Genomic DNA, 56,517 nt, shown 5'->3' with positions numbered 1-56,517 from the left:
GCAGGCCGACCAAGTGGAACCCCTCCCATAGGTTGTAGCTTTTGCGCATTAAAAAAGCCCCTGATTGATATCAGGGGCTTTTTTATGGGCGTAAATCCGTAAAATGGCCTCTTTTTCGTCCGAGGCCGTCATGCCCAAACACCTGCTCATCCCCCAAGGCGAGTTCCCTCCCGCCACCCTGGGCCGTCGCCTGGCCGCGATGTTCTATGACTTTTTGCTGTGCACAGCCCTGCTGATCGTCACTGGCGGCGTCTACAAGATGATTCAGATGGCGATCATCGGCGAAGAAAAAATGCGCGCCCTCACCGACGCCGGCGCACTGGACGGCGACCCGCTACTGTCCACCGTGCTGCTTTTCGTGCTGTTCGGCTTCTTCGCCAAGTTCTGGACCCACAACGGCCAGACCTTGGGCATGCAGGTGTGGTGCATTCGCGTGCAGAACGCCGATGGCACGGCGATCAGCCTGTGGCAGGCCCTGTTGCGATTTGTCGTGTCGATCGCCTCATTGCTGCTGGCGGGACTGGGCTTCATCTGGTCGCTGTTAGACAAGCGCAAGCGCACCTGGCATGACATCTACTCGGATACGCAGCTGGTGCGAATTCCCAAGAAAAAGAAATAGGTCGCAAGCTGCAAGCTTTGGACTTGCAGCTTGCAACTTGGAGCTACCTTCAGGCATTGCCCGCCAGCTTCATCCGCGCCGCCTGGGTGAAGTCCAGCATGCGCTTGAGCGGGCGAATGGCCTGGGGGATCAGCGCCGGGTCGACGAATATCTCGTTGGTGCCTTCCTGCAGGCTCTTGAGCGTGCGCTCCAGGGTATTCATCGCCATCCACGGGCAGTGCGCGCAACTGCGGCATGCCGCGCCGTTGCCGGCGGTGGGGGCTTCGATGAAGACCTTGTCGGGGCACAACTGCTGCATCTTGTAGAAGATGCCACGGTCAGTGGCGACAATCAGCGTTTTGTTCGGCAGGCTTTGGGCCGCGGCGATCAACTGGCTGGTGGAGCCCACCGCATCGGCCAGTTCAATCACCGAAGTTGGCGACTCGGGGTGCACCAGGATTGCGGCGTCCGGGTACAGCGCCTTCATGTCCTCCAACTGCTTGGACTTGAACTCTTCGTGAACGATGCAGGCGCCGTCCCAGAGCAGCATGTCGGCGCCGGTCTTGCGCTGGATATAAGTGCCCAGGTGCTTGTCGGGGCCCCAGATGATCGTCTCGCCGTTGTCCATCAGGCTCTCGACGATTTCCAGTGCGCAACTGGACGTCACCACCCAGTCGGCCCGGGCTTTGACCGCTGCCGACGTGTTGGCGTACACCACCACGGTGCGTTCCGGATGCTGGTCGCAGAACGCCGAGAACTCCTCCACCGGGCAACCCAGGTCCAGGGAGCACGTGGCTTCCAGGGTCGGCATCAATACGCGTTTTTCGGGGTTGAGGATCTTGGCGGTCTCGCCCATGAACTTGACCCCGGCCACCACCACGGTCTTGGCCGGATGGGCGTTGCCGAAGCGGGCCATTTCCAGGGAGTCGGACACACAGCCCCCGGTCTCTTCGGCCAGGGCCTGGATGATCGGGTCGCAGTAGAAGTGCGCGACCAGCACCGCATCCTGAGCCTTGAGCTCGGCGGCGATGGCGGCGCGGTACCAGGCCTCTTGCTCGGCGGTCAGCGGCTTGGGCTGTTTGGCGTCGAGATGGGCCTGAACCAGAAGGCGTTCGGAAATTTGCGTCATGTTCGCAAGACCTGCAGGCGCGTTTTGCGCGAAAGTCGAGTATACACCCGGCTCCGGACCACTCGGGTACCGCCGGGAAAGTGGGTATCAATCAGGCACGGTATAGCGTGAAGCCGGCAAGGCTACAGAATAACCCGCCGTTGCAAAAGATCATTCTGACCTGTGCCCTGTGGCCAGCGCTCTATCTGTGGGAGCAAGGCTTGCCCGCGAAGCTGGCGCCTCGATTTCTGAAAAACCGCATGGCCTTCATCGCGAGCAAGCCTTGCTCCCATAGCCGCGTCAACCTGACTGAAATGTAATCACTTCGCGTTCCCGCCTGTGTCATCTTTCTTTCAACCCTGCACACGGACGCCCCTGTGCTCGCTGCAAATCGACTGACGGACTTCAAACGGCATGCAATCAAATACTTCCCGGCGAACCTTCGTAAAAGGCCTGACTGCCGGCGGCATCCTGGCTGGCCTGGGCTTGTGGCGCGCGCCCGTCTGGGCGGTCACCAGCCCCGGCCAACCCAATGTACTGACGGGCACCGAATTCGACCTGTTCATCGGCGAAAGCCCGGTCAACTTCACCGGCAATCCGCGCACCGCCCAGACCATCAACGGCGGCATCCCCGGCCCGCTGCTGCGCTGGCGTGAGGGTGACACCGTGACCCTGCGGGTGCGCAACCGTTTGAAAGATCCAACCTCCATCCACTGGCACGGCATTCTGCTGCCGGCCAACATGGACGGCGTGCCGGGGTTGAGCTTCAAGGGCATCGAGCCCGATGGCATGTACGTCTATCAATTCAAGGTCCGGCAAAACGGTACTTACTGGTACCACAGTCATTCCGGCTTCCAGGAACAGTCCGGGGTCTACGGCCCACTGGTGATCGACGCCAAGGAGCCCGAGCCCTTCCAGTACGAGCGCGACTACGTGGTGATGCTCACCGACTGGACCGACGAAGACCCCGCCGATGTCATCCGCAAGCTCAAGAAGCAATCGGACTACTACAACTACAACAAACGCACCGTCGGTGATTTCATTGACGATGTCGGCAAGAACGGCTGGGCCGCCACCGTGGCCGATCGCAAGATGTGGGCCGAAATGAAGATGAACCCCACCGACCTGGCCGACATCAGTGGCGCCACCTACACCTACCTCATGAACGGCCAGACGCCGGACATGAACTGGACCGGTCTGTTCAAACCCGGCGAACGCCTTCGCCTGCGCTTGATCAATGGCTCCTCCATGACCTATTTCGACGTGCGCATCCCCGGCCTGAAAATGACCGTGGTGGCGTCCGATGGACAGTACGTCAAACCGGTGAGCGTCGATGAGCTGCGCATCGCCGTGGCCGAAACCTATGACGTTATCGTCGAGCCAAGCGAAGAAGCCTATACGCTGTTTGCCCAATCGATGGATCGCACCGGCTACGCCTGCGGCACCCTGGCGACCCGTTCCGGTCTTTCGGCAACGGTGCCGCCGCTGGATCCACGGCCACTGGTCACCATGGACGACATGGGCATGGGTGGTATGGATCACGGCTCGATGCAGGGCATGGCGGGCATGGATCACAGTCAAATGGCGGGGATGGACCACGGCTCCATGCAAGGCATGGACGACGGGCTGTCCCATCCAGACTCCGAAAAAGACAATCCGCTGGTGGACATGCAGGCCATGAGCGTCAGCCCCAAGCTCGACGACCCGGGCATGGGCCTGCGCAACAACGGTCGCAAGGTCCTCACCTACTCGGACCTGCGCAGCACGTTCCCCGACCCCGACGGGCGTGAACCGGGCCGCACCCTTGAACTGCACCTGACCGGCCACATGGAGAAATTCAGCTGGTCGTTCAACGGCGTGAAGTTCTCCGATGCCGCACCGCTGCTGCTCAAGTACGGCGAGCGCCTGCGCATCGTGCTGATCAACGACACCATGATGACTCACCCCATCCACCTGCACGGTATGTGGAGCGATCTGGAGGACGAGAATGGCCAGTTCATGGTGCGTAAACACACCATCGATGTGCCGCCGGGCTCCAAACGCAGTTACCGGGTCACCGCCGACGCCCTCGGACGCTGGGCATATCACTGCCACTTGCTGTTCCACATGGAGATGGGGATGTTCCGTGAAGTTCGGGTGCAGGAATGAGGAGCCGACCATGACCACTATTTTTCACTACCCCCTGGCACTTTTTGCCAGCCTCACCCTGGGCGCCACTGGCTCGGCCTGGGCCGCGAGCGATGCCATGCAAGGCATGGATCACAGCCAGATGCAGGGGATGGACCATAGCCAGATGCAAGGCATGGACTCGATGCAGGGTATGGAACCGATGCAATCGGCCCCCACCAGCAGCCGCACGCCGATTCCCGAGCTGACCGACGCCGACCGCGCCGCCGTCTACGAAGACCATGGCGGCCATGCCGTGCATGACAGCGCCATCCATTCATTCTTGCTCATCGACCAATTGGAATGGCAAGACGCCGATGATGGCAGTGCCCTGAGCTGGGACGCCTCGGGCTGGATCGGCGGCGACATCGATCGCTTGTGGCTGCGCTCCGAAGGCGAACGCACCAACGGCAAGACCGAGGAAGCCGAACTCCAGGCCCTGTGGGGGCATGCCGTCAGCCCCTGGTGGGACGTGGTCGCCGGCGTGCGCCAGGATTTCAAGCCGGGCGACCCGCAAACCTGGGCCGCCTTCGGTGTACAGGGCATGGCGCTGTATAACTTTGAAGCCGAGGCCACCGCGTTCATCGGCGAAGGCGGTCAGAGTGCGGTGCGCCTGGAAGGCGACTACGACATCCTGCTGACCAATCGTCTGATCCTGCAACCCACCGCCGAAGCCAACTTTTACGGCAAGAACGATCCCGATCGCGGTGTCGGCTCCGGGCTGTCGGACACTGAAGTGGGTGTGCGGCTGCGCTACGAAATCCGCCGTGAGTTCGCCCCTTATATCGGCGTCACTTGGAACCGCGTCTACGGCAACACTGCCGACTACGCCCGGGAAGAGAACGAAGACCGCAGCGAGGCACGCCTGGTGCTGGGCGTGCGCATGTGGTTCTAAGGGTGCATGTCATCTCAATCAACCAAAAAAACTAGAAACCTGAGCTGTAGGAGTCCTTGCATGTCATTTATCAGAACCGCTGTAGTCACCGTCGCGCTGTCCACAGGTCTGTTAATCAGTGGCCTGGCCCAAGCGCACCCAAAGCTGCTTTCCTCCACGCCCGCCGAAGGTGCTGAAGGTGCGGCGCCGGCAAAGATCGAACTGCATTTTTCCGAGAACCTGATGACCAAGTTCTCCGGCGCCAAGCTGGTCATGACCGGGATGCCCGGCATGTCGGCGCACTCGCCCATGCCCATGAAGGCCAAGGTCTCCGGCAGCGATGACCCCAAAACCATGGTCATTACCCCGAACGCTCCGCTCACCACCGGCACCTACCAGGTCCAGTGGCGCGCGGTGTCGTCCGATACTCACCCGATCACTGGCAATGTCACGTTCAAGGTGAAGTGACTTGAGCGCCTCGATCAACATTGACCTGCTCAACATTGTTCTGCGCTTTGCCCTGTACCTGGATCTGATGGTGTTGTTCGGCCTGGCCGCGTTCGGTCTGTATAGCTTGCGCGGTCCAGAGCGGATCTCGGGCGTGGTGGTGCACTTCAAAGCACTTGTGCTGACCACAGCGCTGTTTGGCGTGCTGTTGTCGGTGGCCGCCATGCTGTGCATGGCCTGGGCCATGAGCGGCGTCACCGACTGGAACGAGCTGCTGCCGCACATTGAAATGATGGTGTTCGAAACCGACGTGGGTTTGAGCTGGCGTGTTCGGATCGCGGCGCTGTTGCTGGCGACAATTGCTGTGGCCCTGAACCACCCGGCACCGACCGCCAGCTTGTGGCTGGTCACCCTCAGCGGTGCCGTGGCCCTGGCGACACTGGCCTGGGCCGGGCATGGCGCCATGGACGAAGGCCTGCGCCGTAACTGGCACTTCATCACCGATTTTCTGCACCTGTGGGCGGCGGGCGGCTGGGTGGGCGCCCTGACTGCGTTTGCCCTGCTGCTTCGCCAGGCTGAACACCGGCTGCCGGTCCTGGCGCGAACCCTGACCGGGTTTGAAACAGCCGGAGCGGTGATTGTGGTGGTGATCAGTGTGACAGGGGTGGTGAACTATCTGTTCATCGTCGGTCCTCGCGTCGACGGGCTGCTGGATAGCACCTATGGTCAATTGCTGGCGCTTAAAGTCGTGTTGTTCGCGGCGATGCTGGTGTTTGCCGCGCTGAATCGTTTTCATCTGAGCCCGTTGCTGGAACAGGCTCGGCAGACCGGGGAGCACAGCGTGGCGGTCAATGCCCTGCGGCGCAGCATGGCTCTGGAGTTGTCCGTGGCGGTGGTAATACTGGCGTTGGTGGCATGGCTCGGGACGTTGAGTCCGGCGATGGAATAGCACGACTGACTCCGCTGAACAGGGGTTTGGAGTGCACCTGATTTTTAAATACCCCCCACCAGATTTCAGTTTGCCCCACCCCTCACATCCCAGCCTAAATGGAGCTTTATCCAGCAAGGCTCTGTTATGGAAAACGTTCGAACTTCAAGCACCCACGCCGTCTGGCTGATGGTCAGCGTGGTGTTGGTGGCACTGAACCTGCGCCCCTCTATGGCGGCTGTCGGGCCATTGTTATCAGCCATTCGCGGCGAGGTGCCGCTGAGTTTCAGCACCGCTTCGTTACTGACCATGTTGCCGGTCATGGCCATGGGTCTGGCGATGTTCTTGGGCATGCGCATTGCCCTGCGCATCGGTGAGCACCGCACCATCGTGCTGTCGCTGCTGATCATCGGCATCGCCACGGCATCGCGCCTGTACCTGGACAGCGCCGTCGAGCTGATTATCAGCGCGGTGCTGGCGGGGATCGGTATCGCCCTGATCCAAGCCGTGATGCCGGCACTGATCAAATCGCGCTTCGCCGACAATGTCTCGTTGTTCATGGGCCTGTACGTCACGTCCATCATGGGCGGCGCGGCGATTGCGGCGTCGTTTTCTCCGTTCGTCCTGGCGCAGACCGGCAGCTGGCGTATCGGCCTGGCGATCTGGGCACTGCTGGCGTTGATCGCCCTGGGCTGCTGGTACGCCCAGCGCGCGGCCGTCACGCCCTTGCCCGCAGCCCCGGCACAGCGCCAGGAATCGTTTTTCAGCAACTCGCGGGCCTGGCTGCTGGCGATCTTCTTCGGCCTCGGCACCGCCTCCTACACTTGCGTGCTGGCGTGGCTAGCGCCGTATTACGTGGAGAAAGGCTGGAGCGAACAGCACGCCGGCCTGCTGCTGGGGTTCCTCACCGCGATGGAAGTATTGTCCGGCCTCGTCACCCCGGCGATTGCCAACCGCAGCCAGGATAAGCGCCTGGTCCTGGCGGTTTTGCTGGCCCTGATCATCGCGGGGTTCTGCGGCCTGATCCTCAGCCCGGACCGCTTCAGCCTGCTGTGGCCTTGCCTGCTGGGGCTGGGCATTGGCGGTCTGTTCCCAATGAGCCTGATCGTGTCCCTCGATCACTTGGACAACCCACGTCGGGCCGGTGGTCTGACGGCGTTCGTGCAAGGTATCGGCTACCTGATCGCTGGCCTCTCGCCGTTGATTGCCGGGATGATCCGCGATCAGTTGGGCAGCTTCGAATGGGCCTGGTGGTCGCTCACGGCGGTCATGGCGCTGATGATCGTGATGGTCCTGCGCTTCAATCCCAAACACTACGCGCGACACATCAGCTAGTGGCGTCAAAGGGCTGCAGTTGACTGCGGCCCTGTTTTTCACACTCACCATGATAGCCGGCCGATTTGTCCCTCATGACGTTACGGTATTTGAAAGCAGGAATAGAACCTTGATGAAAAACGTCGGTTTCGCAGCCGCTCACTGGGGCATGCTCATCTGGGCAATCCTGATCGCAGCGTCGTTCTTTGCCGCGGCGCAGGTCAGTCAGTCAATCGATCCGATCCTGCTCACCGGCTTGCGACTGCTGTTTTCCGCCCTGATGTTCCTGCCGCTGTTACTGCTGAAAAACACCTCGCCGGTCTCCGGCAAAGGCCTGCTGGCCCATGCCGTACTTGGCCTGTTGCTGGCAACGTACTTCGGTTCGTTGTTCGAAGCGTTGCGCTACACCTCGGCGGTCAATACCGCGACGCTGTACACGCTGGTGCCGTTGATGACCTTGTTGTTCGAGGTATTTCTGCTGCCCAACCCAAGCCTCAAGACCCGCCTGCTGCCGATGTCGACCGCAGCGATCGGCGCAGTGTTGCTGACCCTCAAAGGGTCGGCTCCGGGACAATTGCCGGCGCTCTATCCCGTGCTGGTTTTCGGCGCCGGTTGCCTGGCGATGGCGCTGTATTCCCCCCTCAGCCAACGGTTCAAGGTCCGCGCGCTGAAAGGCCGCGACCCGGTGACGATGACGTTCTGGAACATGCTGTTCGGGGCGCTGTTTCTGCTGGTGTTTTGCCTGTTCAGCGGCGGCTGGCGCAGCGCTCTGCAGTTGTCGACGCTGGACATCGGCTGGCTGATGTACCTGGCCGTGTTCGGCACCCTCGCCACCTTCTGGCTGTTGCACCGGGCAATTGGGGTGATCGCGCCGTCCACGGTGGTTTCCTATGTCTACCTCAGCACCCTGTTCGTGACCGTACTGCACTGGTTCTGGCTCAGGCAGCAACCGCTGATGATCGAGATCCTCGGTGCTGCCCTGGTGGGTATCGGCATGCTGGCACTGGTGCTCAGCAGCCGAAACACCAGAACCGTCACGGCTTGAGGGCGGTCAGTACGTCGATGCCGGACGGGGCGTAACCGGACTCCAGCGCTCCAGCTCACGCTCCAGGAAAGCAGCCACTGCCAACAACCGTTCTTCCTGCCAATGAGGCCCGACAATCTGGATGCCGATGGGCATCCCGGTAGCCGGGTCCGTTCCGGCGCGGATCACTACTGCCGGGGAACCGCTGAGGCTGAACGGGAACACGAAGGCATACCGGTCGCGATCCTCCAGGGACTCCCCGTGACGGAACGCCACATCCGGAAATACCGGGCAGATGAACAGGTCATGCTGCTTGAAGAATTTCGCCAACTCATAGCGAAACGTATCGATCATGATCCAGTCGCGTTTGACCTCATCCACGGTCAGCTCCACCGCTTCGCTCATATCCAGCAATTGAGCGATGGCCGGGGTAAAACGTCGCTTGTTCATGGACTCGAACAATTGCCGCCAACCTCGACCGGCGTCAGCGCCGGTGATGAACACCCGCCACAGCACATCACAGGCCTCATCGAGCATCGGCGGCGCGACCGTGCTCACCTCGGCCACCACCGGGCCCAGGCACCGTTCGACGTGCTGCAATACCTGGTTCACCGCCGCGCTGACCGGCGTGCGGCTCGACGCCGAGAACAGCGCCACCCGCAGGCTGGCCAGCGGCTCGCTGGCGGTGAACGGTACATCGACGGTGTCCGGATCCTGTCCGTCGGCACCGCTGATCAATTGGCCGAGCAGCGCCAGGTCATCGACATAGCGGCCCATCACGCCAAAGGCCGAGGTCATGTGGAACAGCCCGGAACGGTCATTGGGAAACTGGCCGGTCAGCGGCACTCGTCCCTGGGTCAGTTTCAAGCCGCAGATGCCATTGAAGTGCGCCGGTATCCGCACACTGCCACATGCATCGGACGCCAGCCCGGCCGGCGAGCATCCGGCAGCGATCGCCGCGGCCTCACCGCCGCTGCTGCCGCCGGCGGAGCGCTGCAGGTCGTGGGGGTTCAGGGTCCGGCCGTAGACCAGGTTTTCGGTTTCGAAGGCCATGCACAGCTCAGGCACATTGCTGATGCCCAGAATGATCGCCCCGGCCTGTCGAAGCCGGGCAACGGCCGTTGCGTCCTGCTCGCTGGGTTCGCCCAACAGCTCCCCCAGCCCTCGGGACATCTTGAAACCACGCACATGCAGGACATCCTTGATGGTGATGGGAATGCCATGCAGCGGGCCACTGATCTGGCCAACGCGCGCCATCTCGTCAGCCTCGCGAGCCTGGCGCCGCAGTTCCTCGACTGGCGCCAGCTGGATCAGTGCGTTGATGTGCCGGTTACGCTCAGCGATGCGTTGCAGGTAAAACTCCAGCAACGTGACACTGGTCAGCACGCCACGGCGCAGCAGACCGGCCATTTCCCGCAGGGTCAGCGTATCGGGGTTGAACAGGCTCATGACGCCTCCTTGCTGCGCAGCCACTTGTTGGGCAACAGATACATGTTGCGCACCACCAGGGAAAACGCTTTCACCGCCAGCGCCGGGCGCCGATCGATGGCTTGCAGGGACTCTTCGATCATCGCCAGGACATGCTGCAAGGCTTCGGGCGTGATATTCAGCGGCGGATAAAAACGCAACACCGGGCGTTCGGCCTTTTCATTCATGGAATGCCCGGCGTGGACGCCACGCTTGCCCAGCTCCATGCTCATCAGCGCCTCATAGACCGAACCACGCAGGCGCAGGCCCGTCATCAGGCCGACGCCCGGCACATCCTCGATGATGTGCGGATAACGCAAGGCCAGTCGTTGCAGACCGTGGCGCAGCAACCCACCGTTGACCCGCGACAGCTCCACCAGGTTGTGTTGCTCGATGTAGTCGATGGCCGCGAGCGCCGAGGCACACGCTAGCGGATGCCCGCCATTGGTTCGCGTGTCGGGCTCGATTTCGCTGAGTGGATACTGGGTGGCCAGGCGCCGGCTGTACATGGCGCAAGCGAACGAGGTGTAGCCGCCGGTCAGGCCCTTGGAGAGGATCATGATGTCAGGCACCACATCGTCATATTGCACGGCGAACCATTTGCCGCAACGGCCGAAACCGGTCTGGATTTCATCCGCCACCAGCAGCGTGCCCGTGGCGTCGCACAAGGCGCGAAGGTTGGCCATGTAGCCCACCGGGGGCACCTGCAGATGAGCGCCGCCCAGAATCGGCTCGACGTACACCGCACAGACGCCCTCGCCCACGGCCTTTTGCAGGGCGGCGAAATCGCCGTAGGGGACACAGGTCACTTCGGGGCAAGCGATGCCATAACTGCTGTGGTGCTGTTGCTGGCCCAGAATGCTCATCGCCGCCAAAGTCTTGCCATGATAAGAGCCGCTCATCACGACTATCCTGCGCCGCTGGGGCTGGATCCGCAGCACATAACGCAGGCTCTGCTCGACGGCCTCGGCACCCGAAACCATGAATTGCACGTCGCCCCATTCTCCCGGCACCAGTTGGCAAAGCCGCTCGGACAGCTTGTCTTGAAGCGGATGGCGCCGGCCTTCCGGGACCCAGGCCAACTGATTCAATTGCGCCTGCACCTGCTCACGCACCGTCGGGTTGCGATGCCCGACGATAAACACCCCGTAGCTGCACGCGCAGTCAATGAAGCGCTTGCCGGTGTGATCGGTGACATGGATGCCATCGGTCTGCTGTTCTACGCTGGTCTTGCCCAGGCGATACAGCTTGGCCGCCGATGCGCTCCAGTGCCGCTGGCAATCATCCAGCAGTTGTTCATGCGGCCTGAGTAAGGACATGGCTTAGCGTCTCCTTGATGAGGTGGGCGGCACGTTGAATCTGTTCGGGGCGTGCAGTGATCGGGCAGCGCAAGATCAATTCGCGGCCCCGGGGTGGGCTGATATAAACGCCTTGCTGGTAAAGCGCTTCGCACAGCAGGGACGGCTGCAGATCATCGGCCAGCGGCAGGCTGACCCAGCCACCCACGGCCACTGCTCCGAATGGCGCCAGGGTTTGCACCAGCCGCTGACCGTTCTCCAGACAATGCAGAGGCGAGTCGTGGGCCTGCACATAATCCAGGGCGGCCAGGGCCGCTACACACGCCATCGGATTACCAGCGGTGGTGCTGCCGTGTTTGGCCGGACTGCTGCGCCCATAGACCTGCCAGGCCATGCGCTCGCTGCAGGTATAGGTGCCGATGGGAATCGCGCTGCCCCCCAAGGGGCCCCCAAGCACGACAATGTCCGGGACAGGACGATAACGCTGGAAACCGAACAGCGTCCCCAAGCTACCGAGGCAACTGTGGGTGTCGACCGCGATGACCGGCGCGCCAGCCTGTGCTGCGCGGGCATGCAATTGCTCGAGCAGTGCAGGATCGAGCAGTTGCAATTGGCCGCTGGCATCCACGCGGGTGTTGCTGTGGCACACCGCGAAACAATCGCTCCAGTCCACCGTGTCCAGGTCAGCGAGATGCCGAATCGCCACTCGCTTGAACCCTAGAAAACTCTGCACGGCCAGATCATCTTGCGCGGCGCTGAGGCAACGTCCGTAGGTCAGCGCGCCATAATCCCCCCCCTGGATGAACACGATGGTGTTGCCCTTGGGCTTGAGGCCCTTGCACAACTTCAATGCGCCCTCGAACGCCTCATCCCCGGAGCTGCACACATAAGAGTTGACGAGCGGCGCAGGCAGCAGCTCGGCCAGGCGTCGGCACAAGGCAATAAGCGGTTGGGACATCAGCACCCGGTTGGATAACCCCATGATGTCCGCTTGGCGACTGACCGCCTCGATCACCGGCGGCACCTGGAAACCGAACCCGCCGCTCAGGTCGATAATCTGCCGGCCATCGCCATCGAGATAACTCTCGTACTGTCCACTGACAATGTATTTGTTGTTGTTCGTCATGATGAGTCTCAGCGATAGCTCAAGGCGTTGAAGATGCGTCGACGTTCGTCGACGATGGTTTCACGACCGTGCATGACCCGACGGTTGTCGATCATCACCACGTCGTGATCGCGCCAGCCAACCGGGCAGGTGTACTGGGCGGACACTTCGGCAATTTCCCGCAGAAACCCGGCAGGAATCGGCTGCCCCCCCACGGTGTCGATCACCGGAGCTTCGTAGTTGAAGGAAGGTCCCAGGATGCTGTTGGCGAAGGCCGGACGCTGGCTGAACGCGGACGTGAGGATCGCCGGGGTGCTGAAGGCGTAGTGAATGGAGTCATCGGCCGGGTTGAAGGAAATAACCGTCTGCGGGTCCTCCCCGATGATTTGCCACAGGTCCTCGATTTCGACGGCCGCCGGGTCCGACAACGCTGGCGAATAGTGGCAAACCAAACGACGCCACTTTTCCCCCGCAACGGTACGGCTGTAGCGGATAGGGTTTTCTTCAAAAAAACTGCGGCAGGCTGGAGACAGTTTCGCCAACACCTTCTCACCGTCACACAACGTCGTTTGCGACCCCTTGCGTGGTGCTTCCTGACAATAGAACCAAGTCATGTCCGGCCAGAACGGCGAGTTACCGTTTTCGCAGTGCAGGCCAACCGCCTGATGTCCCGCGTCCACCAACTGTGCCGCGCCGCCCACCATGACGCGGGCCGGATCCAGGCTCAGCCGCGAACTGTTTTGTTTGACGTAGGCGCTGAAATCTTCGGCGCTGTGGATACAGTTACGAAACAGCACGACCCCGTAATGGCCCAGCAGCTCATACAGCTCGCTCTTGCCCAGGCTGGCGAAGTGGTGCGACTCGACGATGGAGATGTCCGCGGTTTCAAAGTGAAAAGCAGGCGTGGTCATTGGATGCAATCTCTTGCAGAGTGGAAAAAACAGTGGCGATGTCGGCGCGTTTTGGCCGGCCGGTAACGGTGTAAAGCTGCTCGATCAACGGGTCGTCCTGGGTCAACAACCAGAGTCGGCTGGGTCTTTCGATGTCGGAAAAACGCCGGGCGGACCAGGCCACCAGCTCATCGCGCGCGGGGGCCGACTCGACACACAGCAACGCCACCAGGCCATGGCGCTCATCGAAAAACACTGCTGCATCGTTGACGCCGGGGTATTTGCGATACTCCAGCTCAACCTGTTCGGGGCTGACGTTGCGCCCGTTGGGCAGGCAGATCACGTTCTTCTTACGCCCGTGCACATAGAGGTAGCCATCGTCGTCCAGCATTCCCAGGTCTCCAGTGTCCATCCAGCCATCGGCGGACATGGAGCAGGCACTGGGGTCCGTGCCGGAATAGCCACTGAACAGTGAGCTGCTCTTGACCTCAATGGTCTGGTCGGCGCCGATACGCACCTGGACATGGGGCAAGGGTTTGCCCACGCTGCCCAGGCGCTGCTGTTCGAAGGTGTTCATGCTGACCACCGAGGCGTTCTCGGACAGGCCGTAGCCTTGGTACACAGCAATGCCCCGTTCTTCCAGTCCGCGCAGTACATCGATGCTGACCGCCGCACCGCCACAGGTAATATGCGCACCCGATTGCAGATAGCGCGCCAGTCTCTCGCCCTGCTCGCCGCCCTCGTCCATTTGTTCCAGGAAGCGGTTGACCATCACCGGCGGCACTGTCAGGGCCGTTGGCTGGACCTGCAGGATCCACTCGACCAGACGCTGTGGCGAAGCCCCAGGCTCGCCGAGCAATGCTTCGTTCGGTGGCAAGAAATGCACGGTTCCGCCCGCCAGCAACGGTAGATAGGCGGCAGTCACCTGTTCGAGCAGCAAACTCAAGGGCACCAGCGACAGGTAACGGCGATGAGCATCGGCGGGCATACGTTGACGCAGCGATGCCAGCACGGCGCCGACCGCCTGGGTACTCAACTGCACGCCCTTCGGGCGACTGGTCGTGCCCGAGGTGTGAATGATTTTGCAGATCCAGTCTTCATCACCGTCGGGCGTATGCAACAAAGGCTGTTCGATGACCGGCTCGCTGATGTGGCGCAAACGGCTTTCAGGGAAATTCAACTTCCATCGCTGCGCCAGTGTCCGCTGCCCGGCGGCATCCACTACAAACCCGTCGCAACGCTCGGCCAGATGCTCCGCCTGAGCCTGGCTGAAAGCCAATGGCAACGGTAACGCGGTAATCCCGGCAAACAGGCAAGCAAGATCGGCCACCAGCCAGTCGCTGCTGTTACGCGTGGCAATTCCCAAAACCACATGATCGCCATGGGCCGGGCTGGGAAAACGCCGTTGCAGTTCGGCGGCCAGATTGAGGGCACGATGTTCCAGCTCGCCATAGGTCAATGCCACCGGCTCGCCGCCCGACGCCGACCAATCCACCGCGCAGACAGCCTGGCGATTGTCTTGCAACGCGCTTTGCAAGTGATGGATAAATCCGCCGCTCATGGCTGCGCCCTCGCCAGTGAATCGCCAGGCAGTTGGGTGAACGAGGTATTGAGCGTCATGGCCGCGAAACGCGAGCGCTGCGGGTCTACCCGGATGAACCCGGTGACAGGCAATTTGGAGTAATAAGTCCCCCAGTTCTTGCCACCCTCCTCGCCCAGGCGCGCAGGGTCTGCTGTCAGCAGCGGCTCGAAATCGATTTGGCAACTTTCCATCATTTGCCGAACGCGGGGTGTCACCGTACACAACAAGTAATGCCCACCCATGCACCAGGACAACAGGGGAATCATGTTGACCAGAATCATGCCGGCCGTCAGGTGATGGGAGATAAGGTTGCCGATCTCGACAATGTTTGAGCGGTCGATGGTTTTCTCCAGGCGCTGGGACAAAATCACTTCTATCGGTTGCGCCAGGTATTGCTCGGAAAACAGTGTGCGGTGGTCCGCGAATGTAATACCGGCACAGGCAAGAATACGGTCTGACGGATCCTGGGTGACCGCAAAGTATTGTGGATTCGGTTCAACGGACGCCGAATAAGAACGGCGAAATTTCTCTTTCACTACTTCAGTGGCTTGCACCCATAACGGTGTCTTAGTTTCTGCGACGCGAATTTGCATATCGTCCTCCTCCGTCCTTGTGCAGGATTTCTATAAAAAGCGAGGCGAGCATATTTAAGAAAATTCCCACAAGCCATTTAAAAAATAAATGCCTTCCGCTAATATATAAATAAACCCCTTTGTCATAAAAACAAGGGACGCTAGCTGATGGATTGCGCCGAGAAGGATCTTATGCTCAATAGTAATTTGCTTAGAAAGCTGGACATGCAGGACCTGATGGTGTTTGTCGCGGTGTACGAGCAAAGCAGCGTCACCGAGGTGTCCGAGACCCTTTGTGTGAGCCAGTCAACCGTGAGCTACTGCCTGAAGAAGCTGCGCACAAGTTTCGAAGATGAGTTATTCATCAATACCCGTAGTGGCATGCGGCCCACGAACAAAGCCACAGCCATGTACAGCCATGTACTCAACATCCTCAAGACCATAAATATATGCCACTCCGGCATTCAAACATTCGACCCCACGCAGAAAGAAATAACATTCAATATTTGCGCCCCGGAGTACTTCGAACTTCTTATACTTCCCCAGCTAGTGAAACGATTCATTGGCAGCCGTTTCCCCGTTATCATTAACATCACGAAATTTCACAAAGACATTCCGGTTGACGAATTGATGGAGGGTCGATTCGACCTGGTTGTTTGTTTTGGCCCCAACTTTCATCGCGGCGCGAAGGGGTTGCGCTCGCAAGTATTACTGGAAGATGAACTGGTCTGCGTGGTCGATAAAGACTTTTCACTGCCCAGGGAGGAATTTGATCTGGAGGCGTTCGTCGCCTGCCAGCATGTTTTTCCGACGCCCTGGACCTCCGACACCAACATGGTGGACGGCTGGCTCGCCCGGCAAGGCTACAACCGACAGATTGTCGCTCGGGCCAACAGCTACGTGGCAGCACTGAATATGATTCCGGGAACCGACTTCATCCTGACGTTGCCTCGGCGTATCCAGGCGTTGACCTGCGATGAAGGCAAATACAGCCATCGCAGGCCACCAGTGGGCTTACCGAACTTTACGCTGGATATGATGTGGAGCGAGAAACCCGGCCAGGACAACGCCAACATCTGGTTTCGCGAACAGATCGTGAAGGTATGCGCCGAGGACGGCTTGCTTTAACAACCCAGGGAACCACTCGAATCGTCGGGTGGTTCCGGTTTTCAAGCGGCGAGTTTTCTACAGGCAAAAAAAAATCCGGAAATCCTCACTTTCGTGGGCCTTCCAGACTTTTAAAACTGCTAAAAATGGTGGGTCGTGTGGGATTCGAACCTACGACCAATTGGTTAAAAGCCAACTGCTCTACCAACTGAGCTAACGACCCGCTGTGTGGTGGCGCGTATAATACTGATTTCTAAGGACTATTCAACACCTAATTTGAAATAAATCAAAAATAAGGGGTTGGATCGCTCACACCCGCCGCCGCGAAGCCTTCGGCACGCAGGCGACAGCTGTCGCATTTGCCGCAGGCACGCCCCTGATCGTCAGCCTGATAGCAGGAAACGGTGAGCCCGTAGTCCACGCCAAGCTTCACCCCCGCCCGAACGATGTCGGCCTTGCTGAGATTCTGCAGTGGTGCCTGAATACGGAAGCCCTGCCCTTCTACACCGGCCTTGGTCGCCAGGTTGGCCATACGCTCGAACGCTTCGACGAACTCCGGACGGCAGTCCGGGTAGCCGGAATAATCCACGGCGTTGACGCCGATGAAGATATCACGGGCACCCAGCACCTCCGCCCAGCCCAGGGCCAGGGACAGGAACACCGTGTTGCGTGCCGGCACGTAGGTCACCGGGATGCCTTCGCTGGGAGTTTCAGGCACGTCGATGGAGCTGTCGGTCAAGGCCGAGCCGCCGATGCCATTGAGGTTCAGGCCGATCACCTTGTGTTCGACGACACCCAGGTCCCGGGCCACCCGCTCGGCGGCGTGCAGTTCGGCGCGGTGGCGCTGGCCGTAATCGAAACTCATGGTGTAGCAGCGGTAGCCCTCGGCACGCGCCATGGCCACGACCGTCGCGGAATCGAGGCCGCCGGACAACAGGATGACGGCACGTTTTTCTGCAATGTTCGAGTGTTCAGTCATATCAGCGCCCCGGCTCGTCGTTCCAAAGATATTTATGCAGCTGCAATTGCAGGCGCACCGGCAAATTGTCCGCCACCACCCAGTCCGCCAGCTCCCGGGCGTTCAAGTCATGATGACTTGGCGAAAACAACACTTCGCCAGCCCGCTGGTCGAGCCCGTATTGAATCAGCTTGGACACGGCCCAGTCATAATCTTCCCGCGAGCAGATAACGAACTTGACCTGATCGTTGGGCGTCAACAGTTCGATGTTCTCATAGCGATTGCGATGGGCTTCCTTGGACCCTGGGGTCTTCAGATCGACGACGCGGCTGACTCGCGGATCAACGGGTGCGATGTCCAAGGCGCCGCTGGTTTCCAGCGATACCTCGTAACCGGCATCGCACAATCGCTTGAGCAAGGGGATGGCGTTGGGTTGCGCCAGTGGTTCGCCGCCCGTAACGCAGACGTAGCGCGGGCGAAAACCGGCCACCTGCTCAAGGATGTCGTCGAGGCTGCGCAGGGTGCCGCCACTGAAGGCGTAGGCACTGTCGCAGTATTGGCAACGCAACGGGCAACCGGTGAGGCGCACAAATACTGTGGGCAGCCCGGCCGTTCGCGTTTCACCCTGCAACGAGTAAAAAACTTCGGTAATTCTCAATGTGTCTTGCATAGTCGCCACGGGCGTAACAGCTAAACAGGCTGTCCGCCTCCGTCAGGCACTTCCAGCAACCCCGCCAACGCGCAGATCCCAAGAAGCGTGTTTCATAAAAAGGGCGTGAATTCTAACGAAAAAACCCGCGACAAGCGCGGGTTTCTTCGAAACGGATCAAACAGCCTCACATACGCTGCAAGTCACGCTGAGCCAATTGGGCGGCGGAGGTACCCGGGTATTGGGCCACCACCTGCTCCAGAATGCCCTTGACCTTGTCGGTGTGGCCCAGGCGACGCTCCACGTCAGCGAGCTTGTAGAGCGAGTCCGGCACCTTGGCGTGCTTGGGATAGAGCTGCGAGACCTTGGCGAAGGCCTGACCGGCACCTTGCAGGTCGCCCTTGGCCAGGTTCACTTCACCCAGCCAATATTGGGCGTTGCCCGCATACTGGCTGTTAGGGTATTTGCGAAGGAAAGCGGCAAAGGCCAGGCTGGCCTTGTCAAAATCCTTGGCTTTGATCAGATCGAAGGCCGCATCGTAATAGAGCTTTTCCTTCGCCGGATCAGCCGGCTCACCGCCGGCTGCAGGTGCCGGAGCAGTTGCTCCCGCGCCTGCGGCTGCGCCAGGGGCGTTCAAGTCGCCACCGGCTGGAGAATTCTCAGGAGTCGCGGCAGGTGCAACGCCGGTTCCTATGCGCCGATCAAGATCCTGGTATCGCTCCAGGCTTTCCTGCTTCATGCGCGAAACTTCATTTTGCAGAACTTCAATCGCGCCTTGCTGGCGTGAAATCTGGTCTTGCATTTGCTGCAGTTGGTTGAACAGCTGGCCCTGTGCCGAGACAGGGGCCGAAACCCCTCCCCCGGCATAGGCGCCGCTCGTACCGTAACCTGCAGGCGGATAATTGCTTGCGCTATTGTTATAGCCGGAATCATTATCGACCACGGGAACCGCAGCCCACACCGCAAGCGGCGCGAGGCTGAGAGCCAGAACAGTTACAGCACGGCGGCACGTTCGCATGACGAATTACTTACGCAGTTCGACGCGACGGTTTTGAGCCCAGGACTGCTCGTCGTTGCCGGTAGCAACTGGACGCTCTTCGCCGTAGGAAACCAGTTCCAGCTGAGCTGGGGAAACACCTTGCAGTACCAGGTAGCGTTGAACGGCTTTCGCACGACGCTCGCCCAGTGCCATGTTGTACTCACGAGTACCACGTTCGTCGGTGTTGCCTTCCAGAACGATGCGAGCACCGTTCGACTTCAGGTCTTTGGCGTGAACGTCCAGAGCGCGCATGGCTTCTGGCTTCAGGTCCGAGCTGTCGTATTCGAAGTAGAAGGTGGTGATTGCGCGCAGAGCAGCTTCTTCGCTCAGGGAGCCGTCAACTGCACCAGTGTTAGCGCCGTAACCAGCGTTTGGATCAACAGCGCCTTCACCGGCGTTGTCGCCGCCTTTGGACGAGCAACCTACAGCTACAGCCATGGCCAGAGCCAGCGCAGCAAATTTACCAAACTTCAGCATTTCCATCGTGAAACTCCTAATGAACCCCAGTGTGTTAAGTAAAACGTATTGCGCCGCGTCAGTTCAGGTAAGGGGACCAGGACGGTTCTCTGACTTCGCCTTGTGCGGTAGGAAGCGGGAGCCTCACGCGTCCATTAATGGACACGAGCATCAAGACTCCCCGGCCCTGCTGGCGGGTGGCGTAGATTACCATGGTGCCGTTGGGCGCAACAGTAGGCGACTCGTCCAGAGTGCTATCAGTGAGGATCTTTACACTACCGCGCTGCAGATCCTGAGCCGCCACCTTGAAATTGGTAAAGCCATCCTGGCGATGGATCATCACCAGGGTCTTTTCGTCCGCCGACAGTTTAGGGTTGGCGTTGTAGTTACCGACGAACGTCACGCGTTCGGCACCACCACCACTGGCGCTGGTCTTGTAGATCTGCGGCTTGCCGCCACGGTCGGAGGTGAAGTAGATGGTCGAGCCATCCTTGCCCCAGAACGGTTCGGTGTTGATGCCGGGACCGTTGGTCACGCGAGAAATCGCCCGCGAAGCCAGGTTCATCACATAGATGTCCGGGTTACCGTCCTTGGACAGCACGAATGCCAGGCGCGTACCGTCCGGCGACCAGGCTGGCGCACCGTTCAGGCCTTCGAAGTTGGTGATTTGCTCACGGCGACCGGTGTCAATGTGTTGCATGAAAATACGCGGGCGCTTCTGTTCGAACGAAACATAGGCGATGCGCTTGCCATCGGGGGCGAAACGCGGCGACAGGATCGGCTCGCGCGATTGCAGCAGGGTCACTGCACGAGCACCGTCATAGTCTGAACGCTGCAAGGTATAGCGGGTGTTTTTCTCAGAGAAGCGTTCGGCCGTCACATAAAGCATGCGGGTAGAGAACGCACCCTTGATGCCGGTGAGTTTCTCGAACGATTGGTCGGAGATGTAGTGCGCCATGTCACGCAGTTGATCGACGCTGCCCGACACACTACCGGTCAGCACTTGCTGCTCGGTGGCGACGTTGAACAGGGTGTACTGCACCTGCAGGCGACCACCGGCCGGCACAATGTTGCCGACCATGAGGTACTGGGCGCCCAGAGCTTTCCAGTCGCGATAGATGACTTCGCTGGCCTGGGTCGGCAGGCTGATCATGTTCTGCTTCGGAATCGGCGCGTAATAACCCGAGTTGCGCAGGTCATTACCGATGATTTCCGACATGTCGTCCGGCAGGACGCTACCGCCCTGCCAGCCGAACGGTACGACGGCGATCGGGGTCGCCCGATCGCTGCCGCTGGTGACCAGAATGTTCTTTTCCTCTGCTACCGCTATCCCTGCCAGGCAGCAGATAACGACCAGCATTGATCGAAGAAGGTTTCTCACAAGGCTAGATCCTCAGGTGTGAATGTCATCTTGAATGAACGATAGGGAGCAAAATCGCTCGGTTTCATTCCTTGCATTTCCGTCAATCGCCCAATGTTCTTGACCGCTGCGACCGCCGAAGCGTCGAACGGGCCATCACCGCTGGACTTGGCCACGCTGACCGAGGTAACCGTACCGTCGGGCAACATGCCGATTTGCAATACTACAGTCATGCCTTTGCGTGCCGAAGGTGGACGAGCCCAGCCTTCTGCCGCTCGGGCGCGAATCAAATCATCGAAACTGCCGGCGACTTCATCGCCCTGCTCATCAGCCAATGCCTGCTGGCGCTGCGGCGTGTCGGAAAGCAAATCTGCCAAGGCCTGGGCCTTTTTCTCTTCGGCGGATTTACGCGCTGCGTCCTGAGCCTTTTTCTTGGCGGCGTCGGCGGCGGCTTTCTTCTTCGCGTCTTCGGCGATTTTCTTTTTCGCCTCGTCAGCTTCAGCTTTCTTCTTGGCGTCTTCGGCCGCTTTTTTCTTCGCGTCCTCGACAATCTTTTTCTTCGCTTCTTCAGCGGCCGCTTTCTTGGCCTCTTCTTCAGCGGCTTTCTTGGCTTCTTCTTCGGATTTTTTCTTGGCTATATCAGCCAGTTTCTTTTCTTCGGCCTTTTTGGCCTCGGCGGTTTTCTTCGCCTCGTCGGCCTTCTTGGCTTCGTCAGCCTTCCTGGCTTCTTCGGCCTTTTGAGCCGCTTGCTCTTTCTTTTGTTCCGCAGCTTTTATCTCTTCCTGCTCCACCTTCTTTTGCTCCATCTGCTCGACTTCGGTCTGGCGCGCGGCGGATTTCTTCGCCTCACCGGCAAGCTTCTGGTTGGTCTGCGTGGTGGCCTGGCTCTTGGACTTGAGCTGATACAGGGTCGCCTGCACGATCGGCTTGGCCGGCGGCAGCTCCGGCGTCATGGCAAAACTGACGAACAGCATGCCAAACACCAGCACATGCAGGCCAATTGCCCAGACACTAGGCCAGAAGTAGCTTTCCGAGGCGGACGGCTCTCGCTGTTGCTGCATCAGGGCGCCTCAGTGATTAAGCCAACATTACCGACCCCGGCTTTCTGCAGGCCGCCCATGGCGCCCATCACCGCACCGTAGTCGACGGTCTTGTCGCCGCGAATGAAGACCTGGGTGCGTTTGCCGTTGCTGTTGCCGGCGTTGATGATCTTGGTCACCGCATCGGTCATCTGCGGCAAGGTCATGGCCCGGTCCTGCTGCTTCTCGGTGTCGACTTCGCTGCCAAGGTTCCAGTAGTAGGTCTTGTCAGCCTTGATCGAAATGGTCAGGACCTGGGTGTCGTTGTCCTGCGGCAAGGCTTCACTGGAAACCTTGGGCAGATCAACCTTCACGCCCTGATTGAGCATCGGCGCGGTCACCATGAAGATGACCAGCAGCACCAACATCACGTCGATGTAGGGCACCACGTTCATCTCGGCAACCGGCTTGCGCTTTTTTCGGGCTCGAGCGATTAAAGCCATTGGGAAATACCTGCTTATTCTTCGCTGGTGTGCACTTTGCGGTGCAGGATCGCCTGGAATTCATCGGCGAAGGTGTAGTAACGGCTGGTCAGCGTTTCGCTGCGGGCAGCAAAGCGGTTGTAGGCGATAACAGCCGGGATGGCCGCGAACAGACCGATGGCGGTGGCAATCAGTGCCTCGGCAATACCCGGGGCCACGGTGGCCAGGGTCGCTTGCTGGGCAGTGGCCAGGCCACGGAAGGAGTTCATGATCCCCCACACGGTACCGAACAGGCCGATGTACGGGCTGACCGAACCAACGGTGGCCAGGAACGGCAGGCCTTGCTCGAGTTTTTCTTCCTCGCGGGAGATGGCGACGCGCATGGCACGGGCCACCCCTTCCATCACCGCCTCAGGATCCACGCCTGGTTGCTGGCGCAGACGGGAGAACTCCTTGAAGCCGGCACGGAAGATCTGCTCGACCCCCGAGTCCGGGTCCGGGTTGCTGCCGGCCTGGCGGTAGAGTTTGGACAGGTCGATACCGGACCAGAAGCGCTCCTCGAAGCTCTCCAGGGCTCGACGACCGGCGCGCAGCATGTTGCTGCGCTGAAAGATCATGATCCATGAGGTCACCGATGCGGCTACCAGGATCAGCATTACCAACTGCACCACAACGCTGGCATTGCTGACCAGGCTCCACATGGAGGAATGGTCGACGACGTTAGCTTCCACGCTTTATCTCCTGCTCTGAGTATGTACCGGCGCCGCTCACGCCGGCAAAGGCCGCGCGTAGAGCTTCGGGAATGGCCCGGGGTTTCAAACTATGGGTGCGCACACAGGCCACCAGAAACTGCCCTTCACAGAGCAGCGCATTATCCGTAGCCCGCCTGACCTGCTGCTTGAAGCGCAGGCTGACACGGTTCAATTCGATGACATCGGCACTTACCAGAAGCTCGTCGTCCAGTCGCGCCGGCGCGTGGTAGCGCGCTTCGCTGGAATGCACGACGAATAACAGGTCCTCCCCCACCAGCGCGGATTGGGCAAAACCCAGTTCCCGCAGCCGTTCGGTTCGAGCCCGTTCCATAAACTTGAGGTAATTGACGTAGTAAACGATGCCGCCGGCATCGGTGTCCTCGTAATAAACGCGACAGCGATGTGCGAACGACTCCAGCCCGTTTTGCGCGCGCATACTCTAGTGCTTACTCCTCAGGTTGCCAATCGGCCAGGCAACTGTTTTTTCATTCTCGAAATGCAATGACGCTCCGGGTGTCGTCTGGGACAGCACGAACCTGAAAAAAGTCGCTGCACAGAGGTCGTTCAATCGTCCACGGCATCGAGGAATTCGTCTACCACCGGCATCTCACCCATTCGTGTCGGGATGTTTAAGCCGAAATGCAGATAGGCGTGACGCGTCACCACACGCCCGCGAGGGGTGCGCATGATGTAGCCCTGCTGGATCAGGTACGGTTCCAGCACATCTTCGATGGTATGGCGCTCTTCGCTGATGGCCGCCGCCAGGCTGTCCACGCCCACCGGACCGCCGTCGAACTTCTCGATCATGGTCAGCAGCAGGCGCCGGTCCTGGTGGTCGAAACCACGCTCGTCGATGTCCAGCAGGTTCAACGCCAGGTCGGCAATCGGTTTGGTGATGTGGCCCTTGGCGCGGACTTCGGCAAAATCCCGGACCCGACGCAACAGCCGGTTGGCGATCCGCGGCGTACCCCGCGCCCGTCGGGCGATCTCATAAGCGCCATCCGGATCCAGCGGCAACCCGAGAATGCCGGCCGAGCGGCCGACGATCGTCGCCAGATCGGCGTTGTTGTAGAACTCCAGGCGCTGGACGATACCGAAACGGTCCCGCAGCGGGTTGGTCAACATGCCCGCACGGGTCGTGGCGCCCACCAGGGTGAACGGCGGCAGATCGAGCTTGATGGAACGGGCCGCCGGCCCCTCGCCAATCATGATGTCGAGCTGGAAATCCTCCATCGCCGGGTACAGCACTTCCTCGACGATCGGCGACAGCCGGTGGATTTCGTCGATGAACAGCACATCATGGGGCTCAAGATTGGTCAGCAGCGCCGCCAGGTCACCCGGGCGCTCGAGGACCGGCCCGGACGTACTCTTGATCGACACGCCCATCTCTTGGGCAATGATGTTGGCCAGGGTGGTCTTGCCCAAACCGGGTGGGCCGAAGATCAAGGTATGGTCCAGAGACTCGCTGCGCCCGCGGGCCGCCTGGATAAACAGTTCCATTTGCTCGCGAACCGCCGGCTGACCGATGTAATCGGCCAGACTGACGGGACGAATCGCACGGTCTTGTACTTCTTCACGGTCACGGGGGGCACCCGTGGCGGCGATCAGACGATCGGCTTCAATCACTTAAATCATTCCCTTCAGGGCACGACGAATCATGTCTTCGGTGCTCAAGCCTTTTTCCTTGATAGCGGAAATCGCCTTGCTGGCCTCCTGCGGCTTGTAGCCCAAGGAGATCAGTGCGGTGACCGCATCGTTTTCCGCGCTGGCCGCGGGCGCTGGCGCGTCCGGCTGGTTAGGCACCAGCGCGAACATGGCCGGCACCGCTTCCCAGGCCTTGAAACGGTCCTTGAGCTCAACCAACAGGCGCTCGGCGGTTTTCTTGCCGACACCTGGCACCTTGGTCAGGGCCGAAGTGTCCTGGGACTGCACGCAGCGCACCAGTTCGTCGACTTCCAGGCTCGACATCAAGGCCAGGGCCAGTTTCGGGCCGACGCCGTTGAGACGAATCAGCTCGCGGAAGAAATCCCGCTCGCGCTTGCCGACGAAGCCATAGAGTAACTGGGCATCCTCGCGCACGACCAAATGGGTGTGCAGCGTCAGCGGTTCACCGACCGACGGCAAGCGATACAAGGTGGTCATGGGCACTTCCAGCTCATAACCCAGGCCATTTACATCCAGAATCAGGTGCGGCGGCTGTTTTTCAGCCAGGGTGCCGCGCAAGCGTCCAATCACGTTTCAGATCCTTGGGCGTAGGCCAGCCGTGGGCTGGCGAGTAACGGCCGGAGCATGGAGGCCGACGACACAGGCGCAAAATGCTCGGGCTCACGAAAGACTGCGCTGATGCTATCAGAGACGCAGGCGCCCGCCACGACTGCGTGCGGCTCCCAGGCCATGCGGCAACAGGCTGGAACGGGTATGGGCATGGCAAATGGCGATGGCCAGGGCGTCGGAGGCATCGATCTGCGGCTTGCTGACCAGTTTCAGCAGATGCATCACCATCATTTGCACCTGTTCCTTGTTCGCCGCGCCCGTTCCAACGACCGCCTGCTTGACCTGGGTCGCGGTATATTCGGCGATTTCCAGGTTTTCCTCGGCACCGGCCACAATGGCCGCCCCACGAGCCTGCCCCAGCTTCAGGGCAGAATCGGCGTTACGCGCCATGAAGACCTTTTCAATGCCCATGGTGACCGGGCCGTAGGTCTGGATGACTTCACGCACGCCGCGATAAACGATCTGCAAGCGCTCGTGCAACTCACCGGCACCGGTGCGGATACAGCCTGACGCGACGTACACACAGCCGCGCCCGGTATCACGAACCACGCCGTAGCCGGTGATGCGCGAACCGGGGTCGATACCAAGGATTAAAGTCATAACGCCTGCGGTTTGAGGGGAGTTATTCAGACCTGTGGGAGCGAGCTTGCTCGCGATGGCGTCGGATCAGCAAGCACAGCGTTGACTGAAATACCGCTATCGCGAGCAAGCTCGCTCCCACATTTTGGTCATTCGCAATCGTCAATATTTGAACAAGCCTTCTCAGCCAAGCTGTTCAGCCACCGACTCCGGAATATCGGCATTGGAATAAACGTTCTGCACATCGTCCAGGTCTTCGAGCATGTCGATCATCTTGAGCACCTTTTCCGCACCTTCCAGGTCCAGTTCGGCGCTGGTGGTCGGTTGCATGACGATTTCCGCGTCGGCCGGCTTGAAACCGGCAGCCTCCAGGGCATTGCGCACGGCGTAGAAGCTGGCGAACGAGGTGAACACGTCGAACGAACCGTCCTCATGACTGACCACGTCATCGGCGTCGGCTTCCAGGGCCGCCTCCGTCAGGGCATCTTCATCGAGGCCCGGCGCGAAACTGATCTGCCCCTTGCGCTCGAACAGGTACGCCACCGAACCGTCGGTGCCCAGGTTACCCCCGCATTTGCTGAAGGCGTGACGCACGGCGGCGGCGGTGCGGTTGCGGTTGTCGGTCATGCACTCGACCATCACCGCTACGCCACCGGGGCCGTAACCCTCGTAGGTCAGCTCTTCCACATTATCGGCTTCGGTCGCACCCGCGCCGCGGGCGATAGCGCGGTCGATGATGTCGCGACTCATGTTCGCCCCCAGCGCCTTGTCCAGGGCCAGGCGCAAGCGCGGGTTGGAACCCGGATCACCGCCACCCTGGCGGGCAGCGACCGTCAGCTCACGGATCCACTTGGTGAATATCTTGCCCCTCTTGGCATCCTGACGTTCTTTGCGGTGCTTGATGTTCGCCCACTTGGAATGACCTGCCATAACTCGCTCCGGTTTCTCTTTGCAACATTGCCCGCCCTGCACTCGCACAGTAGCCGGCAACCAGAAATATCGACCCCAATGAAAAGGCGCATCCGAAGATGCGCCTTCAGGTGTCGGCCTTACTCAGCCTTTGGCTGTTCACGCAAACGGATGTGCAACTCGCGCAGTGCCTTGGCATCCACTACACCCGGAGCCTGGGTCATGACATCGGCCGCGCTCTGGGTTTTCGGGAACGCGATCACTTCACGGATCGACTGGGCGCCGGTCATCAGCATCACCAGGCGGTCCAGACCAAAGGCCAGGCCACCGTGGGGTGGTGCACCGTACTTCAGGGCATCGAGCAGGAAGCCGAATTTCTCTTCCTGTTCCGCTTCGCTGATGCCCAGCAGACGGAAGACCGCCTGTTGCATCTCCTTGCGATGGATACGGATCGAACCGCCACCCAGCTCGGTGCCGTTCAAGACCATGTCGTAAGCGCGTGACAGAGCGGTGGCCGGGTTGGCCTCCAACTCCTCAGGTGAGCACTTAGGCGCGGTGAACGGGTGGTGCAGCGCGGAGAAACTGCCGTCGTCGTTCTCTTCGAACATCGGGAAGTCGACGACCCACATCGGCGCCCATTCGCAGGTCAGCAGCTTGAGATCGTGACCCAGCTTGATGCGCAGCGCCCCCAAGGCTTCGCTGACGATCTTGGCCTTGTCAGCGCCGAAGAACACGATGTCGCCATCAACCGCGCCCACGCGATCGAGGATCACGTTCAGGTTGGCTTCAGGGATGTTTTTCACGATCGGCGATTGCAGGCCGTCAACACCCGCCGCGCGCTCGTTGACCTTGATGTACGCCAACCCCTTGGCACCGTAGATGCCGACGAACTTGGTGTAGTCGTCGATCTGCTTGCGCGGCATGCTTGCCCCGCCTGGCACACGCAGGGCCGCGATCCGGCATTTCGGGTCGTTGGCCGGGCCACTGAACACCTTGAAATCAACTTCCTTGAGCTGATCGGCCACGTCCACCAGTTCCAGCGGGTTGCGCAGGTCCGGCTTGTCGGAACCGTAGCGGCGCATGGCCTCTTCGAAGGTCATGTGCGGGAACTCGCCGAATTCCAGACCCAGCACTTCCTTGAACAGGTTGCGGATCATGCCTTCGGTCAGGCCCATGATGTCTTTTTCGTCGAGGAAGCTGGTCTCGATGTCGATCTGAGTGAACTCAGGCTGACGGTCGGCACGCAGGTCTTCGTCGCGGAAACACTTGGCGATCTGGTAGTAGCGGTCGAAGCCGGCCACCATCAGCAGTTGCTTGAACAGCTGCGGCGATTGCGGCAAGGCAAAGAAGCTACCGGGGTGGGTGCGGCTCGGCACCAGGTAGTCGCGAGCACCTTCCGGCGTGGCGCGGGTCAGGATCGGCGTCTCGACGTCGAGGAAGCCGTTTTCGTCCAGGTAACGACGGATACTGGTGGTCATGCGCGAACGCAGACGCAGCTTCTCGGCCATTTCCGGGCGACGCAGGTCAATGAAGCGATAGCGCAGGCGGGTTTCTTCGCCCACGTCGGAGTATTCGTTGAGCGGGAACGGCGGGGTTTCCGCTTCGTTGAGCACTTCCAGCTCATAGCCCAGCACTTCGATCATGCCCGAGGCCATGTTGGCGTTGCCGGCACCGGCCGGACGCAGGCGTACCTTGCCGGTGATCTTGACCACGTATTCGCTGCGCACGCGGTCGGCGGCGGCGAAGGTTTCAGCGCGGTCCGGGTCGAACACTACCTGAGCCAGGCCTTCACGATCACGGATATCGAGGAAAATCACCCCGCCATGGTCACGGCGACGATGGACCCATCCGCAAAGAGTAACTTCCTGACCTTCCAGGCTTTCGTTCAGTTGGCCGCAATAATGGCTGCGCATCATGGTAGTGGTTTCACTTCTCGTAATTCGAAATTCGGTTGGAGGCCCTGCCCGTGCAAGAGCTCGCGCGTGTTCAACTCAGTCAGCTTTGTCGCCACCGGCCAGGTTCTTCTTGGCGCCGGTCTTGAAGTCGGTTTCATACCAGCCGGTGCCACCGAGGCGGAAACCTGGCATGGACAGCATCTTTTTCAGTTCCGGCGCCTGACAGGCAGGGCAGTCGACCAGCGGTGCCGCGCTGATCTTTTGAATGGCTTCCATCTGATGACCACAGGAAGCACATTGATAGTCGTACATCGGCATGGGGGTTGTCTCGGCGATCAGGTTACTCGCGCAAAGGCTGGGCTTTGCGGCAAAGAGCGGGATTATATCCATTAAATGCGGCCTGTGCAGCCGTAAGACGGCACAGGCCGTTGCCGGTCGGTTTCAGCCACTGACAGGCGCCACGCATTCATCACGCCAATGCCGCCCCACGACCGCTGTCCCAGCCTCTTTCAAACTGTGCACCACGCAAACCACGCGCACTAAACCGCTGAAGTTGCGTACCCCGCCATGGCGCAGGTGCACTTCCCGGTCCACATGGGACAGCAGAGTACTGATGGAACAGCTGTTGAGCTGGGCCATGTCACCGAGAATATCCCAATAGACCTGCTCGAGCCGAAGACAGGTGGCGAACCCATTCAGGCGGATCGATCGGGACAGGGGCCGGGCCAGCTGCATGTCGAACCCCCGGACGAACGGGTCGATGGTAATGGGCTGAAAGCGCCCATGCACACCCTCCCCAGGTTCCTTTCCTTGAATCATACCGTTGACACTCCTTTGCCATACGAACCTCTCAATTGGAACAACCAATCTGTGGCTCTATGGAAGCTCAACGGCATCGCCAGATCCAGATGACTTTATGACCATCGGCGTAGGACAAGCCAGCAGCAGGCAGGCGACGAATTACGACGTCCTACACAAAGAGCCAGCGATAATGCCAGCCCCTCCGTCATCGCCCGGCCCGGCGCTTACCGATCTTCCAGCAGCGAGCGCAACATCCATGCGGTTTTTTCATGGACCTGCATGCGCTGGGTCAGCAGATCGGTGGTCGGTTCGTCACTGACCTTGTCCGATAAAGGAAGGATGCTACGGGCCGTACGCGTCACGGCTTCCTGACCCTCGACCAACTGGCGGATCATGTCTTCGGCGCCAGGCACGCCTTCTTCTTCCTTGATAGAAGACAAGCGTGCATACACGGCGTAAGCGCCCGGCGCAGGAAATCCGAGGGCACGAATGCGTTCGGCAATCAGGTCCACCGCCAGCGCCAGTTCGTTGTATTGCTCCTCGAACATCAGGTGCAGGGTGCGAAACATCGGCCCCGTGACGTTCCAGTGAAAATTATGGGTCTTGAGGTACAGAACGTAAGTGTCCGACAGCAGCCGTGAAAGCCCCTCGACGATGGATTTGCGATCTTCTTCACTGATCCCGATATCAATGGCCATGTTGGTTGATCTCCTGCGGTGATGAATTCGACAGCGGCCCTTGCACTCTAGCCGGTGTTACCGCCGCCAGCCTGCGACAAATCGCCAGCCCTCCTGAACCGACAAGCCGCAACACCGGAGGGTTCCGACGAGGCGGGAGATTTCACGCCCTTGCCTGACACCTTGCGCCGACGAACAGCGCGGTCCGCCCCCCGTAACGGGTTTGAGAAGGTCGAGGCTTTGCTGTTAAATAGGCAGTGTGTCGCTACGCCTATTTTTCCGGGCATGGCGCATAGGCTGATTCGGGAATGTGTCCAACGCCTCTCTATTGTTCCGAAGCGAACCGCCCCGATCAGCTCTTCCTTGTGATCCGTCTTAACCGTGAGTCAATCAAAATGTTGAAAATCGTCCACTTGCTAATGGGCGCAGCTGCCCTGCTGCTGTCCTTCATCCCTAGCCTGGGTTCCGAAGCCACGCCTTACCTGCAACATCCCGATGCGCTTTACCTGGCCTTTTTCGGCCTGCTCAACCTGACCCTTGCACCTGTTATCCCCTACTGGAACAAAGGCCCACGCCATCAACTGCAAAACCTGGTCAGCGCCTTGCTGGTGTTGGCCGTTGCCCTGCAAACCCTGACCCTGCTGGCACCCATGCCGCAAATCGCCGGTCAACCGGCCGTGCTGTTCAGCCTGGCCGCGTCACTGCTCGCCGTGGCATTGCACCTGGCTGTCAGCTTCTACAAGAAGTCGTCACCGGCCGCCGCACCGCAAAACTACGACATGTCCAACCGCGATACCGGCACCGTGAAGTGGTTCAACACTTCCAAGGGGTTCGGTTTCATCTCCCGCGACTCCGGCGATGACATCTTTGTGCATTTCCGAGCCATTCGTGGTGAAGGCCACCGCGTTCTGGTCGAAGGCCAGCGCGTGGAGTTCTCCGTGATGAACCGCGACAAGGGCCTGCAGGCCGAAGATGTGATCGCCGCGCTACCGCGCCGCTGATCCCAAGCGTAAAAAAACCGCGATGCAGCCAGGCTGCTCGCGGTTTTTTATTGCCTGTCGTTCCGGTCGGTCAGTAGTGAGGCGGAGGCGCTTCTTCTTCGAAGGTTTCAAATTGCCCGGCCATCTCTTCCTGGCGCTTGAGCAACGCGGCCATTTGCAGCTGCAGACGCTCGACCACTCGTTGCTGCTCCACCAGCACGTCATTTAATGCCTGGATGGTGTCATCCTGAAACGCCAGGCGGCTTTCCAGATCCGTTACACGCTCTTCAAGGTTCATGGTTTCAGCCCTCCAGAAACTTGAAATCATCGGTCAGGGCCGCTCGCAATCGGTCGCGAATGACCTTCACCTGTTCAGCAGTATACGACCTGGCCGGGTGTTTGCCCCAGACCGGCGCTGGCCAGGCCGCGTCATCACGCTTGCGCACGATGACGTGCATGTGCAACTGACTGACGACGTTACCCAAGGTTGCAACGTTCAGCTTGTCAGCATTGAAGGAGTCCTTGAGGGTTTCGGCCAGGGCCGTGGTTTCCTTCCACAGCTGCCGCTGGTCGGCGTCATCCAATTGAAACAATTCGCTGATATTTTCCCGTCGCGGCACGAGGATGAACCACGGGTAATTGGAGTCGTTGGACAAGAGCAACCGGCACAGCGGGAAGTCACCCATGACTAACGTGTCTTGTTGCAGTTGTGGATCTAAAGCAAACACCGCGCGCACTCCTCGCTGGTTATCGTTTTTGCCCGACTCAGCGGGCCTGAGGGGGACATAGAGCCGCAGCATACCCTTGAACGTCGAAGGGTTCACTGCGTACTGTCATGACCCTGTCCGATGCTTTTTTTCCAGTACGCGCACCAACTCAGCGCGGCCGGTAACACATAGGCCTGAGACGGGCGCTGCGAGCACTGCCTCTTGCGCTGAGCCTGTAAAATTTTCGTACAAGGTAGAGATTTTTTGCACCAAAACAGCACAACGCGTCTACGCTCAGTGCACGAAGCATCCGTGATCTACTCACTGAGAGGGTGAACCGGTAACGTTTTTGGTTGTCTCGCAGCGTTTAGCGGTTCTAAACACGAGAGCGCCACAGCAGTCAACCTCATTTAAAACAAGGCCTTTGGAGCCCGGTTTCATGAGGTTTCACCATGCAAAAATGGAGAATGTGAAAAAAACGTGAACAAAATCCGGGTTTGAGCATGCTTGTTGCATTCATCCCCATATCGCCTGCAGGGCATCGCCGGAAGCGAAAACCTGCTGGCTTATAAATAAAGTGGCAAGGTTGCCCACAGGGAGCTTCAAGCGCAGTAACAAAGGACTCTTTACACCGACGCCGGAAAAAAAGAAGCAACTTCGAGTTGTGAGTCCGATTGCGCCGGAACAGCCAAAATACGACATGGATCGAGCCATTGGCGACAGGGTCGTAAAGAAGCTGAAAGATTGGATGGGCAAGTATCGCCAATGAATGTCGTCGTGATATAAGTTCGCGCCGACACAAAAAGAAAGAGCCGCCCAGATAAAAAACAGGTGGGACGGCAAGACTCTTCTAAAAACCAAAGGAGCAAATCACGATGCGCGTGATGAAGTGGAGCATGATCGCACTGGCTGTTTCGGCCAGTACCTCGCAGTTCGCAATGGCCTCTTCCCAGGAAGAATCCAAGGGCTTTTTTGAAGATCAGAGCCTGAACGTTCTGAGCCGTATGCTGTACATGAATCGTGATTTCAAAAACAACCCAGGTGGCCAGAGCTATCGTGAAGAAGCCGGCCTTGGCGTACGTGCCATTTACGAGTCGGGCTTTACCCAAGGTACTGTCGGCGTAGGTGTTGACGCTTTTGCACTGGGCTCTGCCCGATTCGACGGCGGCACCGGTCGTCGCGGTAACGGTTTGTTCGCCGCAGACAGCGATGACAATCTGGAAAAAACTCAATCGAAGACTGGCGGCGCGGTTAAATTCCGTCTGTCCGACACCGTGCTGAAATACGGTAACCAGTTCACCAGCAGCCCAGTATTCTCCACTGACGACAGCCGTCTGCTGCCGGAAGTTGCCACCGGTACCTTGATCACCAGCAACGAAATCAAGGGCCTGGAGCTGAGCGCAGGTCGCTTCACTTCCCTGAGCGCACAAACTGGCATGGGCCGTGACAGTATCGATGTCCGCAGCGATGCTCAAATCGATGCCGGCGTGCCCGAGGGCCTTACGTCCGCTAACATTGCCGGCGCAACCTACCAGTTCACCGACAACTTCGTAGCTGGCGTGGCTGCTTCTGATGTGGATGACCACTTCAAGAAGAAATACCTCAACCTGAACTACACCCTGCCAATCAACGAAGATCAGTCCCTGAACTTCGACTTCAATGGCTACGACAGCAAGAGCCAGGGTCAAGACCTCAGCGGCGACATCGACAACCGCATCTGGTCCCTCGCAGCAGCCTATAGCATCGGCGCCCATAAATTCACCCTGGCTCACCAGCGCTCCACCGGTGACACTGGCTACGTTTACGGCGTTGACGGCGGCGGCACTATTTTCCTCTCCAACTCCGTCCAGTACTCCGACTTCAACAATAAAGACGAGCGTTCCTGGCAGGCTCGCTACGACCTGAACATGAAAACCTACGGCGTTCCTGGCCTGAGCTTCATGACTCGTTACATCACCGGTGACAACATTGACACCGCCACTAACGACGATGCTAAAGAACACGAACTCGACTTCGAAACCAAGTACGTTATGCAGAGCGGTCCAGCCAAAGACCTGTCTTTCCGCATTCGTAGCGCGTTCTATCGTGGAAGCACCGGTGTTGGCAGTGACAACAACGACTTCCGCTTCATCGTCGAATACCCTCTGAGCATCTTGTAATTCAGCGGTCATTCGATAGTTACACCGGCAACAAATAAAAAACCGCTCACCTGATCCAGGTGAGCGGTTTTTTTGTGCCCATTACAAGTCAACTTGAAAGCAACTTCGTAATTAGCAAGCTAACTAACAATCAGCTCATGCATTCAAAGCGTTACTGCGCAGCCCCTTCGTGGACCATACGAATAACCCGCTGTGGAAACGGAATATCAATCCCCGCGTCTTTCAAACGATCCCGGGCCTGTTCATTGAACATGAACATCACGCTCCAGTAATCGGCCGTTTTGACCCATACCCGCAACGACACCGTGATCGAACTGTCGCCGAGGGTGGAAATCACCGCCTCAGGCGCCGGATCGGCAAGTACACGCTCGTCCTTGGCCAGCTCCAACAACACTTCGCGAGCCTTTTGCAGGTCGGCCTGGTAATCCACGCCTACATCGAACACGACTTTGCGGGTCGGCTGGCGATTGGTGTTGGTGATGATGCCGTTCGACAGGTTGCCGTTGGGCACGATGACAGTTTTGTTGTCACCGGTGCGAATCACGGTGTGAAAGATCTGGATGCTGTCGACCGTACCGGCCACGCCTTGAGCTTCGATCCAGTCACCGATGCGGAACGGGCGGAACAACAGAATCAACACACCACCGGCGAAGTTCGCCAGGCTGCCCTGCAATGCCAAGCCGATCGCCAGGCCTGCCGCACCGATAGCCGCGATGAACGAGGTGGTCTCAATGCCGATCATCGACGCCACGCTGACGATCAGCAGGATCTTGAGGATGATGTTCGCCAGGTTGCTGATGAACCCTTGCAGCGCCAGGTCGGCATTGCGCAGTGCCAGCAGCCCGCCGAGTTTGCGGGTTACCTTGTTGATCAGCCACCAGCCAATGGCCAGCGTAACCACCGCCAGCAGCACCCGGCTGCCGTACTCCATGATCATGGGGATCCAGGCCTCGGACGCCTTGATCAAGTTGTCCACTTCAGCGTTCAAGTCCATCTACCTCTCCTTCTATTGCCGTAACCACGAAAGACCGGGCGAAGCATTGTGAAAAGAGCGTTTGCCCACTCCCCACAATGCCTCTGTGCACCGGGTGTCAGTCGCGGAAGTTATTGAACTGCAAAGGCATGCCGAATTCCTTGCCCCGCAGCGCCGCGATGGCTTCCTGCAAGTCATCACGCTTTTTGCCGGTGACGCGCACTTGCTCGCCCTGGATGGCGGCTTGCACCTTGAGCTTGGCGTCCTTGATATGAGCAACGATTTTCTTCGCCAGTTCCTTGTCGATGCCTTCCTTGAGCACGGCTTCCTGCTTCATCAGCTTGCCCGAGGCATAGGCGTCCTTGACCTCAAGGCACTGAACGTCGATCTTGCGCTTGACCAGGGCCAGCTTGAGGATCTCGATCATTGCCTCAAGCTGGAAGTCGGCCTCGGCGGTCAGGTTGACGGTCAGGTCCTTCTCCTTGAACTCGAAACTGCCCTTGCCCTTGAGGTCATAACGACGGTCGAGTTCCTTGACGGCGTTTTCAACGGCGTTGGTGACTTCGTGTTTGTCCAGTTCGGATACCACGTCGAATGACGGCATGTAGTGTTCTCCAATAAAAAAGACGCGCCCGTAACAAAGGCGCGTGCTTGGCTTGTGGTTAAAATCGGGCTCATTATAACGGGTCTTTTCCTGTCGACACTGCGAGCCCCCAGATGCCTGCGCCAAACCGAGTAAAAAACTGATGCCTACTACCTGGCATGTCCTGGGGGCCGGCAGCCTCGGTACGTTGTGGGCGACGCGCCTGGCCCGGGCCGGTTTGCCGGTTCGGCTGGTACTGCGCAATGAACAACGCTTGCAGGCCTATCGGGCCGCCGGTGGTCTGACGCTGGTGGAACAGGGTCAGGCCCGGCAATACCCGGTACCCGGGCAAACAGCCGACGCCCCCGAGCCGATCAAACGCCTGCTCCTGGCCTGCAAAGCCTATGACGCCGAAGCGGCCGTGGCTTCTGTGGCTCATCGCCTGAGCGCCGACGCGGAACTGATCCTGCTACAGAACGGCCTCGGCAGTCAGGACGCAGTCGCCAATCGTGTTCCCCAGGCCCGTTGCATCAGTGCCTCCAGTACCGAAGGGGCATTCCGCGACGGTGACTGGCGCGTGGTGTTTGCCGGCCACGGCTACACCTGGCTGGGTGACCCCGCGCACCCGGTGGCACCGATCTGGCTGGACGACCTCACCGCCGCCGCCATACCCCACGAATGGACGGCTGACATCCTCACCCGGCTCTGGCGCAAACTGGCGCTCAACTGTGCCATCAACCCTCTGACCGTCCTGCACCACTGCAAGAACGGCGGCCTGCAGGCGCATCACTGCGAAGTGGCGACCCTCTGCGCGGAACTCACGGACCTGCTGGAACGCTGCGGCCAGCCCATGGCGGCCGAAGACTTGCAGCCGGAAGTCGAACGGGTCATACAGGCCACCGCCGCCAACTACTCCTCGATGTACCAGGACGTCGCCCATGGCCGCCGCACCGAAATCAGCTACCTGCTCGGCCACGCTTGCAAGGTTGCCGAGCGCCACCGGTTACCGGTGCCACACCTGGAACAATTGCGGCAGCGACTGATTGCCCACTTGAACAACCTCGGATTGCCCGGCGACTGAGCAGCGGCTACGCTGGCCCTCGTGTTCCTTTTTAACGAAGAGTCCGATGCCATTGCGCCAGCGCCTTGAAAACCTCCCGGTCGGCCAGAAACTGCTGGCCGCCCTGCTGGTGTTGTTGACCACCGTCCTGCTGGTGGCCAACCTGACCTTTATCAGCGCCGCCTATTACATTTCCCAGGAAAGCATGGCGCCCCAGGCCCTGCAGACCATCGGTCGGCTGGTGGCCAACCCGAGCCTGATCGCCGATGCCCTGCAGTCGCCTCAGACCGCCCAGCGCCTGCTGGATGAACTCAACAGCTACGCGCCGTTGCGGGCCGCTGCGTTGTATGACGGCGAGGGCGCACGCCTGGCGCAACTGCAACAGGGCGAAAAGCTCAAGCTGCCGGACCATTACCGCCACATGCAGGCGTGGCAAGCCAGTGAGTTTCGCAGCAATCAGGTCATCACCCTGCCCCGCCCGGGGACGGCGCCGGGTCATCTGTTGCTGGTGGCCAGCAGCGAACTGCCGACGGCGTTCTACACCGGCACCCTGACCGCCAGCCTCGGCATCCTGATTTTCAGCGTGTTGCTCTGGCTGGTCATTGCCCAGCAGATCAAACGCCTGATCACCCAGCCGATTCATCAGCTCGAGGAACTGTCGCGCCAGGTCACCCGCGAGGAGAACTATTCCCTGCGCGCCGCCCGCGGCAACCACGACGAAATCGGCAGTCTGGCCGAGGCGTTCAACACCATGCTCTCGCGGATCGAAGCCCGGGAGCAGCAACTCAAGCGCGCGCGTGACGACTCCCAGGCCGCCTACGACCAGGCCCAGGGCCTGGCGGAAGAAACCCGCCACACCAATCGCAAACTGGAGCTGGAAGTCCAGGTGCGCAGCAAGATCGAGAAAAAGCTCACCGGTTTCCAGAACTACCTCAACAGCATTATCGACTCCATGCCCTCGGCCCTGATCGCCCTCGACGAACAGCTCTACGTCACCCAATGGAACCAGGAAGCCAGCGCCCTCTCCGGCACACGCCTGGACGAGGCGCTGAACCAGCCGATCTTCCTCGCCTTCGAACCGCTCAAGCCTTACCTGCCGCAGCTCAAGCAAACGGTCGAACAGCACACGGTGGCGAAGATCGAACGCGTCACCTGGACCAAGGATGACGAGGCCCGGCACTACGCCCTCACCTTCTATCCACTGATGGGCGGCGCCGGGCGCGGCGTGGTGATCCGCATCGATGACATCACCCAGCGCCTGTCGCTGGAAGAAATGATGGTGCAATCGGAGAAGATGCTCTCGGTCGGCGGCCTTGCGGCGGGCATGGCCCATGAAATCAACAACCCGCTGGGAGCCATCCTGCACAACGTGCAAAACATCCGCCGACGCCTGTCGCCGGAGCTGCCGAAGAACATCGAACAGGCCGAACAACTGAATATCGAACTGCAAAGGGTGAATCTTTACCTGCAAAGCCGGGAAATCCCGCAGTTGCTTGACGGCATCCAGCAGGCCGGCGCCCGGGCGGCGAAAATTGTCACCCACATGCTCAGCTTCAGCCGGCGCAGCACCCGGCAGATGGCCCCCTGCGACCTGCCGGCACTGATCGACCAGGCGGTGGAGATCGCCGGCAACGACTTCGACCTGGCAATCGGTTTCGATTTCAAGGGCCAGGCGATCATCCGGCAGTTCGACCCCAACCTGGGCCCGGTGCCCGGCACCGCCAACGAGCTGGAGCAGGTGCTGCTCAACCTGCTGAAAAACGCCGCCCAGGCGATCCATCAACGCCAGGACGACAGCGAACCCGGGCGCATTATTCTGCGCACGCGGCTGAACCCACCGTGGGCAGAGATCCAGGTGGAGGACAACGGCATCGGCATGAGCGAGAACGTACGCAAACGCACCTTCGAGCCGTTCTTCACCACCAAGGAAATCGGCCAAGGGACCGGGCTGGGGCTGTCGGTGTCGTATTTCATCATCACCAATAATCACAAGGGCCAGATGGAAGTGCAGTCGGCGCCGGGCCAGGGCACCTGCTTCACCTTGCGCCTGCCATTGACCGGCACCTCAATGGTGCCGCAGGAACACAAACAACTGGAGCGCTGAACATGGGTTTTCGCCTGTCGAAGATTTACACCCGCACCGGCGACAAAGGTGAGACCGGGTTGGGGGATGGTCGCCGTGTAGCCAAGGACCATCCACGGGTCGAGGCCATTGGCGAGGTGGACACGCTCAATAGTCAGTTGGGATTGTTGCTCGCCAGCCTCGCGGTAGAGGCAGCTGAATATCCGGCGCTACAGGAGCTGATCGAGGTCTTGGCGCCTTGTCAGCATCGACTGTTCGACCTGGGCGGTGAACTGGCGATGCCGGCTTATCAGGCCTTGAACATGCTGGAAGTCGAGCGCCTGGAAGCAGCCATCGATGCATGGAACGAAGAAGTCGGGCCGCTGGAGAATTTCATCCTGCCCGGTGGCTCGACACTGATCGCCCAGGCCCACGTCTGCCGCAGCCTGGCCCGTAGCGCCGAACGCCGTTGTCAGCAGTTGAACGCCGTGGAGCCACTGGCCGGGCCGGGGCTGGCGTATATCAATCGGTTGTCGGATCTGTTATTCGTCGCGGCGCGGGTCATTGCCCGGCGGCAAGGGGTGGCTGAGGTGCTGTGGGTGGCGGCGGCCAAGCCCGAGAGTTGAGCTGGGTCGCCTGTCAGGACCTCATCGCGAGCAGGCTCGCTCCCACAGAGAATCTGTTGCGTGACATGGATACTGGTTACACCATAAATCCCATGTGGGAGCGAGCCTGCTCGCGATGAGGCCCGCGAACACCCCACCCAATCAAGGCCCAGGCCAAAACGCCCGAATCCCCGCCACACCCTGCGCCCCAGCGGCCCAGGCTTGCTGCCGTTCGTCAGGCCCCACCCCGCCCAACAGATACACCGGCCTGTTGAAGCCCTCGATCAACCGCGAAGCCTCTTCCCACCCCAGCGGTTGGGCCTCGGGATGGGTCTGGGTCGGTTGCACCGGCGAGAGCGTCACGAAGTCCACGTCCATCTGCTGCGCCAGGGACAGCTCCTCGGCGTTGTGGCAGGACGCCGCCAACCAACGGTCTTTGCCAAAAGGACGACCGGCCGCAGCATGCTTGCGCAATTGCGCGGCGGTAATGTGCCAGCCGGCGGACGGGAAATCCCCCAGCCATTCGAAAGGCCCCTTGAGCATCAACTGGGCCTTGCCGGCGCACAAACCTGCCGCATCCACCGCCAGATCGCGGTACTTCGGGTCGTAGCCGTTGGGCGCGCGCAGCTGGACCAGTTTGATCCCGCCGGCGATAGCCTTTTGCATGCCGCGCAGCAACTGCGGCGTTTCGAGGCCTTCAGGGGTGATCAAATATTCGCCGGGCAAACGAGCCGCCGCGATGATCGGCTGGTTGGCCGCCGGGAACTCATGGTTCAAAAGCTCCCGGGCCGTGACCCAGGCCAATGGCTGCCCTTCGGCACCGTGAGGCTCGCCGGTGAACGCCGAGACTTCCCAGACATCCAGCATCACCTGTTTATCCGGGTAATCGTGACGCACCTTGATCAACGGCCGGGCGGCGACGACGACAATGCCCAGCTCCTCATGAAGTTCGCGGGCCAGGGCGGTTTCGACGGACTCATCCGCCTCGACCTTGCCACCGGGAAACTCCCAAAGGCCACCCTGGTGCTGGGTGTCGGCCCGTCGGGCGATCAGGATTTTGCCGGCAGCGTCACGAATGACCGCCGCCGCTACATGGACTCGTTTCACCGCGCTGTTTCCTCCAGGCCGGCCTGTTGCCACGCCTTGAACGCCGGCCATTGATAGATAGTTTCGACATAGGCCGCATCGACCTCGGGCAACGCCACCTGATAGGTGCGCAAGCGCACGGCCACCGGCGCGAAGAACACATCGGCCAGGCTCAAGCGGCCAAACAGGTAGGGCCCGGCTTCAGTAGCCGCCGCACGGCATTCGGCCCACAGTGCCAGCATCCGCTGGATTTCCGCTTGAACCTCCGCCGGCATGGGCACTAGCGGCGCATCGCGCAGCAGGTCAAACGGCATGTGGCTGCGGATAGCAAAAAAACCGCTGTGCATTTGTGCACAGGCCGAACGTGCCTGAGCCCGGGCCGCGACGTCCCTGGGCCAGAGGCCCGCATCTGGAAACTGTTCAGCCAGGTATTCGGCAATCGCCAGGGAGTCGGCGATCACACCGAATTCGGTCTTGAGCAACGGGACTTTGGCGGTGGCTGAATACTTGAGCAGTTTCTCACGGGTGTCCGGTTGGTCGAGCCTGACCAGCTCTTCGGTGTACTTTGCGCCGGTCAACGCCAGGGCCAGCGCACCGCGCAAGGACCAGGAGGAAAGGTGTTTGTCGCCGATGATCAGGTGCAGGCTCAAGTCTGGAATCCTTTCTTGGGGTGTTGTGGAAGCTGTACTGGCGCCATCGCGAGCAAGCTCGCTTCCACAATGGATCGGTGGTGTGAACACGTCCAGGTCACCCAACCAATCCCTGTGGGAGCGAGCCTGCTCGCGATGGCAGCAACTCGGTCCCGAACTGTTAAGTCCGATATTCCGCGTTAATCTTCACATACTCGTGGGACAGGTCAGTCGTCCAGATCGTTTCGCTGCAATCACCACGTCCCAGCTCGATACGAATGGTGATTTCTTCCTGCTGCATCACCGCCGCGCCCTGGGCTTCGGTGTAGGTGGCGGCGCGTGCGCCCTGGCTGGCGATGCAGACTTCACCGAGGAACACGTCGATCTTGCTCACGTCCAGGTCCGGCACACCGGCACGGCCGACGGCGGCGAGGATCCGGCCCCAGTTCGGGTCGGAGGCGAACAGCGCGGTCTTGATCAGCGGCGAGTGCGCCACGGTGTAGCCGACATCCAGGCATTCCTGATGGTTGCCGCCACCGTTGACCTGCACGGTCACGAACTTGGTCGCGCCTTCGCCGTCACGGACGATGGCCTGGGCCACTTCCATGCAGACTTCGAATACCGCCTGCTTCAGGGCGGCAAACAGCGCACCGCTGGCTTCGGTAATTTCCGGCAGGTCGGCCTTGCCGGTGGCGATCAGCATGCAGCAGTCGTTGGTGGAGGTGTCGCCGTCGATGGTGATGCGGTTGAACGACTTGTTGGCGCCGTCGAGCATCAGGTCTTGCAGCACCTGCCGGGAGACTTTGGCGTCAGTGGCGATGTAGCCAAGCATGGTCGCCATGTTCGGGCGGATCATGCCGGCGCCTTTGCTGATGCCGGTGACGGTGACAGTCACGCCATCGTGCTGGAACTGGCGGCTCGCGCCTTTGGGCAGTGTGTCGGTGGTCATGATGCCGGTGGCGGCAGCGGCCCAGTTGTTTTCCGACAGGTCATCCAGAGCGGCCTGCAACGCGCCTTCGATCTTCTCGACCGGCAGCGGTTCGCCGATCACCCCGGTGGAGTACGGCAGCACCTGGCTGGCGTCGACGCCGGTCAGCTCGGCCAGCTTGGCGCAGGTGCGTTCGGCGGCGGCCAGGCCTGGCGCGCCGGTGCCGGCGTTGGCGTTACCGGTGTTGGTCAGCAGGTAACGCACCGGCCCCTGCACGCGTTGCTTGGCCAGGATGACCGGCGCGGCGCAAAAGGCGTTGAGGGTGAACACGCCGGCAACCGTCGAGCCTTCGGCGCAACGCATGACCACGACATCCTTGCGCCCTGGGCGCTTGATGCCCGCCGAGGCGATACCGAGTTCAAAACCGGCAACCGGGTGCAACGTTGGCAACGGACCAAGACCAACAGCCATGAATGCGCTCCTAAATAGATAAATCGACACCGCCTTAATCGAGACGGCGAATCAAAATGGCAAAACGCCGCGACGGCTGAAAGCCGGTCGCGGCGCGGGTCGTTCAGCGCTTGAAACGGGTGTTACTGAATCTGCCCGTGACAATGCTTGTATTTCTTGCCCGAACCGCAATAGCACAGCTCGTTGCGGCCCAGCTTCTGCTCGTTACGTACCGGCGCGGTCGCCAAGGCAACATCCACCTCGGCGCCCTCCTCCTGGGCAACTTCCAGGCCTGGGGCCGGGGCGTGCTCGAACTGCATGCGCGCGGCCAAGGCTTCGGCTTCCTGACGCAAACGGGCTTCTTCTTCGGCCGGGTCTTCGCGGCGAACCTGAACGTGGGACAACACGCGGATCGAGTCGCGCTTGATCGAATCCAGCAACTCGGAGAACAGCGTGAACGACTCGCGCTTGTACTCCTGCTTGGGGTTCTTCTGGGCATAACCACGCAGGTGGATACCATGGCGCAAGTGATCCATGGTCGACAGGTGGTCTTTCCACAAGTCGTCCAGCACCCGCAGTACGATCTGCTTCTCGAAGGAGCGCAGCGCTTCTTCGCCGGCCTGGTCTTCTTTCTCGTTGTACGCGGCGATCAGTTCGGCCAGCAGCTTCTCGCGCAGGGTTTCTTCGTACAGGTGATCGTCTTCGTCCAGCCATTGCTGGATCGGCAACGCCACGCCGAAGTCGCTCTGCAAGGCAGCTTCCAGACCGGCGACATCCCACTGCTCAGGCAGCGACTGCGGCGGAATGTGGGCGCTGACGGTTGCGTTGAGCACGTCCTGGCGGAAATCTGCGATGGTTTCGCCAATGTTGTCGGCGGCCAACAAACTGTTACGCATGTGATAAATCACTTTACGCTGTTCGTTGTTGACGTCGTCGAACTCCAGCAATTGCTTACGGATATCGAAGTTGCGACCCTCGACCTTGCGCTGGGCTTTCTCGATGGCGTTGGTGACCATCCGGTGTTCGATCGCTTCGCCCGGCTGCATGCCCAGGGCCTTCATGAAGTTCTTCACCCGATCAGAGGCAAAGATACGCATCAGGCTGTCTTCCAACGACAGATAGAAGCGGCTGGAACCGGCATCGCCCTGACGACCGGCACGGCCACGCAGTTGGTTGTCGATACGACGCGATTCGTGACGCTCGGAAGCGATCACCTGCAAACCGCCGGACTCGAGCACCTGTTGATGACGCTTCTGCCAGTCGGCCTTGATCTGCGCGATCTGCTCGGGCGTCGGGTTTTCCAGGGAGGCCACTTCCACTTCCCAGTTGCCGCCCAACAGGATGTCGGTACCACGGCCGGCCATGTTGGTGGCAATGGTCAGGGCACCCGGGCGACCGGCCTGGGCGATGATCTCGGCTTCTTTTTCGTGGAACTTGGCGTTGAGGACCTTGTGCTCGATACCTTCCTTGGTGAGCAATGCGGACATGTGCTCGGAGGTTTCAATCGTGGCGGTACCCACCAGGATAGGACGACCCTGGGCCATGCATTCCTTGATGTCGGCGATGATCGCCGCGTATTTCTCATCGGCGGTGAGGAACACCAGGTCGTTGTAGTCTTTACGGGCCAGCGGCTTGTTAGGCGGGATCACCATCACTTGCAGGCCGTAGATCTGATGGAATTCGAACGCTTCGGTGTCGGCGGTACCGGTCATGCCGGACAGCTTGTTGTACAGACGGAAGTAGTTCTGGAAAGTGGTCGAGGCCAGGGTCTGGCTTTCGGCCTGGATGTTCAGACCTTCCTTGGCTTCGATGGCCTGGTGCAGGCCTTCGGACAGACGGCGACCCGGCATGGTCCGGCCGGTATGCTCATCCACCAGCACGACCTGGCCGTCCTGGACGATGTACTCGACGTTGCGATGGAACAGCTTGTGCGCCCGCAGGCCGGCATAGACGTGGGTCAGCAGGCCCAGGTTATGGGCCGAGTACAGGCTCTCGCCCTCGGCCAGCAGGCCGACGCGGGTGAGCATTTCCTCGATGAACTGGTGACCGGCTTCATTGAGCTCGACCTGACGGGTCTTCTCGTCGACCGTGTAATGGCCGGCCTTGGTCACTTCACCCTCGACTTCTTCGACGTGAAGTTCCAGCTGCGGGATCAACTTGTTGATCTCGATGTACAGCTTGGAGCTGTCCTCGGCCTGACCGGAAATGATCAGCGGGGTACGGGCTTCGTCGATGAGAATGGAGTCGACTTCGTCGATCACGGCAAAGTTGAGTTCACGCTGGAATTTTTCATCCATGCTGAACGCCATGTTGTCGCGCAGGTAATCGAAACCGAATTCGTTGTTGGTGCCGTAGGTGATATCGCAAGCGTAGGCGGTGCGTTTTTCTTCCGGCGGCTGGAACGGCGTGACCACGCCGACCGTCAGGCCGAGGAATTCATACAGCGGACGCATCCAGTTGGCATCACGACGGGCCAGGTAGTCGTTGACCGTCACCACGTGCACGCCCTTACCGGACAGTGCATTGAGGTATACCGCCAGTGTCGCCACCAGGGTCTTGCCCTCACCGGTACGCATTTCAGCGATCTTGCCTTCGTGCAAGGTCATGCCGCCGATCAACTGAACGTCGAAGTGACGCATGCCCATCACCCGCTTGCCGGCTTCACGGGCAACCGCGAAGGCTTCGGGCAGGAGCTGGTCAAGGGTTTCCCCCTTGGCGATGCGGTCCTTGAATTCGGCAGTCTTGGCGCGTAACTGATCGTCCGAAAGGGCCACCATTTGCTCTTCGAAGGCATTGACGATCTGTACCGTCTTGAGCATGCGTTTGACTTCACGCTCGTTCTTGCTTCCAAAAAGTTTCTTTAACAAAGGCGCAAACATATCGGCAGGATCTTCCACACTAAAGGGATGGAGGGCGGCCCCGTGAGTCGCCCGTGCAGCCCTCATGGCCGCATGCGAACGAGCATTCTACCCGGAAACGATGGTGAGGAAAGTGGCGTTATTCCACGATGCTGGCACAGCGCTGTGACGGGGCCTCCCTAAAATAAGGGCTTTTGCGCGAACTTCAACCCACAAACGAGAGAAGTTATTCATTGATTGCGCGGACAAGGGCGCCCGCGGCGAGCGGTCGCGGCGCACTCGGCGCTTTCTGCTACCATGGCGCCTCTGTCACTTGCGGTATTCGTTCATGGCCTTTCGCCCTCTTCCAGCCAAGGTTCCCGCCGTTCTGCTGCGCGAAGCCAAACCGCTGAAAGCCATCTTCGGCCACGCCAAACGACTGGGTCACTTGCAGCGCCTGCTGGACAGCCAACTACAGCCCGCCGCTCGCGAGCACTGCCACGTGGCCTCCTGGCGCGAAGGCAGCCTGCTGCTGATCGTCACGGACGGTCACTGGGCTACGCGCTTGCGCTATCAGCAAAAGCGCCTGCTGAGGCAATTGCAGGCGTTCGAGGAATTTGCCGGCCTGACGCGGATTCTGTTCAAGGTACAACCGCCCACGGTGCAAGTCGCCGTCAAGGGGCACACGCTGGACTTGTCCACCGACGCAGCCGCCACCATCCAGGCCACGGCGGATGGCATCACCGACCCCAACCTGCGGGCGGCGCTGGAGCGGTTGGCGGCACATGCGCGGCCCAAGGATTGACTTCCAGGTCGCCAGTTGAATCGCTATCGCGAGCAGGCTCACTCCCACAGGGGATCTTCAGTGAACACAGATTTTGTGTACGACACAGATCAATTGTGGGAGCGAGCCTGCTCGCGATAGCGGCAGATCAGTCGGTACATTTGGCGCCTGTTGAATCGCCATCGCGAGCAGGCTCGCTCCCACAATGTTGAACTGTGCCGAGCCGGTTACCGGCGCTTTTTGCTCCCCAGCAACGACCCCATCAACCCACGTACCAGTTGCCGTCCCAACTGATTGGCGGCCTGGCGCATTGCCGATTTCAATGCCTGGCCGGCCGCCGTACCGAGAAATTCCCCGGCCTTGTCGGTGAAACTCGGTTCTTCAGCGCTCGCCTTGCCCTGTGCCTCTTCGGCTTGCGGCTCCAAGCCCTTGCGCCCCATCAGCACTTCATAGGCCGACTCGCGATCAATGGGTTTGTCATAACGCCCTTGCAAAGGGGAACGGGCGATCAGCCCGGCGCGCTCAGCGTCGGTCAACGGCCCGATCCGCGATTGTGGCGGCGCCACGAGCACACGCTGGACCATTTGCGGCGTGCCCTTTTCCTGCAAAGTGCCCACCAAGGCTTCGCCAATACCCAGCTCGGTCAGCACTGTCAGCGCATCGAATTGCGGGTTGGGCCGGAAACCGTCCGCCACCGCCCGCAGGGATTTCTGCTCCTTGGTGGTGAAGGCCCGCAAGCCGTGCTGGATGCGCAGGCCCAACTGCGCCAGCACGTCGTCCGGCAAGTCTCCTGGCGACTGGGTCACGAAGTACACCCCCACGCCCTTGGAGCGAATCAGCCGCACCACTTGCTCCAACCGCTCTTGCAACGCCTTGGGGGTATCGGCAAAGAGCAGATGGGCCTCATCGAAGAACAGCGCCAGCAGCGGTTTGTCCGCGTCGCCGCGCTCGGGCAATTGCTCGAACAACTCGGCCAGCAGCCAGAGCAGGAACGTTGCGTAGACTTTTGGTGCTTCATGCACCAGACGGCTGGCGTCCAGCAAATGGATAGGGCCGCGGCCGTCGCTGGCCGGTTGCAGGATGTCCTCAAGCTGCAAGGCCGGCTCGCCGAACAGCGCATCCGCGCCTTGTTGCTCCAATGTGGCCAAGCGCCGCAGCAATGCCTGGCTGGAACCGGTGGTCATCAAAGCGGCGTCGTCCCCCAGCAGCTCAGGGTTGTCCCTGAGATGATTGAGCAGTGCCTTCAAGTCCTTGAGATCCAGCAGCAACAGGCCTTCGCGGTCGGCAACCTTGAAGGCCGCGTACAGCGCCGATTGCTGACTGTCGGTGAGTTCCAACAGGCTGCCGAGCAACAGCGGGCCCATTTCACTCAGGGTGGTGCGCAGCGGATGACCGGACTTGCCATGAATGTCCCACAAGGTCACCGGATAAGCCTGGGGTTTGTGGCCGAGCCAGGACATGCCGGCGATACGCTCGGCGACTTTGCCTTGGGGGTTGCCGGCGGCGCCGAGGCCACACAGGTCGCCCTTGATGTCTGCGGCGAATACCGCAACGCCGGCATCGCTGAACGTCTCGGCCAGGCGTTGCAAGGTGACAGTCTTGCCGGTGCCGGTGGCACCTGCCACCAGACCATGACGGTTGGCCAGGCGTAGGGCCTGGGCGATGGGTTGGCCGGCAAGGTCGGCGCCAATAACAAGTTGCGATGAGTCAGGCATTTCGTCACCTGTGGTTAATCTATGGCCTTGCATGGCCGATATCTAAAGCGACAGACCTACTGAAACAAGGTCGGATAATTCCCTAAGGAGAGGAGGAAATATCAGCTTTTTTTCACTATGAAGCCATTTTTGCGCGCTTGTATATAAGCACGCTTAGCGTACCAAGACCTTAGCGGACCCCCGTGCCATGAATAAAAACCTGCGCTTTAGCCATAAAATTCTAATAGCCGCCGCGCTCATCGTGATTGCAGCCTTCGCTTCCTTCACGACCTACAACGATTACCTGCAACGCAATGCCATCCGTGACGACCTGGACAGCTACCTGCATGAAATGGGTGCTGTCACGGCAAATAACATTCAGACCTGGCTGACCGGCCGCATCCTGCTTATCGAGAACCTGGCCCAGAACATCGCCGTCACCCCCGACCCGAGCAGCGTCACCCACCTGCTGGAACAGAAAGCGCTGACCTCGACCTTCATGGCGTCCTACCTTGGCGATGCCCAGGGCAGTTTCATCATTCGCCCCGATGCGAAGATGCCTGACGGTTTCGATCCGCGCGTACGTCCTTGGTACAAAGGCGCACAAAGCAGCAGCACCTCGACCCTGACCGAACCCTACATAGACGCTGCCAGCGGCGGGCTGATCATTTCCATCGCCAGCGCCTCGAAAAACGCCACGCAAAATGTCGGTGTCGTGGGCGGCGACCTGAGCCTGCAGACCATTGTGGACAACCTCAAGACCGTGAATTTCGACGGCATGGGGTATGCCTACCTGATCAGCGCCGACGGCAAGATCCTGGTACACCCGGATAAAGCCCTGGTCATGAAAACCCTGGCCGAAGCCTACCCGACGAACACCCCGAAGATCAGCGACCAGATCAGCGAAGTCGAAGTCGATGGCCAAACGCGCATCGTGACCTTCACGCCGATCAAGGGCCTGCCCTCGGTGAACTGGTACGTCGGCGTGTCGGTGGACAAAGACAAGGCCTACTCGATGCTCAGCGATTTCCGCACCTCGGCCGTCGTGGCGACGGTCATTGCCGTGGCGTTCATCATTGCGCTGCTGAGCATGTTGATCCGCTTGCTGATCCAACCGCTGCATGTGATGACCCGGGCGATGGAAGACATTGCCGATGGCGACGGCGACCTGACCAAACGTCTGACGATCCAGAATCAGGACGAATTCGGCATTCTGGGCACGGCGTTCAACCGTTTCGTGGAACGTATCCATAATTCGATCCGCGAAGTGTCCTCCGCCACCGAACACGTCAACGAAGTCGCCTTGCGGGTGGTGAGCGCGTCGAACTCCTCGATGGTCAATTCCGACGAGCAGGCCAGTCGCACCAACAGCGTGGCCGCGGCCATCAATCAATTAGGCGCTGCTGCTCAGGAAATCGCCCGCAATGCAGCGCAAGCTTCCCATCAGGCCAGCGACGCCCGTGGCCTGGCCGAGGATGGTCAACAAGTGGTGGATCGCAGCATTGCCGCGATGAATCGCTTGTCCGACTTGCTGAGTGCCTCAAGCAGCAACGTTGAATCGCTGAACAGCAAAACCGTGAACATTGGCCAGATCCTGGAGGTGATCACCAGTATTTCCCAGCAAACCAACCTGCTGGCCCTCAATGCTGCAATTGAGGCAGCCCGGGCCGGTGAGGCCGGGCGCGGGTTTGCCGTGGTGGCCGATGAAGTGCGCAACCTGGCCCACCGCACCCAGGAATCGGCGCAACAGGTGCAGACCATGATCGAGGAGTTGCAGGTCGGCGCCCGGGATTCGGTCACGACCATGAACGACAGCCAGCGCCACAGCCAGGAAAGCGTGGAAATCGCCAACCTGGCCGGCGAGCGCCTGAACAGCGTGACCCAGCGCATCGGTGAAATCGATGGCATGAACCAGTCAGTGGCCACCGCCACCGAGGAGCAGACGGCCGTGGTGGAATCCATCAACGTGGACATCACCGAGATCAACACGCTGAACCAGGAAGGCGTGGAGAACCTGCAATCGACATTGCGCGCCTGCTCAGACCTTGAGCAGCAAGCGGCGCGGTTGAAGCAACTGGTGGGCAGTTTCCGCATCTGACGTCATCGCCAGCAGGCTCGCTTCCACGGGGTTTTGTGCACAACACAGATCCATGGTGGGAGCGAGCCTGCTCGCGATAGGCCCCTCTCAAACGACACACTGCTGACAGACATTCCGCCGCCCACAACCCCAACCGAACATCTATTCTTACTAAAGGTCAACAAAGGAGAATACAGACCGGAGGGATGTTCATCGTGCACATAGCGGACATAACCATGTTCTACGCCCCCGCCAGCGGCGGCGTGCGCACTTATCTGGATGCCAAGCACCGGCGCCTGAGTGATCGGCCCGGAATTCGTCACAGTCTGTTGATCCCTGGCGCGCATCTGAGCGAGCACGACGGGATCTATAAGGTTCCGGCCCCCGCCCTGCCTTTCGGCAAGGGCTACCGCTTCCCGCTTCGCCTGGCGCCCTGGCGCAATGTCCTGCGTGATTTACAACCGGACCTGATTGAAGTCGGCGATCCCTACCTCACCGCATGGGCTGCCCTGGATGCCCGGCGCCAGCTCGATGTGCCGGTGATCGGTTTCTATCACTCCGACCTGCCGCTGCTGGTCAGCAACCGCATGGGCAACTGGTTCACGCCCAACATCGAAGCCTATGTCAGCAAGTTGTACGGCAATTTCGACCGGGTCCTGGCGCCGAGCCAGGTCATGGCCGACAAGTTGATCGGGCTGGGGGTCAAGAACGTCTACGTGCAGCCTTTGGGCGTGGATCTGCAAACCTTCAACCCCGCCGCCCGCGACCCGGAACTGCGTGCCGAACTGGGAATTGCCGAAGACACGCGCCTGCTGATTTTCGCCGGTCGCGGTTCCAGGGAAAAAAACCTGCCGGTGCTGCTCAAGTGCATGAAACGCCTGGGCGAACGTTACCACCTGCTGCTGGTGGGTTCGTCCATGCCCGCCGTGGTCCCGGACAACGTTACAGTGGTCGATGAGTTCTGTCCGGCGCCGCAAGTTGCCCGGCTCATGGCCAGCGCCGATGCCCTGGTGCATGCCGGTGACCAGGAAACCTTCGGCCTGGTGATCCTCGAAGCCATGGCCAGCGGTATCCCGGTGGTGGCGGTGGCGGCCGGGGCCTTCACCGAAATCGTCCACGAAGACTGCGGCCTGCTATGCACGCCCGACAATCCACAGGCCATGGCCAACGCTGTGCGGCAGCTATTTGCCGAAGGCTGTCAGCGACGCGGTGTGCTGGCGCGCCAGCACGTTGAGCGTCACTACGCCTGGGACTCGGTGGTCAACAGCCTGTTGGGCCACTACCACAGCGTCCTGGGTGAACAACTGCCCCTGTTGGCCAATGGTTGAGGTGAAGTCCGTGTCGATGAATCAATCGCCCAGCCTACTGTTGGTGCTGCATGACGTGGCGCCGCAAACCTGGCCCGACTACCAGCCCTTCGTCGAAGCTGTCGACGCCCTCGGCCAGGTGCCAATGACCTGGCTGGTGGTGCCGGACTTTCACCACGCCAACGCGCTGGAGGATCACCCCGGTTTTCGGCGCCTGCTCGACAACCGGGTCGAGCGCGGCGACGAATTGGTGCTGCACGGCTACTACCATTGCGACGACGGTCCGCCGGCGACTCATCCCAAGGACTGGTTCATGCGCCGGGTGTATACCCACGAAGGCGAGTTTTACAGCCTGTCCGAGGAGGCGGCCCTCGCCCGCCTGCGCGCGGGTGTCGAAACCTTCCAGCGCTACCAGTGGCCACTGGAAGGTTTCGTCGCTCCGGCCTGGCTCATGAGCGAAGGCACGCGCCAGGCACTGCGCCAGTTGCCACTGAGTTACACCAGCGATCCCCAGCATCTCTATCGCTTGCCGGACTTCACCCCGATCGACGCTCCGGGACTGGTATGGAGCGCCCGCAGCGCCTGGCGCCGTGGCCTTTCCAAAGTCATCAATGATCAACGTGAACAGCGCTGGCGCCAGGCGCCAGTCATTCGCCTTGGCCTGCATCCCGTCGACATGCGCCATGGGTTCTCCCGGGATTATTGGTTGCGCACCCTCGAACGCCTGCTCAACGACGGCCGCGTGCCGATGACCAAGGTCCAATGGCTGGCGACCCAGGGCCTGCGGGTCAGCGACGCGGCATGAAACGGCTGATATGGCTGGGCGCCGCCTTGCTCTTGGCGCTACTGGTGCCGTGGTTGATGGGTGGCGGGGAGATGTGGTCGCGGGTGCAGCGCTTTCCCTTGTCACTGCTGCTGACCATGCTCGGCATGATTGTCCTGTGCTGGGGCTTGAATTCCGTGCGCCTGCGTTTGCTGCTGGGTGAACACCGCGGGCGCGTCGGACGGCTGAAAAGCATTGGCGTCGTCATGTCCACCGAGTTCGCCATGTGTGCCACGCCCGGCGGCAGTGGCGGGCCGCTGACGCTGATGGCGTTGCTGGCGCGCAACGGCGTGCGTCCGGCCCATGGCAGCGCGGTGTTTGCCATGGATCAGTTGAGCGATCTGCTGTTTTTCCTCTGCGCCTTGGTCGGCATCCTGTTTTATGCCTTGTTCCAGAACCTCAGCCAGAGCATCGAATGGATGCTGGCATTGAGTGCCTTCTCGTTGTTTGGCGGACTGTTCGGCTGCGTGCTGGTGGCCCGCTACCACCGCAAACTGATTCTGCTGGGCGCTCGGTTATTGCGACATCTGCGGGTAAAGACCGCCACTCGCCAACGCTGGGGACGCAAGATCCTGCACTTTCTGGCGGCATTTACCGACACCCTGAAATTGCCCCGTCAGACCCTGTTCCAGGTCTTCGGCCTGACCTGCCTTCACTGGGCCCTGCGCTACAGCGTGTTGTATCTGGCGTTGAGAGGACTGGGGGCGGATTTGCAGTGGGCCTGGAGCTTTCTGATCCAGATGATCTCCTTGAGCGCAGGGCAGTTCAGCCTGCTGCCCGGTGGCGCCGGGGCGGCAGAGTTGACCTCGGCGGCGCTGCTGGCGCCCATGGTGGGAAAATCCACGGCGGCAGCGGCGATTCTGATCTGGCGGGCCGTGACCTATTACTTTTATCTGGTCGCCGGTGGCCCCGTGTTCTTTTTGATGGTCGGGCGACCATTGATCAAGAAACTGATCAAGCTGCGACAGGCGTGACTCCTATTTAGACTTCACCGCTTTCAGGCTTTGCAGGCGCTGGTTCGTCCTCGGGGTGCATTTGTTTCCACAGTTGCGCAGCGTCGGGAAACTCCGTGCCATCCTCCGGGCTCAACGCTTCAGGATCGTAACGGCTCAGGCACCCCTCACCCAGGGTCGCCGGGGCTCGGGAGGTGGCTTTGTCCAATGGGTCGGTCATGGCGAACCTCATGAAAAAAGGGCCTGGTGATCACTCGCCCAGGCCCTTTGCAGTGTAGTCAGAACACCACGGTCTTGTTGCCGTGCACCAGCACTCGGTCTTCCAGGTGATAACGCAAGCCGCGCGCCAGTACCATTTTTTCCACGTCACGGCCGAAACGCACCATGTCTTCGATGCTGTCGCTGTGGCTGACGCGCACAACGTCCTGCTCGATGATCGGCCCCGCGTCCAGCTCTTCGGTCACGTAGTGGCAGGTGGCGCCAATCAGCTTCACACCCCGCATCGAGGCCTGATGATACGGCTTGGCACCGACAAACGACGGCAGGAAGCTGTGGTGGATATTGATGACCTTGTGCGCGTATTCGCTGCACAAGGAAGGCGGCAGGATTTGCATGTAGCGGGCCAGCACCACCACCTCGGCGTCGTGCTGTTTGACCAGCCGCGAAACTTCGGCAAACGCCGGCTGCTTGTCCTGTGGGTCGACCGGAACGTGGTAATAAGGGATTCCGTGCCACTCCACCATACTGCGCAAGGCGTCATGGTTGGAAATGACACAGGCGATGTCGCAATCGAGCTCATCGCTGTGCCAGCGGTGCAGCAAATCAGCCAGGCAGTGAGATTCTTTACTGGCCATCAGCACCACGCGTTTTTTCTGCTCGGTATCGGTGATTCGCCAGTCCATCGAAAACTCTTCGGCAATCGGTGCGAACGCCTCACGAAAGGCTTCGATGCCGAAGGGAAGCGAGTCGGCACGAATTTCGTGACGCATGAAAAACCAGCCACTGTGAGTGTCCGAGTGATGGCTCGCTTCAGTGATCCAACCATTATGGGACGCCAGAAAATTACTGACCTTAGCAACGATGCCGACGCGGTCCGGGCAAGCGATCACCAGCCGAAAAGTGCGCATTAGGGGAACTCCAGAACTTCACAAAGGCGGCCATTCTAGCCATTGCGCGGCAAAACTGCAGTATCGATGACACGCCGCGCACATTTGTCTGCCCGGGCAGCAATGGGCCGGACCTTTGGCAACACGCTATATTTGTGAGCAGATGTGAAGACTGTGTTTCAGTATTTAACTGCAACGCCGTTTTTGCGAGGCTGCACTAATTAATTAAATAAAACATCGGTTAAATGTTTACTTGATGAAACTGTCTGATTACTATTGCCTCACTGTCTCCTTGTCACCCGCGTCCTACATAAGGTAGTCCTCATGTCCTTGATCAATGAATACCGCAGCACCGAAGAAGCAATCAAAGAACTGCAAGAACGCCTGAAAGCTCTGTCCAAAGACGACAAGCTGCAGAAAGAACTGGAATTCGAAGGCAAACTGCGCACGCTGATGGGCGAATACCAGAAATCGCTGCGTGACATCATTGCCATGCTGGATCCAGAAGCCAAATCGAGCAAGGCAACCCGTGGCGCCGTAAAAACTACCGGCACCAAACGCGCTCGCAAAGTTAAGCAATACAAAAACCCGCACAACGGCGAAGTCATCGAAACCAAAGGTGGCAACCACAAGACTCTGAAAGAGTGGAAAGCCAAGTGGGGCGGTGACGTGGTTGAAGGTTGGGCAACCCTGCTGGGCTAAGCCTCACCGGTTCGCGCCGCTTTATGCGAACAGAATAACGCCAGCGATTGCTGGCGTTTTTTTATGCCTGCGATTTACCCACTTCATCGCCACTCAAAGGCTTAAACGTTTACGCAATTGCTGGCTGTAGCCCTGCCACTCTATGAGTACCTCGCGCTGCAATGGCGTGGAAACGGCCATCCATTCCTCCATCGCCTCATCAAAACTTTGCAAGGTATTAGGCGCCCCCCATTCCGGGGAGGACAAACGCTGCTGACAGAAAAGTCTCCAACGCTCCTGCTCTTCGCCGGTCAAGGTCTCAGGGAAGTTGCGCGCGCGATATCTGAACAATAACTCCGGTAAACGCTCATCATCAAAAGGCCAGTGTTCTGAAGCCAATTGAGCAGGGTCAGCCATGCGGACTTGCTCGCACAATCGACGATCGCGGTCGCCGATGAAGCCTGCGTATAACTGCTGCTCGGGATCCTCACTGGCCGTGAAATCCTCGCGACCATAAATAGCCTGAAGTTTGTCCTGCCAAACTTGCTGTGCGTCAGTTAGCCGCAGCGCACGCTCCTGATAAACGTCCATGTCCAGTTGCAGCCGCTGCTGGTCCTCGGCACGCAGCACCGAGAGCGGCGCGACCACCGGGCACTTGTTGATATGAATGAGTTTGAGAGGCACCGGCAACTCGCCTTCGAGCAGTTCTTCACGGCGGGTATACAAACGTTGCCTCAGGGTTTCAGCATCGTGGTCCAGCAAACCCAGCGGGTCCAGGTGCAAGTCACAGACAATCAGGGCATTGCGATTTTTCGGGTGCCAGGCCAATGGCAAAACTACCCCGATGTAGTTGCGCGCGGCCGAGAAACGCCCGGAAACATGCACCATAGGCTGCAACAGGCGGACCTGATCCATGACTTTCTGTTTGCTGCGCAGTTGGAACAGCCACTCGTAAAGCCTGGGTTGTTTCTGGCGGATCAGACGGGCCAAGGCGATCGTCGCGCGCACGTCCGACAACGCATCGTGAGCCTGGCCGTGGTCAATACCATTGGCGGCGGTCAGGCGCTCCAGCTTGAGGGTCACGCGGCCCTCCTCTTGCGGCCAGACAATGCCTTCGGGGCGCAGCGCATAGGCGGCGCGCACCAGGTCGATCAGGTCCCAGCGGCTATTGCCGCCCTGCCACTCCCGCGCGTACGGGTCGAAAAAATTCCGATAGAGGCTATAGCGGGTCATTTCGTCGTCGAAGCGCAGGGTGTTGTAACCGGCGCCACAGGTGCCGGGCGCGGCCAGTTGCCCGTGGATACGGGTCATGAAGTCGGCTTCAGTCAAGCCTTTGTCGGCCAGGCATTGCGGGGTAATGCCGGTGATCGCACAAGCCGCCGGATGCGGCAGGATGTCCTCGCTGGGCTGGCAATACAGGTTCACCGGCTCGTCGATTTCATTGAGTTCGAAATCGGTACGGATCCCCGCCACCTGCAAGGGCCGGTCACAACGCGGGTTGATGCCAGTGGTTTCGTAGTCGTACCAGAAGATAGAAGTCACGGGGCGTTCCTGGGTTGAAGACTGGCGAAGTCTAGGCCTTCGAGCCCACCTGCGGCCAGCGCTGCCTGAGTTTTGAAATCCAAAGGGGGATCTGAGGCGGACACCGGATCAGTGAACACCCCGATCAAAACTGTGGGAGCGAGCCTGCTCGCGATAGCGGT

General features: G+C 60.0%; 56 protein-coding genes, 1 tRNA gene and 1 pseudogene (1 of these 58 only partly in view). 21 read left to right on the top strand and 37 right to left on the bottom strand.

Annotation, left to right across the window (positions count from 1 at the left end):
- Nucleotides 1–31, top strand: partial view of a cold-shock protein gene (locus MKS85_RS15705; RefSeq protein WP_139049289.1) — the end only. 182 nt of this gene lie to the left of the window's left edge; the window shows 31 of its 213 coding nt (coding positions 183–213); its start codon lies off the left edge, out of view; it ends in the stop codon at nt 29–31.
- A 99-nt stretch (nt 32–130) separates the two neighbouring features.
- Complete coding sequence (locus MKS85_RS15700; RefSeq protein WP_188252006.1) at nt 131–619, top strand: RDD family protein; 489 nt, start codon at nt 131–133, stop codon at nt 617–619.
- A 49-nt stretch (nt 620–668) separates the two neighbouring features.
- Here the strand turns inward: MKS85_RS15700 and nadA are convergent, their stop codons facing one another.
- Nucleotides 669–1,727: a quinolinate synthase NadA gene (gene nadA / locus MKS85_RS15695; protein ID WP_047227049.1), complete on the bottom strand. Its 1,059-nt coding sequence runs from the start codon at nt 1,725–1,727 to the stop codon at nt 669–671.
- 393 nt (nt 1,728–2,120) lie between these two features.
- Here nadA and MKS85_RS15690 point away from each other — a divergent pair, with 393 nt between their 5' ends.
- The 6 genes from MKS85_RS15690 (at nt 2,121) to MKS85_RS15665 (ending at nt 8,480) form a co-directional block, all read left to right on the top strand.
- The gene (locus tag MKS85_RS15690) at nt 2,121–3,854 is read left to right on the top strand and encodes a copper resistance system multicopper oxidase (RefSeq protein WP_188252007.1); all 1,734 of its coding nucleotides are present in this window, start codon (nt 2,121–2,123) and stop codon (nt 3,852–3,854) included.
- 10 nt (nt 3,855–3,864) lie between these two features.
- Complete coding sequence (locus MKS85_RS15685; protein WP_188252008.1) at nt 3,865–4,767, top strand: copper resistance protein B; 903 nt, start codon at nt 3,865–3,867, stop codon at nt 4,765–4,767.
- A gap of 60 nt (nt 4,768–4,827) precedes the next feature.
- Nucleotides 4,828–5,214, top strand: a complete 387-nt coding sequence (copC, locus tag MKS85_RS15680; RefSeq protein WP_047227052.1) for a copper homeostasis periplasmic binding protein CopC — start codon at nt 4,828–4,830, stop codon at nt 5,212–5,214.
- A gap of 1 nt (nt 5,215) precedes the next feature.
- Entirely contained in the window at nt 5,216–6,142 is a 927-nt protein-coding gene (copD, locus tag MKS85_RS15675) for a copper homeostasis membrane protein CopD (RefSeq protein ID WP_223194518.1), read from the top strand.
- A gap of 126 nt (nt 6,143–6,268) precedes the next feature.
- On the top strand, nt 6,269–7,456 hold the full coding sequence (locus MKS85_RS15670; protein WP_047227053.1) for a cyanate transporter: 1,188 nt from the start codon (nt 6,269–6,271) through the stop codon (nt 7,454–7,456).
- 112 nt (nt 7,457–7,568) lie between these two features.
- On the top strand, nt 7,569–8,480 hold the full coding sequence (locus MKS85_RS15665) for a DMT family transporter (protein ID WP_047227054.1): 912 nt from the start codon (nt 7,569–7,571) through the stop codon (nt 8,478–8,480).
- Nucleotides 8,481–8,486: 6 nt separating this feature from the next.
- On the opposite strand, the gene MKS85_RS15660 is transcribed toward MKS85_RS15665, so the two are convergent.
- Genes MKS85_RS15660 through MKS85_RS15635 form a run of 6 tightly spaced genes read right to left on the bottom strand, consistent with a single transcriptional unit; the run spans nt 8,487 to nt 15,394 of the window.
- The gene (locus MKS85_RS15660; RefSeq protein WP_188252009.1) at nt 8,487–9,908 is read right to left on the bottom strand and encodes an amidase; all 1,422 of its coding nucleotides are present in this window, start codon (nt 9,906–9,908) and stop codon (nt 8,487–8,489) included.
- Nucleotides 9,905–11,245, bottom strand: a complete 1,341-nt coding sequence (locus MKS85_RS15655; protein ID WP_107321977.1) for an aspartate aminotransferase family protein — start codon at nt 11,243–11,245, stop codon at nt 9,905–9,907. Before MKS85_RS15655 ends, MKS85_RS15660 begins: the two co-directional genes overlap by 4 nt.
- Nucleotides 11,223–12,350, bottom strand: a complete 1,128-nt coding sequence (locus tag MKS85_RS15650) for an aminotransferase class III-fold pyridoxal phosphate-dependent enzyme (RefSeq protein ID WP_160893248.1) — start codon at nt 12,348–12,350, stop codon at nt 11,223–11,225. The genes MKS85_RS15655 and MKS85_RS15650 overlap by 23 nt, the downstream gene beginning before the upstream one ends.
- An 8-nt stretch (nt 12,351–12,358) precedes the next feature.
- Complete coding sequence (locus MKS85_RS15645; RefSeq protein WP_047227057.1) at nt 12,359–13,240, bottom strand: TauD/TfdA family dioxygenase; 882 nt, start codon at nt 13,238–13,240, stop codon at nt 12,359–12,361.
- Complete coding sequence (locus MKS85_RS15640) at nt 13,215–14,780, bottom strand: AMP-binding protein (protein ID WP_188252011.1); 1,566 nt, start codon at nt 14,778–14,780, stop codon at nt 13,215–13,217. The genes MKS85_RS15645 and MKS85_RS15640 overlap by 26 nt, the downstream gene beginning before the upstream one ends.
- A complete protein-coding gene (locus MKS85_RS15635) occupies nt 14,777–15,394 on the bottom strand; it encodes a thermostable hemolysin (protein WP_047227059.1) in 618 nt (205 codons plus the stop codon). The genes MKS85_RS15640 and MKS85_RS15635 overlap by 4 nt, the downstream gene beginning before the upstream one ends.
- Before the next feature lie 171 nt (nt 15,395–15,565).
- Between MKS85_RS15635 and MKS85_RS15630 the strand changes: the two genes are divergently transcribed.
- On the top strand, nt 15,566–16,501 hold the full coding sequence (locus tag MKS85_RS15630) for a LysR family transcriptional regulator (protein WP_047227126.1): 936 nt from the start codon (nt 15,566–15,568) through the stop codon (nt 16,499–16,501).
- 126 nt (nt 16,502–16,627) lie between these two features.
- Here the strand turns inward: MKS85_RS15630 and MKS85_RS15625 are convergent.
- The 18 genes from MKS85_RS15625 to MKS85_RS15540 all read right to left on the bottom strand — a co-directional run bounded on the left by MKS85_RS15625 (nt 16,628) and on the right by MKS85_RS15540 (nt 30,351).
- A tRNA-Lys gene (locus MKS85_RS15625) sits at nt 16,628–16,703 on the bottom strand.
- 63 nt (nt 16,704–16,766) lie between these two features.
- The gene (gene queC, locus MKS85_RS15620; RefSeq protein WP_171061329.1) at nt 16,767–17,441 is read right to left on the bottom strand and encodes a 7-cyano-7-deazaguanine synthase QueC; all 675 of its coding nucleotides are present in this window, start codon (nt 17,439–17,441) and stop codon (nt 16,767–16,769) included.
- A gap of 19 nt (nt 17,442–17,460) precedes the next feature.
- Nucleotides 17,461–18,108: a 7-carboxy-7-deazaguanine synthase QueE gene (gene queE / locus MKS85_RS15615; RefSeq protein ID WP_047227061.1), complete on the bottom strand. Its 648-nt coding sequence runs from the start codon at nt 18,106–18,108 to the stop codon at nt 17,461–17,463.
- A gap of 166 nt (nt 18,109–18,274) precedes the next feature.
- On the bottom strand, nt 18,275–19,105 hold the full coding sequence (gene ybgF / locus MKS85_RS15610) for a tol-pal system protein YbgF (protein WP_173406621.1): 831 nt from the start codon (nt 19,103–19,105) through the stop codon (nt 18,275–18,277).
- Nucleotides 19,106–19,111: 6 nt separating this feature from the next.
- Nucleotides 19,112–19,609 (bottom strand): peptidoglycan-associated lipoprotein Pal, encoded by a 498-nt coding sequence (gene pal / locus MKS85_RS15605; RefSeq protein WP_047227063.1) that lies wholly within the window; start codon nt 19,607–19,609, stop codon nt 19,112–19,114.
- A gap of 52 nt (nt 19,610–19,661) precedes the next feature.
- Nucleotides 19,662–20,963, bottom strand: coding sequence for a Tol-Pal system beta propeller repeat protein TolB (tolB, locus tag MKS85_RS15600; RefSeq protein WP_076383695.1), 1,302 nt, complete (start codon nt 20,961–20,963; stop codon nt 19,662–19,664).
- Nucleotides 20,960–22,003: a cell envelope integrity protein TolA gene (gene tolA, locus MKS85_RS15595; protein ID WP_076383694.1), complete on the bottom strand. Its 1,044-nt coding sequence runs from the start codon at nt 22,001–22,003 to the stop codon at nt 20,960–20,962. Before tolA ends, tolB begins: the two co-directional genes overlap by 4 nt.
- The gene (gene tolR, locus MKS85_RS15590) at nt 22,003–22,455 is read right to left on the bottom strand and encodes a protein TolR (protein ID WP_160893274.1); all 453 of its coding nucleotides are present in this window, start codon (nt 22,453–22,455) and stop codon (nt 22,003–22,005) included. Before tolR ends, tolA begins: the two co-directional genes overlap by 1 nt.
- 23 nt (nt 22,456–22,478) lie before the next feature.
- Nucleotides 22,479–23,174 carry a protein TolQ gene (gene tolQ, locus MKS85_RS15585; protein WP_047227067.1) on the bottom strand — a complete coding sequence of 232 codons (696 nt, stop codon included), beginning with the start codon at nt 23,172–23,174 and terminating at the stop codon, nt 22,479–22,481.
- The gene (gene ybgC / locus MKS85_RS15580) at nt 23,164–23,631 is read right to left on the bottom strand and encodes a tol-pal system-associated acyl-CoA thioesterase (RefSeq protein WP_047227068.1); all 468 of its coding nucleotides are present in this window, start codon (nt 23,629–23,631) and stop codon (nt 23,164–23,166) included. The genes tolQ and ybgC overlap by 11 nt, the downstream gene beginning before the upstream one ends.
- Before the next feature lie 128 nt (nt 23,632–23,759).
- A complete protein-coding gene (gene ruvB, locus MKS85_RS15575; protein WP_047227069.1) occupies nt 23,760–24,821 on the bottom strand; it encodes a Holliday junction branch migration DNA helicase RuvB in 1,062 nt (353 codons plus the stop codon).
- On the bottom strand, nt 24,822–25,430 hold the full coding sequence (gene ruvA / locus MKS85_RS15570; protein ID WP_047227070.1) for a Holliday junction branch migration protein RuvA: 609 nt from the start codon (nt 25,428–25,430) through the stop codon (nt 24,822–24,824).
- A gap of 114 nt (nt 25,431–25,544) precedes the next feature.
- Nucleotides 25,545–26,069 carry a crossover junction endodeoxyribonuclease RuvC gene (gene ruvC / locus MKS85_RS15565; protein WP_030140802.1) on the bottom strand — a complete coding sequence of 175 codons (525 nt, stop codon included), beginning with the start codon at nt 26,067–26,069 and terminating at the stop codon, nt 25,545–25,547.
- Nucleotides 26,070–26,231: 162 nt separating this feature from the next.
- Complete coding sequence (locus MKS85_RS15560) at nt 26,232–26,978, bottom strand: YebC/PmpR family DNA-binding transcriptional regulator (RefSeq protein ID WP_188252013.1); 747 nt, start codon at nt 26,976–26,978, stop codon at nt 26,232–26,234.
- A 119-nt stretch (nt 26,979–27,097) separates the two neighbouring features.
- Complete coding sequence (gene aspS, locus MKS85_RS15555; RefSeq protein WP_092393309.1) at nt 27,098–28,873, bottom strand: aspartate--tRNA ligase; 1,776 nt, start codon at nt 28,871–28,873, stop codon at nt 27,098–27,100.
- Between the two features lie 75 nt (nt 28,874–28,948).
- Nucleotides 28,949–29,170 (bottom strand): FmdB family zinc ribbon protein, encoded by a 222-nt coding sequence (locus MKS85_RS15550; protein WP_003178589.1) that lies wholly within the window; start codon nt 29,168–29,170, stop codon nt 28,949–28,951.
- Between the two features lie 123 nt (nt 29,171–29,293).
- Nucleotides 29,294–29,671, bottom strand: a complete 378-nt coding sequence (locus MKS85_RS15545) for a ribbon-helix-helix domain-containing protein (RefSeq protein WP_107321974.1) — start codon at nt 29,669–29,671, stop codon at nt 29,294–29,296.
- Between the two features lie 206 nt (nt 29,672–29,877).
- Nucleotides 29,878–30,351 (bottom strand): Dps family protein, encoded by a 474-nt coding sequence (locus MKS85_RS15540; protein ID WP_047227073.1) that lies wholly within the window; start codon nt 30,349–30,351, stop codon nt 29,878–29,880.
- 374 nt (nt 30,352–30,725) lie between these two features.
- Between MKS85_RS15540 and MKS85_RS15535 the strand changes: the two genes are divergently transcribed.
- Nucleotides 30,726–31,331, top strand: a complete 606-nt coding sequence (locus MKS85_RS15535; protein WP_047227074.1) for a cold-shock protein — start codon at nt 30,726–30,728, stop codon at nt 31,329–31,331.
- A 70-nt stretch (nt 31,332–31,401) separates the two neighbouring features.
- On the opposite strand, the gene MKS85_RS15530 is transcribed toward MKS85_RS15535, so the two are convergent.
- Together MKS85_RS15530 and MKS85_RS15525 are read right to left on the bottom strand one after the other, a co-directional pair.
- Nucleotides 31,402–31,608, bottom strand: coding sequence for a SlyX family protein (locus MKS85_RS15530; protein WP_047227075.1), 207 nt, complete (start codon nt 31,606–31,608; stop codon nt 31,402–31,404).
- Nucleotides 31,609–31,612: 4 nt separating this feature from the next.
- Nucleotides 31,613–32,038 carry an HIT domain-containing protein gene (locus MKS85_RS15525; RefSeq protein ID WP_076383691.1) on the bottom strand — a complete coding sequence of 142 codons (426 nt, stop codon included), beginning with the start codon at nt 32,036–32,038 and terminating at the stop codon, nt 31,613–31,615.
- A gap of 854 nt (nt 32,039–32,892) precedes the next feature.
- On the opposite strand from MKS85_RS15525, the gene MKS85_RS15520 reads away from it, so the two are divergent.
- Nucleotides 32,893–34,176, top strand: coding sequence for an OprD family porin (locus MKS85_RS15520; RefSeq protein ID WP_188252014.1), 1,284 nt, complete (start codon nt 32,893–32,895; stop codon nt 34,174–34,176).
- A 151-nt stretch (nt 34,177–34,327) separates the two neighbouring features.
- Here the strand turns inward: MKS85_RS15520 and MKS85_RS15515 are convergent, their stop codons facing one another.
- Nucleotides 34,328–35,170, bottom strand: coding sequence for a mechanosensitive ion channel family protein (locus tag MKS85_RS15515; RefSeq protein ID WP_047227078.1), 843 nt, complete (start codon nt 35,168–35,170; stop codon nt 34,328–34,330).
- Nucleotides 35,171–35,267: 97 nt separating this feature from the next.
- Nucleotides 35,268–35,753, bottom strand: a complete 486-nt coding sequence (locus MKS85_RS15510) for a YajQ family cyclic di-GMP-binding protein (RefSeq protein WP_003205057.1) — start codon at nt 35,751–35,753, stop codon at nt 35,268–35,270.
- Nucleotides 35,754–35,895: 142 nt separating this feature from the next.
- Here MKS85_RS15510 and MKS85_RS15505 point away from each other — a divergent pair, with 142 nt between their 5' ends.
- From MKS85_RS15505 to MKS85_RS15495, 3 genes are read left to right on the top strand one after another with little or no spacing between them, the layout of a single operon-like run.
- Complete coding sequence (locus MKS85_RS15505; protein ID WP_188252015.1) at nt 35,896–36,813, top strand: putative 2-dehydropantoate 2-reductase; 918 nt, start codon at nt 35,896–35,898, stop codon at nt 36,811–36,813.
- A 46-nt stretch (nt 36,814–36,859) separates the two neighbouring features.
- A complete protein-coding gene (locus MKS85_RS15500) occupies nt 36,860–38,896 on the top strand; it encodes a HAMP domain-containing sensor histidine kinase (protein WP_047227080.1) in 2,037 nt (678 codons plus the stop codon).
- A gap of 2 nt (nt 38,897–38,898) precedes the next feature.
- Entirely contained in the window at nt 38,899–39,480 is a 582-nt protein-coding gene (locus MKS85_RS15495) for a cob(I)yrinic acid a,c-diamide adenosyltransferase (RefSeq protein ID WP_047227081.1), read from the top strand.
- A 141-nt stretch (nt 39,481–39,621) separates the two neighbouring features.
- On the opposite strand, the gene MKS85_RS15490 is transcribed toward MKS85_RS15495, so the two are convergent.
- From MKS85_RS15490 to secA, 4 genes are all read right to left on the bottom strand, one after another.
- Complete coding sequence (locus tag MKS85_RS15490; protein ID WP_139049276.1) at nt 39,622–40,566, bottom strand: Nudix family hydrolase; 945 nt, start codon at nt 40,564–40,566, stop codon at nt 39,622–39,624.
- Nucleotides 40,563–41,195 carry a glutathione S-transferase family protein gene (locus MKS85_RS15485; RefSeq protein WP_047227083.1) on the bottom strand — a complete coding sequence of 211 codons (633 nt, stop codon included), beginning with the start codon at nt 41,193–41,195 and terminating at the stop codon, nt 40,563–40,565. Before MKS85_RS15485 ends, MKS85_RS15490 begins: the two co-directional genes overlap by 4 nt.
- Nucleotides 41,196–41,355: 160 nt before the next feature.
- Nucleotides 41,356–42,573, bottom strand: coding sequence for a bifunctional glutamate N-acetyltransferase/amino-acid acetyltransferase ArgJ (gene argJ / locus MKS85_RS15480; RefSeq protein ID WP_047227084.1), 1,218 nt, complete (start codon nt 42,571–42,573; stop codon nt 41,356–41,358).
- Nucleotides 42,574–42,695: 122 nt separating this feature from the next.
- Nucleotides 42,696–45,431: a preprotein translocase subunit SecA gene (gene secA, locus MKS85_RS15475; RefSeq protein ID WP_047227085.1), complete on the bottom strand. Its 2,736-nt coding sequence runs from the start codon at nt 45,429–45,431 to the stop codon at nt 42,696–42,698.
- Between the two features lie 307 nt (nt 45,432–45,738).
- Here secA and MKS85_RS15470 point away from each other — a divergent pair, with 307 nt between their 5' ends.
- Complete coding sequence (locus MKS85_RS15470; protein ID WP_047227086.1) at nt 45,739–46,194, top strand: DUF721 domain-containing protein; 456 nt, start codon at nt 45,739–45,741, stop codon at nt 46,192–46,194.
- A gap of 206 nt (nt 46,195–46,400) precedes the next feature.
- Here MKS85_RS15470 and MKS85_RS15465 read toward each other — a convergent pair whose 3' ends face one another.
- Complete coding sequence (locus tag MKS85_RS15465) at nt 46,401–47,888, bottom strand: helicase HerA-like domain-containing protein (RefSeq protein WP_107321966.1); 1,488 nt, start codon at nt 47,886–47,888, stop codon at nt 46,401–46,403.
- A 187-nt stretch (nt 47,889–48,075) separates the two neighbouring features.
- On the opposite strand from MKS85_RS15465, the pseudogene MKS85_RS28985 reads away from it, so the two are divergent.
- The 5 genes and pseudogenes from MKS85_RS28985 to MKS85_RS15445 form a co-directional block, all read left to right on the top strand.
- Nucleotides 48,076–49,107, top strand: a pseudogene (locus MKS85_RS28985) (cache and HAMP domain-containing protein); the annotation flags it as partial.
- Nucleotides 49,108–49,200: 93 nt separating this feature from the next.
- Nucleotides 49,201–49,965: a methyl-accepting chemotaxis protein gene (locus MKS85_RS28980; RefSeq protein ID WP_370695207.1), complete on the top strand. Its 765-nt coding sequence runs from the start codon at nt 49,201–49,203 to the stop codon at nt 49,963–49,965.
- Between the two features lie 185 nt (nt 49,966–50,150).
- Nucleotides 50,151–51,272, top strand: a complete 1,122-nt coding sequence (locus MKS85_RS15455; protein WP_047227089.1) for a glycosyltransferase family 1 protein — start codon at nt 50,151–50,153, stop codon at nt 51,270–51,272.
- A 16-nt stretch (nt 51,273–51,288) separates the two neighbouring features.
- Nucleotides 51,289–52,056 carry a DUF2334 domain-containing protein gene (locus tag MKS85_RS15450; RefSeq protein WP_139049387.1) on the top strand — a complete coding sequence of 256 codons (768 nt, stop codon included), beginning with the start codon at nt 51,289–51,291 and terminating at the stop codon, nt 52,054–52,056.
- Entirely contained in the window at nt 52,053–53,048 is a 996-nt protein-coding gene (locus tag MKS85_RS15445; protein WP_188252016.1) for a lysylphosphatidylglycerol synthase transmembrane domain-containing protein, read from the top strand. The genes MKS85_RS15450 and MKS85_RS15445 overlap by 4 nt, the downstream gene beginning before the upstream one ends.
- Nucleotides 53,049–53,055: 7 nt before the next feature.
- Here the strand turns inward: MKS85_RS15445 and MKS85_RS15440 are convergent, their stop codons facing one another.
- Together MKS85_RS15440 and purU are read right to left on the bottom strand one after the other, a co-directional pair.
- Complete coding sequence (locus MKS85_RS15440; RefSeq protein WP_047227092.1) at nt 53,056–53,247, bottom strand: hypothetical protein; 192 nt, start codon at nt 53,245–53,247, stop codon at nt 53,056–53,058.
- Nucleotides 53,248–53,305: 58 nt separating this feature from the next.
- Nucleotides 53,306–54,154 carry a formyltetrahydrofolate deformylase gene (gene purU, locus MKS85_RS15435; protein WP_047227093.1) on the bottom strand — a complete coding sequence of 283 codons (849 nt, stop codon included), beginning with the start codon at nt 54,152–54,154 and terminating at the stop codon, nt 53,306–53,308.
- Nucleotides 54,155–54,457: 303 nt separating this feature from the next.
- On the opposite strand from purU, the gene mvaT reads away from it, so the two are divergent.
- The gene (mvaT, locus tag MKS85_RS15430) at nt 54,458–54,835 is read left to right on the top strand and encodes a histone-like nucleoid-structuring protein MvaT (RefSeq protein ID WP_047227094.1); all 378 of its coding nucleotides are present in this window, start codon (nt 54,458–54,460) and stop codon (nt 54,833–54,835) included.
- Between the two features lie 93 nt (nt 54,836–54,928).
- Here mvaT and sbcB read toward each other — a convergent pair whose 3' ends face one another.
- On the bottom strand, nt 54,929–56,356 hold the full coding sequence (sbcB, locus tag MKS85_RS15425) for an exodeoxyribonuclease I (RefSeq protein ID WP_310663015.1): 1,428 nt from the start codon (nt 56,354–56,356) through the stop codon (nt 54,929–54,931).
- Between the last annotated feature and the right edge of the window lie 161 nt (nt 56,357–56,517).

Source organism: Pseudomonas sp. JL2, from assembly GCF_031570495.1.
GTDB lineage: Bacteria > Pseudomonadota > Gammaproteobacteria > Pseudomonadales > Pseudomonadaceae > Aquipseudomonas > Aquipseudomonas rhizophila.
This window is presented reverse-complemented; position numbering and strand designations above follow the sequence as displayed.

Excerpts from the sequence above, each read along its gene's own strand:
- MKS85_RS15520 (WP_188252014.1), top strand. The coding sequence starts at position 32,893 with ATGCGCGTGATGAAGTGGAGCATGATCGCACTGGCTGTTTCGGCCAGT.
- MKS85_RS15510 (WP_003205057.1), bottom strand. The coding sequence starts at position 35,753 with ATGCCGTCATTCGACGTGGTATCCGAACTGGACAAACACGAAGTCACC.
- MKS85_RS15530 (WP_047227075.1), bottom strand. The coding sequence starts at position 31,608 with ATGAACCTTGAAGAGCGTGTAACGGATCTGGAAAGCCGCCTGGCGTTT.
- pal (WP_047227063.1), bottom strand. The coding sequence starts at position 19,609 with ATGGAAATGCTGAAGTTTGGTAAATTTGCTGCGCTGGCTCTGGCCATG.
- MKS85_RS15655 (WP_107321977.1), bottom strand. The coding sequence starts at position 11,245 with ATGTCCTTACTCAGGCCGCATGAACAACTGCTGGATGATTGCCAGCGG.
- MKS85_RS15500 (WP_047227080.1), top strand. The coding sequence starts at position 36,860 with ATGCCATTGCGCCAGCGCCTTGAAAACCTCCCGGTCGGCCAGAAACTG.
- MKS85_RS15690 (WP_188252007.1), top strand. The coding sequence starts at position 2,121 with ATGCAATCAAATACTTCCCGGCGAACCTTCGTAAAAGGCCTGACTGCC.
- queE (WP_047227061.1), bottom strand. The coding sequence starts at position 18,108 with ATGCAAGACACATTGAGAATTACCGAAGTTTTTTACTCGTTGCAGGGT.
- MKS85_RS15630 (WP_047227126.1), top strand. The coding sequence starts at position 15,566 with ATGCTCAATAGTAATTTGCTTAGAAAGCTGGACATGCAGGACCTGATG.
- aspS (WP_092393309.1), bottom strand. The coding sequence starts at position 28,873 with ATGATGCGCAGCCATTATTGCGGCCAACTGAACGAAAGCCTGGAAGGT.
- MKS85_RS15660 (WP_188252009.1), bottom strand. The coding sequence starts at position 9,908 with ATGAGCCTGTTCAACCCCGATACGCTGACCCTGCGGGAAATGGCCGGT.
- MKS85_RS15445 (WP_188252016.1), top strand. The coding sequence starts at position 52,053 with ATGAAACGGCTGATATGGCTGGGCGCCGCCTTGCTCTTGGCGCTACTG.
- MKS85_RS15535 (WP_047227074.1), top strand. The coding sequence starts at position 30,726 with ATGTTGAAAATCGTCCACTTGCTAATGGGCGCAGCTGCCCTGCTGCTG.
- ybgC (WP_047227068.1), bottom strand. The coding sequence starts at position 23,631 with ATGCGCGCGCAAAACGGGCTGGAGTCGTTCGCACATCGCTGTCGCGTT.
- MKS85_RS15650 (WP_160893248.1), bottom strand. The coding sequence starts at position 12,350 with ATGACGAACAACAACAAATACATTGTCAGTGGACAGTACGAGAGTTAT.
- MKS85_RS15665 (WP_047227054.1), top strand. The coding sequence starts at position 7,569 with ATGAAAAACGTCGGTTTCGCAGCCGCTCACTGGGGCATGCTCATCTGG.
- MKS85_RS15700 (WP_188252006.1), top strand. The coding sequence starts at position 131 with ATGCCCAAACACCTGCTCATCCCCCAAGGCGAGTTCCCTCCCGCCACC.
- nadA (WP_047227049.1), bottom strand. The coding sequence starts at position 1,727 with ATGACGCAAATTTCCGAACGCCTTCTGGTTCAGGCCCATCTCGACGCC.
- copC (WP_047227052.1), top strand. The coding sequence starts at position 4,828 with ATGTCATTTATCAGAACCGCTGTAGTCACCGTCGCGCTGTCCACAGGT.
- MKS85_RS15505 (WP_188252015.1), top strand. The coding sequence starts at position 35,896 with ATGCCTACTACCTGGCATGTCCTGGGGGCCGGCAGCCTCGGTACGTTG.
- MKS85_RS15470 (WP_047227086.1), top strand. The coding sequence starts at position 45,739 with ATGGCCTTTCGCCCTCTTCCAGCCAAGGTTCCCGCCGTTCTGCTGCGC.
- MKS85_RS15455 (WP_047227089.1), top strand. The coding sequence starts at position 50,151 with ATGTTCATCGTGCACATAGCGGACATAACCATGTTCTACGCCCCCGCC.
- MKS85_RS15685 (WP_188252008.1), top strand. The coding sequence starts at position 3,865 with ATGACCACTATTTTTCACTACCCCCTGGCACTTTTTGCCAGCCTCACC.
- MKS85_RS15640 (WP_188252011.1), bottom strand. The coding sequence starts at position 14,780 with ATGAGCGGCGGATTTATCCATCACTTGCAAAGCGCGTTGCAAGACAAT.
- ybgF (WP_173406621.1), bottom strand. The coding sequence starts at position 19,105 with ATGCGAACGTGCCGCCGTGCTGTAACTGTTCTGGCTCTCAGCCTCGCG.
- purU (WP_047227093.1), bottom strand. The coding sequence starts at position 54,154 with ATGCGCACTTTTCGGCTGGTGATCGCTTGCCCGGACCGCGTCGGCATC.
- argJ (WP_047227084.1), bottom strand. The coding sequence starts at position 42,573 with ATGGCTGTTGGTCTTGGTCCGTTGCCAACGTTGCACCCGGTTGCCGGT.
- secA (WP_047227085.1), bottom strand. The coding sequence starts at position 45,431 with ATGTTTGCGCCTTTGTTAAAGAAACTTTTTGGAAGCAAGAACGAGCGT.
- MKS85_RS15645 (WP_047227057.1), bottom strand. The coding sequence starts at position 13,240 with ATGACCACGCCTGCTTTTCACTTTGAAACCGCGGACATCTCCATCGTC.
- MKS85_RS15550 (WP_003178589.1), bottom strand. The coding sequence starts at position 29,170 with ATGCCGATGTACGACTATCAATGTGCTTCCTGTGGTCATCAGATGGAA.
- MKS85_RS15540 (WP_047227073.1), bottom strand. The coding sequence starts at position 30,351 with ATGGCCATTGATATCGGGATCAGTGAAGAAGATCGCAAATCCATCGTC.
- MKS85_RS15635 (WP_047227059.1), bottom strand. The coding sequence starts at position 15,394 with ATGCAAATTCGCGTCGCAGAAACTAAGACACCGTTATGGGTGCAAGCC.
- MKS85_RS15465 (WP_107321966.1), bottom strand. The coding sequence starts at position 47,888 with ATGCCTGACTCATCGCAACTTGTTATTGGCGCCGACCTTGCCGGCCAA.
- mvaT (WP_047227094.1), top strand. The coding sequence starts at position 54,458 with ATGTCCTTGATCAATGAATACCGCAGCACCGAAGAAGCAATCAAAGAA.
- MKS85_RS15515 (WP_047227078.1), bottom strand. The coding sequence starts at position 35,170 with ATGGACTTGAACGCTGAAGTGGACAACTTGATCAAGGCGTCCGAGGCC.
- MKS85_RS15545 (WP_107321974.1), bottom strand. The coding sequence starts at position 29,671 with ATGATTCAAGGAAAGGAACCTGGGGAGGGTGTGCATGGGCGCTTTCAG.
- MKS85_RS15670 (WP_047227053.1), top strand. The coding sequence starts at position 6,269 with ATGGAAAACGTTCGAACTTCAAGCACCCACGCCGTCTGGCTGATGGTC.
- tolA (WP_076383694.1), bottom strand. The coding sequence starts at position 22,003 with ATGCAGCAACAGCGAGAGCCGTCCGCCTCGGAAAGCTACTTCTGGCCT.
- MKS85_RS15560 (WP_188252013.1), bottom strand. The coding sequence starts at position 26,978 with ATGGCAGGTCATTCCAAGTGGGCGAACATCAAGCACCGCAAAGAACGT.
- MKS85_RS15495 (WP_047227081.1), top strand. The coding sequence starts at position 38,899 with ATGGGTTTTCGCCTGTCGAAGATTTACACCCGCACCGGCGACAAAGGT.
- ruvC (WP_030140802.1), bottom strand. The coding sequence starts at position 26,069 with ATGACTTTAATCCTTGGTATCGACCCCGGTTCGCGCATCACCGGCTAC.
- MKS85_RS15440 (WP_047227092.1), bottom strand. The coding sequence starts at position 53,247 with ATGACCGACCCATTGGACAAAGCCACCTCCCGAGCCCCGGCGACCCTG.
- MKS85_RS28980 (WP_370695207.1), top strand. The coding sequence starts at position 49,201 with ATGGTCAATTCCGACGAGCAGGCCAGTCGCACCAACAGCGTGGCCGCG.
- MKS85_RS15450 (WP_139049387.1), top strand. The coding sequence starts at position 51,289 with ATGAATCAATCGCCCAGCCTACTGTTGGTGCTGCATGACGTGGCGCCG.